The sequence below is a fragment of the Carboxylicivirga caseinilyticus genome (assembly GCF_050589785.1).
In the GTDB taxonomy this organism is placed as follows: domain Bacteria; phylum Bacteroidota; class Bacteroidia; order Bacteroidales; family Marinilabiliaceae; genus Carboxylicivirga; species Carboxylicivirga caseinilyticus.
Genome location: NZ_JBNGOX010000042.1, coordinates 1 through 53,032 on the forward strand (window position 1 = coordinate 1; position 53,032 = coordinate 53,032).

General features: G+C 35.9%; 31 protein-coding genes. 29 read left to right on the forward strand and 2 right to left on the reverse strand.

From position 1 onward, the window contains the following. The 25 genes from ACRD62_RS17895 to ACRD62_RS18015 form a co-directional block, all read left to right on the forward strand. Window positions 1–1,335, forward strand: a 1,335-nt coding sequence (locus ACRD62_RS17895; RefSeq protein WP_430821479.1) for a DUF3987 domain-containing protein, incomplete at its 5' end; no start/stop codon positions are given. A gap of 261 nt (window positions 1,336–1,596) precedes the next feature. Continuing rightward, window positions 1,597–2,574, forward strand: a complete 978-nt coding sequence (locus tag ACRD62_RS17900; RefSeq protein ID WP_430821480.1) for a DUF6371 domain-containing protein — start codon at window positions 1,597–1,599, stop codon at window positions 2,572–2,574. 352 nt (window positions 2,575–2,926) lie between these two features. Then, a complete protein-coding gene (locus ACRD62_RS17905) occupies window positions 2,927–3,091 on the forward strand; it encodes a recombinase family protein (protein WP_430821481.1) in 165 nt (54 codons plus the stop codon). Between the two features lie 207 nt (window positions 3,092–3,298). Next, window positions 3,299–4,639: a sugar porter family MFS transporter gene (locus ACRD62_RS17910; protein ID WP_430821482.1), complete on the forward strand. Its 1,341-nt coding sequence runs from the start codon at window positions 3,299–3,301 to the stop codon at window positions 4,637–4,639. A 79-nt stretch (window positions 4,640–4,718) separates the two neighbouring features. Then, the gene (locus ACRD62_RS17915) at window positions 4,719–5,597 is read left to right on the forward strand and encodes a carbohydrate kinase family protein (RefSeq protein ID WP_430821483.1); all 879 of its coding nucleotides are present in this window, start codon (window positions 4,719–4,721) and stop codon (window positions 5,595–5,597) included. A 19-nt stretch (window positions 5,598–5,616) separates the two neighbouring features. Then, a complete protein-coding gene (locus tag ACRD62_RS17920) occupies window positions 5,617–8,742 on the forward strand; it encodes a SusC/RagA family TonB-linked outer membrane protein (protein ID WP_430821484.1) in 3,126 nt (1,041 codons plus the stop codon). A 26-nt stretch (window positions 8,743–8,768) separates the two neighbouring features. Further along, on the forward strand, window positions 8,769–10,445 hold the full coding sequence (locus ACRD62_RS17925; RefSeq protein WP_430821485.1) for a RagB/SusD family nutrient uptake outer membrane protein: 1,677 nt from the start codon (window positions 8,769–8,771) through the stop codon (window positions 10,443–10,445). Between the two features lie 14 nt (window positions 10,446–10,459). Beyond that, a complete protein-coding gene (locus tag ACRD62_RS17930) occupies window positions 10,460–11,566 on the forward strand; it encodes a DUF5018 domain-containing protein (protein WP_430821486.1) in 1,107 nt (368 codons plus the stop codon). A gap of 95 nt (window positions 11,567–11,661) precedes the next feature. After that, window positions 11,662–13,248 carry a glycoside hydrolase domain-containing protein gene (locus ACRD62_RS17935; RefSeq protein ID WP_430821487.1) on the forward strand — a complete coding sequence of 529 codons (1,587 nt, stop codon included), beginning with the start codon at window positions 11,662–11,664 and terminating at the stop codon, window positions 13,246–13,248. Between the two features lie 59 nt (window positions 13,249–13,307). After that, window positions 13,308–14,003: a T9SS type A sorting domain-containing protein gene (locus ACRD62_RS17940; protein WP_430821488.1), complete on the forward strand. Its 696-nt coding sequence runs from the start codon at window positions 13,308–13,310 to the stop codon at window positions 14,001–14,003. Between the two features lie 264 nt (window positions 14,004–14,267). Beyond that, complete coding sequence (locus ACRD62_RS17945) at window positions 14,268–15,752, forward strand: glycoside hydrolase family 32 protein (protein WP_430821489.1); 1,485 nt, start codon at window positions 14,268–14,270, stop codon at window positions 15,750–15,752. 141 nt (window positions 15,753–15,893) lie between these two features. Next, entirely contained in the window at window positions 15,894–18,647 is a 2,754-nt protein-coding gene (locus ACRD62_RS17950) for a substrate-binding domain-containing protein (protein ID WP_430821490.1), read from the forward strand. 321 nt (window positions 18,648–18,968) lie between these two features. Continuing rightward, window positions 18,969–20,615, forward strand: a complete 1,647-nt coding sequence (gene susR / locus ACRD62_RS17955) for a SusR family glycan utilization regulator (protein WP_430821491.1) — start codon at window positions 18,969–18,971, stop codon at window positions 20,613–20,615. A 226-nt stretch (window positions 20,616–20,841) separates the two neighbouring features. Then, a complete protein-coding gene (locus tag ACRD62_RS17960; protein WP_430821492.1) occupies window positions 20,842–23,868 on the forward strand; it encodes a SusC/RagA family TonB-linked outer membrane protein in 3,027 nt (1,008 codons plus the stop codon). Window positions 23,869–23,886: 18 nt separating this feature from the next. Beyond that, window positions 23,887–25,365, forward strand: a complete 1,479-nt coding sequence (locus tag ACRD62_RS17965; RefSeq protein ID WP_430821493.1) for a RagB/SusD family nutrient uptake outer membrane protein — start codon at window positions 23,887–23,889, stop codon at window positions 25,363–25,365. Between the two features lie 80 nt (window positions 25,366–25,445). Next, window positions 25,446–26,921, forward strand: coding sequence for a SusE domain-containing protein (locus ACRD62_RS17970; protein WP_430821494.1), 1,476 nt, complete (start codon window positions 25,446–25,448; stop codon window positions 26,919–26,921). A gap of 62 nt (window positions 26,922–26,983) precedes the next feature. Next, entirely contained in the window at window positions 26,984–28,759 is a 1,776-nt protein-coding gene (locus tag ACRD62_RS17975; RefSeq protein ID WP_430821495.1) for an endo-dextranase, read from the forward strand. A 164-nt stretch (window positions 28,760–28,923) separates the two neighbouring features. After that, window positions 28,924–29,916 carry a SusF/SusE family carbohydrate-binding protein gene (locus ACRD62_RS17980; protein ID WP_430821496.1) on the forward strand — a complete coding sequence of 331 codons (993 nt, stop codon included), beginning with the start codon at window positions 28,924–28,926 and terminating at the stop codon, window positions 29,914–29,916. Window positions 29,917–30,035: 119 nt separating this feature from the next. Further along, complete coding sequence (locus ACRD62_RS17985) at window positions 30,036–32,519, forward strand: glycoside hydrolase family 31 protein (RefSeq protein WP_430821497.1); 2,484 nt, start codon at window positions 30,036–30,038, stop codon at window positions 32,517–32,519. Between the two features lie 197 nt (window positions 32,520–32,716). Then, window positions 32,717–33,718, forward strand: a complete 1,002-nt coding sequence (locus ACRD62_RS17990) for a T9SS type A sorting domain-containing protein (protein ID WP_430821498.1) — start codon at window positions 32,717–32,719, stop codon at window positions 33,716–33,718. Window positions 33,719–34,048: 330 nt separating this feature from the next. Next, window positions 34,049–36,322 carry a glycoside hydrolase family 31 protein gene (locus ACRD62_RS17995; protein ID WP_430821499.1) on the forward strand — a complete coding sequence of 758 codons (2,274 nt, stop codon included), beginning with the start codon at window positions 34,049–34,051 and terminating at the stop codon, window positions 36,320–36,322. Window positions 36,323–36,438: 116 nt separating this feature from the next. Continuing rightward, entirely contained in the window at window positions 36,439–37,779 is a 1,341-nt protein-coding gene (locus ACRD62_RS18000) for a hypothetical protein (RefSeq protein WP_430821500.1), read from the forward strand. Window positions 37,780–37,925: 146 nt separating this feature from the next. Beyond that, window positions 37,926–39,878 carry a T9SS type A sorting domain-containing protein gene (locus ACRD62_RS18005; RefSeq protein WP_430821501.1) on the forward strand — a complete coding sequence of 651 codons (1,953 nt, stop codon included), beginning with the start codon at window positions 37,926–37,928 and terminating at the stop codon, window positions 39,876–39,878. Window positions 39,879–39,905: 27 nt separating this feature from the next. Continuing rightward, window positions 39,906–42,554 carry an alpha-L-rhamnosidase-related protein gene (locus ACRD62_RS18010; RefSeq protein WP_430821502.1) on the forward strand — a complete coding sequence of 883 codons (2,649 nt, stop codon included), beginning with the start codon at window positions 39,906–39,908 and terminating at the stop codon, window positions 42,552–42,554. Window positions 42,555–43,207: 653 nt separating this feature from the next. Beyond that, on the forward strand, window positions 43,208–43,483 hold the full coding sequence (locus ACRD62_RS18015; RefSeq protein WP_430821503.1) for a helix-turn-helix domain-containing protein: 276 nt from the start codon (window positions 43,208–43,210) through the stop codon (window positions 43,481–43,483). Window positions 43,484–43,726: 243 nt separating this feature from the next. On the opposite strand, the gene ACRD62_RS18020 is transcribed toward ACRD62_RS18015, so the two are convergent. Beyond that, a complete protein-coding gene (locus ACRD62_RS18020) occupies window positions 43,727–44,737 on the reverse strand; it encodes a LacI family DNA-binding transcriptional regulator (RefSeq protein WP_430821504.1) in 1,011 nt (336 codons plus the stop codon). A gap of 278 nt (window positions 44,738–45,015) precedes the next feature. Here ACRD62_RS18020 and ACRD62_RS18025 point away from each other — a divergent pair, with 278 nt between their 5' ends. The 4 genes from ACRD62_RS18025 (at window position 45,016) to ACRD62_RS18040 (ending at window position 51,295) form a co-directional block, all read left to right on the forward strand. Then, window positions 45,016–47,679 (forward strand): TonB-dependent receptor domain-containing protein, encoded by a 2,664-nt coding sequence (locus ACRD62_RS18025; protein ID WP_430821505.1) that lies wholly within the window; start codon window positions 45,016–45,018, stop codon window positions 47,677–47,679. A gap of 202 nt (window positions 47,680–47,881) precedes the next feature. Continuing rightward, window positions 47,882–48,532: a hypothetical protein gene (locus tag ACRD62_RS18030; protein WP_430821506.1), complete on the forward strand. Its 651-nt coding sequence runs from the start codon at window positions 47,882–47,884 to the stop codon at window positions 48,530–48,532. A gap of 13 nt (window positions 48,533–48,545) precedes the next feature. After that, on the forward strand, window positions 48,546–50,015 hold the full coding sequence (gtfA, locus tag ACRD62_RS18035) for a sucrose phosphorylase (RefSeq protein ID WP_430821507.1): 1,470 nt from the start codon (window positions 48,546–48,548) through the stop codon (window positions 50,013–50,015). Between the two features lie 68 nt (window positions 50,016–50,083). Beyond that, window positions 50,084–51,295 (forward strand): MFS transporter, encoded by a 1,212-nt coding sequence (locus ACRD62_RS18040; RefSeq protein WP_430821508.1) that lies wholly within the window; start codon window positions 50,084–50,086, stop codon window positions 51,293–51,295. 203 nt (window positions 51,296–51,498) lie between these two features. On the opposite strand, the gene ACRD62_RS18045 is transcribed toward ACRD62_RS18040, so the two are convergent. Beyond that, window positions 51,499–52,713, reverse strand: coding sequence for a phage integrase SAM-like domain-containing protein (locus ACRD62_RS18045; RefSeq protein ID WP_430821509.1), 1,215 nt, complete (start codon window positions 52,711–52,713; stop codon window positions 51,499–51,501). Window positions 52,714–53,032: the final 319 nt, after the last annotated feature.

Sequence of the window (53,032 nt, forward strand, 5' to 3'; positions counted from 1 at the left end):
AAAACAGAACTGGGGAGGTCGCATCTTACGTTTGGTAAGATGTCTCTTCAAGAAGCCAACTTAAGATTGAAAACAGCTGAGGAATCTGAATTTCCTCTGAGTATATTTCCGAAGTTTATCCAGGATACCATTATTGAATTGTACGACAATGGAAATTATAATATCGATTATACAGCTGTAAGCATTTTTACAGCTTTAGCCAGTATCATTGGTAATTCGTATCATTTGCGCAAACATATTGAGTGGATAGAAAATCCATCTATGTGGGTAGTATTGGTCGGCAAGTCAGGACAAAATAAAAGTGCTCCTTTAAAAACAGCCTTTAAAGCCATTAAGAATTTACAAAAGCAATACGACCAGGAATATGAAGCAGCCATAGCCAACTATGATCCGGATTTGGGTGAAAAGAAACCGACCAAGAAAAAGCTGTATTCTACCGACCCGACATTTGAGGCCTTGATAAATATGCACAAACAAAACCCCAATGGATTAATCTTAATGCCTGATGAGTTTAAGAGCTTTATATTGAATCTGATTGGTTATAGTGGAACCTCAAAACAAAGTCAGTTTTTATCCATTTGGGATGGGGCTCCAATTTCTCTGGATCGTAAAGAAGCAGAAAGCTCTTCGTTAAGTATGCCCTGTGTTTCTATTATCGGAAGTATTCAGGATGATGTGATTGCATCCTTTAAGGCCAAGGATATAAAGGACGGTTTTTTTGAACGTATTCTGTTCGCCATTCCTTTAAAAATGGAAAAGAAATATATAAGGAGAAAGAATCCGGATGATTATCTGGTTGAAAAATTTCATTCAAGGATGAAAGAATTGATGGATAAAGTATATGAGAATGCAAGTACACAAGAGTTACTATTATCAGAAAAGGCAGAGGACTTATTTATTGAAGAAGTAAACAAGCACGTAAAGCCCTCTAATAAAGATGCCACCATATCCGGCATATTGTCAAAATTGGATCGATATATATTACGATTTGCCTTGGTTTTGGAAGTGTCTACCTGCTTTTTTGAAGAGAGACCAATAAAGCAAGTAAGTCATGATTCAATGAAGAAAGCCATAATGCTAAAGGATTATTTCTTTGCTAATGCATTAAAGCTAAATAATATGGTTTTAAATGTTTACGAAGATAATTCAAAGGAAGGCAAGGTGTTTCAGGTTTTAAAGAAGATTGGCAAACGGGAATTTACCAATAAAGAGTTTATGGATATGGCTATTAAACTGAATATAGCCAAAGAGTCATATGCATACCAATTGCTTAGTAATACAAAGTTGGCCCATAAGGTTCAGAAGGGCCTGTATGAGACCGATGTTTTCAACTAGTTATAAGAGCAACGTGGGAAGGAAAAAGTAGGGTATTCTGTGGAGTTTGTGGAGTTGTGGAGTTTGATTGATTAACAGTGAATTACGTGTGGAGTTTGTGTGGAGTTTGTGTGGAGTACGGAATCCGGAGAAATGATTCATTGTCACCTTAAAATTGATAAAACTGTGGAGTGAGTGGAGTACTGTGGAGTAGTAAGTGCTTGAAAAACAACGATCCTCCACAACTCCACAAACTCCACTAAAACAAGAAAAGTCTCTTTTATGTCAGAAATTCGTTATTCTTTAGAAAAATATAAAGGACGATCAACCAGGTATCATTGTCCAGGGTGTCATCAAAGGACTTTTACCAGGTATATCGATAATCGTACCAGAAAGTATTTATCTGATAATACCGGAAGGTGTAACAGGGTAGAAAAATGTGGTTACCATTTTACCCCTAAGATGTACTTTGAGAAAAACGGATACGAACCGGATGATTATTATACATTGACGCCTAAATCAAAAACAATTGTAAAACCACCTTCATGTATTAACCCAAAGTTAATGCTAGCCTCTCTTGCCAATTATCACCAAAACAACTTTGCAATAGGATTGAGTAAATATTTTCCGGAACGTATGGTTTGGGAGGTATTACAGAGGTATTACGTTGGTACTGCCAAAGGAAACAAAACTATTTTCTGGCAAGTCAATCGATTAGGACAAATACGAACAGGTAAAGTAATGCAATATGATGTTCATACATTAAAACGTAATGGATATATAAATTGGGTGCATCATATTACTAATCAAAAGTACTTCAATCTAAAACAAGTATTTTTTGGTGCACATCTACTTACCAATAAAACAACGCCAGTGGCCATTGCAGAAGGTGAAAAGAATGCCATTTTCGGAGCGTTGTATTATCCACAATATAATTGGATTGCTGTAGGCTCCATTGAAATGCTGAATGTACAAAAGCTTAATGCACTCAGTGGTTATCAAGTCACTTTATTTCCTGACAAAGGAAAGGCATTTGAGAAATGGAGTAAGATAGCAGAAAGCACTTGCTTTAATATTCATGTAAATTCTGTTCTGGAGAATACAGATATAAATGAAGGCGATGATATTGCAGATTTAGTTATATCCATCAAAAAGGATCAGTATAAGACAAGCCCGGAAGCTGTCATTGATAGATTCAAAAAGAGGAACAAATATTTAAATCTATTGATAGAGAAATTTGATTTAATTATGTCTTTTTAAATCGAAGTATTTGGATAATTCAAAGGATCAATTAGCTACCCTTTGCTAAGACAAATCCCCCTTCAACATCCCAAGCCGGCTTTGACAGCCTCAAAAACTGGTTTTATTAATGTATCTCATGGTTTAACCTTAAAAGAGACAGATATGAAAATTGGTTATGCAAGGGTATCTACTAAAGATCAGAATTTGAAGCATTGAATAAAATAGGTAATATCAAAATTTTTAAGGAAACTAAAAGTGCAGTAAAAGAACAACCGGAATTGGAAAAATTGATGGAGCATACCCATGAAGAGGACATTGTTGTAGCATGGAATTGGATCGCCTTGGAAGATCTCTAAAGCACCTCATTTAAATGGTTTCAGGTTATAAGGAAATGGGTGTTGAGTTTATCAGTTTAAATGATAGTATTGACACGACTACAGCACAGGGTCGATTAACCTTTAATATTTATGCAAGCTTTGCGGAGTTTGAAAGAGAGCTAATGTTCTACTCCTTAAATTTTATTAGAAATATTTAAATACTGTTCTTCAATTCAATAATGTTACATAGGTATAAATCATGTAACATGTGTTGTAAATACTGTAAACATTGGATAAGATGTACTTATATTTATAGTTATTGTAACATAATTGCAAGGCCTGCTGTGTGCATGGATATACATTTGTTAAGAGATTTTTATAATCCATTACAAATAAAACTCGTGACGAATTAATTTAATATTATAATGAAAGCAAATAAATATTTATACTGGATCACATTTATAGCAGTGCTGAGCGGATTAATATTCGGATTAAATATGGCAGGAATATCAGGTGCGGTTCCTTTTATTCGTGAATACTTTTCTTTAAGTGACTTTAGTTTGGGAGCAGCTGTTAGTTCAATAATGATTGGTTGTTTGTTTGGGGCCTTAATGATTGGTTCCTTAAGTGATAAATATGGAAGACGATCAATGATGATTATTGCAGCTTTCTTATTTATTGTTTCATCTATAGGATGTGCTCTTTCAGAATCTATAATACTCTTTATTGGAAGTCGATTTATCGCTGGCTTAGGAGTTGGTGCTGTATCAGTTTTAGCTCCTACTTATATTTCAGAGATTGCGCCGGCTAATAAACGGGGAACTTTGGTTGCCAATAACCAATTTGCAATTGTAATTGGTATTTTATTAGCCTATGTGATTGATTATGGATTTGTTGATGTTGAAGATGGTTGGAGATATATGATGGCCATACCGTTTGTGTTTGGAATTCTTTTTTTAATCCTTTTACTGGTTTCTTTTCCTGAAAGTCCAAGATGGTTGGCAAAGGAAGGCAAATATGAAGAGGCTCGATCTGTATTAAATAATATTGGGGGAGAATTGTACGGGGAACAAGAATTAGACACAATTAGGCAAAACATCATTAGCTCAGTGAATAGTTCTAGGGTAAGGTTTAAGGAGCTATTCAAAGGAAAAGCTGCTAAAGTCGTTCTGTTGGGCACTCTTCTTGCCGTATTTCAGCAAATTACAGGTATTAATGCGGTGATTAGTTTTGCACCAACTATTTTTAGTCAGGCAGGAGTTGGAGAAGATATGGCCTTGTTACAATCGATATTAGTGGGTGTAGTTAATTTTATATTTACAATTGTTGCTTTATGGTTAGTGGACAAAAAAGGTCGCAAAATCCTATTGTTATGGGGAACAATGGGGATGACTATATCTTTGGCTTATATGGTTTATGCTTTTGTTTCAGGAGCTTCGAATAGCATTGGTATCTTGATCTCCTTGTTGGGATATATCGGTTTTTTTGCTGCCTCCTTAGCTCCGGTTATGTGGGTGGTAACCTCTGAGATTTATCCAAATCGTATTAGAGGACTGGCTATGTCGTTTTCAACTGCAATAAGTTGGGTGTGTACCTTTTTAACCGTACAATTTTTCCCATGGATGCTTAATAATCTGGGGGGATCTATCACATTCGGGTTATTTGGAGTGTTCAGTTTATTAGCCTTCTTATTTATTTTTAAATACATCCCTGAAACAAAAGGTAAGTCATTAGAACAAATTGAAATGGAACTAGCGCGCAATTGATAATCATTTCAAATTATTATAGCAGATGAATTGCTCCTTGGAGTTTGAGTTATTAAAAGAGATCAACTAACAAATCAGTATGAAAAAAATATTATGCATAGGTGAAGTGCTTTGGGATAAGCTGCCATCTGGTCCGAAACCTGGAGGAGCACCAATGAATGTTGCTTTGCACCTAAAAAATATTGGACTTGATGTTAAGATAGCTAGTCGGGTAGGAAATGATGAGCAAGGGCGTAAACTGATGGATTTTCTCCATAAGTCAGGATTATCAACCGATTTAATTCAGGTGGATGAAAAACTACCTACTAGCGAAGTATTAGTCAATATTGACAATAAAGATCAAGCTTCTTATACAATCTGTGAACCAGTGGCCTGGGATGCCATTGAATTCACTTCTGAATTAAAGAAGGCAGCGGATGAGGCAGATGCTATAGTATACGGTACCCTGGCATCGCGTAATCCAATAACACGTGATACTGTTTATCAATGCATTGATCGTGTTCAGTTCAAAATAATTGATGTGAATCTTCGCCCTCCATATGATATTCAGGAAGTTGTTGAACCTTTGATAGCAAAGGCCGGATTTGTTAAGCTAAACGATGATGAAATGAGGTGCTTAGGTCAATGGAATAATTTGGCAGGCCAGGATGAAGAGCTGTTAATGAGTTGGATGGAGAGACAATTTGGTATCAATCTTATTTGTATGACTAAAGGTCAGGAAGGCTCAGTTTTATTAAATAATGGAGCGTTTCTAATACACAAAGGTTACAAGGTGAAAACGGTTGATTCGGTTGGTGCAGGTGATGCTTTTTTGGCAGGTTTTTTATCTTCCTATTTACAAGATGAAGATGCAAAAAAAGCTTTGGATTTTGCTTCTGCAACAGGAGCTTATGTAGCTACCAAAGAAGGTGCAAATCCAGAATATCATCTGGATGAAATTAAAAGTTTATTAGTGTAAAAAAGCAAACTATCAAGCTATGAAAAAATCAATGAATTGGAAATTTATTACAGGATCGGTACTGATACTGTTTTTATCATTGTTTTCAATTGAAACATTTGCACAACAACTAAATGCAAATGGAAAGGTTACTGATAATAAAGGAGAACCGTTGACTGGTGTAAATATCATCCAGAAAGGAACAACAAATGGAACAATAACTGATATTAATGGAGCTTACAATCTAATGGTTCCTAATGATGCTGTTTTGGTATTTAAATTTATTGGGATGAAAACTTATGAAACCCCTGTAAATGGACAATCAATAATTAATGTAACACTTCAAAATGAATCAATAGATCTTGATCAGTTAATTGTAGTTGGGTATCAAAGTCAGCGAAAGGCTGATTTAACAGGTGCTGTTTCTGTTGTTGAGGTTGATGAAATTATGAAGCAGGGAGAGAATAATCCTATAAAAGCATTACAAGGAAGAATACCAGGTGTCAATGTCATTGCTGATGGAAATCCTAGTGGAGCTTCAACCGTTCGTATCAGGGGGATAGGAACATTAAATAATAATGATCCCCTTTATGTGATTGACGGTGTACCGACAAAAGGAGGTATGCATGAGTTAAATCCGTCAGATATTCAGAGTATTCAGGTACTAAGAGATGCCTCGGCAGCTAGTATTTATGGTTCAAGAGCCGGAAACGGAGTGATTATTATAACCACTAAACAAGGAAAGGATGGGAAGCCAAAAGTGAATTTTGATACCTTCCATACCTTCTCGCAATATGGAGAAGTCATTGATATGATGAACTCCAGGGAATTTGGGCAAGCACAGTGGCAGGCTATGATCAATAGCGGAGTAGATCCAAACACCAATCAAATAGGATATTTGTATGATTATGAATATGGTAATGATGGTAATCCGATTCTGAATGGAATGAAACTTCCTAAGTATATTGATGCAAGGGATGGAACAAATACAATGTTATCTTCAGATACAGATTGGTTTAATGCCATTACCCGTCCGGGTTTTGCACAATCCTATAATTTATCAATTAGTAACGGAACAGATAAATCCAATACATTTTTCTCGTTGGGTTATTACGACAATTCGGGTACGGTAAAAGAATCGTGGTTTAAGCGTTACTCAGCACGTGTAAATTCTTCAAGGAAAATTTTAGGTGATATCATTAGTGTTGGTGAAAACTTGACAATTAATAATACATCAGAATTGCAGGCTCCTGGCGGTGTACTTGACTTGGCTATATTGTCCTTGCCGGTAATGCCACTAAAAACCGTTGATGGGGACTGGGGGAGTGTTACTTCAGGAATGCGTGATCGAGATAATCCGGCTCGTATATTGGATGCCAATAAGGATAATCCATACAATTATTGGCGAATATTTGGTAATACATTTATTGACATACAACCCATTAAAAATCTGCATATAAAAAGTAATTTTGGTGTTGATTATTCAAACTATTATCAACGCGTTCTTACCTATAGTTTTGGTGGCAGGTTGGGGTCAGATCTCACTTCCTCGAAAATAATTCAGAGCCATTCGTTAAAGTGGAACTGGACCAACACCATGAATTACGATTTTCAGATTGATAAAAACAAATTTAGTTTGCTTTTGGGAACAGAAATGATCGACCATTCTGATATTAATTTTTCAACCGAAAGACGAACATACGAAGTTGAAGATCCTGATTATATGTGGCCGTCGGCGGGAGTTGGAGAAATGTATTCAACAGGCGGAGCAACAGGGTATAAGCTTAATTCATTTTTTGGCAAGGTTGACTATGTCTATGCAGATAAATATTTGGCATCGGTTACGCTAAGGCGCGACGGTTCTTCTAGGTTTGGTAAAGAGAATAGGTATGCAACTTTTCCTGCCTATTCAGCCGGATGGCGTATTGATCAGGAAAGTTTCATGGAAGGAACAAAGGGAGTGTTGTCAAATCTGAAACTGAGAGTAGGTTGGGGCCAGACTGGTAATCAGGAGATAGATAATTATGCAAACCGAACTTTGATCATTGCCAACTATATTGGTGAAACTGGAGCTGGAATAAATACAGGAACAGCTTATGATATCAATGGAGATAATTCAGGTTTGTTACCTTCGGGTTATCAGCTGGTACAGCGTGCCAATGATGAAATAAAATGGGAAACAACCACTCAAACAAATATTGGTGTTGATTTTGGTTTCTTTAATCAGAATTTGACAGGTAGTATTGAATTTTATTTAAAAGATACTGAAGATATTCTAGTAAAACCACCTTATCTGGGAGCTATTGGAGAAGGAGGCGATCATTGGTTGAATGGTGCTTCGATGGAAAATAAAGGAGTTGAATTTTCACTTGGTTACAGAAGCAAGACGTCTTATGGATTGTCTTATGATATTACTGCCAATATTTCAGGAAACCGAAATAAGATTACTAAATTACCGGAAAGTGTTGTTAATAGTTATGGGGGTAACGGCACAACAGATAATATCCTCGGAAAACCAATCAATTCATATTATGGATATGTGGCAGACGGTTTATTTCAATCCCAAGATGAGGTCGATAATTATGTGAGTCAAACAGGTAAAGGTTTGGGACGAATCAGGTATGCTAATCTAAATGATGATGATGTTATTGATGAAAATGATAGAACATGGATTGGAAATCCCCATCCTGATTTTGAATATGGTTTGAATATTGGGTTGGGTTATAAAGGATTTGATTTTACTGCTTTCATTCAAGGGGTATATGGAAATGACGTCTATAATTCAGTGAAGCGATTTACAGATTTTTGGGCTGTTGATGAATTAGGTTCTAATAAGGGAACACGAGTATTGAATGCCTGGAGTCCCACAAATAAAGGTTCTGATATTCCGGCTTTATCCTATAGTGATTTAAATAACGAAAAACGAACATCCTCATATTATGTAGAGTCAGGATCATACCTGAAATTAAGGATGTTGCAATTAGGTTATTCTCTTCCGGATGTGCTGTTGACAAAGCTAAGGATGGGTAAGGCCCGTTTGTACGTAAGTGGTCAAAATCTTTTAACAATAAAAAGTAAAGATTTTACTGGTTTAGATCCTGAGAATCCTCATTTGGCCTATCCTATTTCAACCTCATTTACAGTTGGGATGAATGTATCCTTTTAAGCACTTAATCTAAAAAAATGGAAATCATGAAAACATATAAATTGTTGTTCCTTATACTAATTTCTGTTCATCTTATTTCCTGTGAGGATTTTTTGGATGTACCTTCATATGGAACATTGACAGAAGATAACCTTACCGGGGTTAAGCAAATAGAAAATCAAGTCATTTCTGCCTACGCTGCAATCGGAAACGATGAAATTAACCGTCCTTTGAGTCTTTGGAACTATGGAAATGTTAGAGCCGATGATGCATATAAAGGCGGTAATGATCAAAATGATGGTGATTTTTTGCATTTTCTTGAAATATCCTCACCTGCGGTTGGTAACGAGACCTGGTATACCGATGTATTTTGGTACCGAAACTATGTGGCAATCTCCAGAGCTAATTTTGCACTTAATTTATTGGCAAAAATAAGTGTAGAAGAAATGCCAAATAAAGAAATAAGAACTGCTGAAATGCGTTTTCTGCGTGCGCACATGCATTTTATCCAGAAAATCATATTCAAAATGGTACCTTTTGTTGATGAAACAATGTCGGCAGAAGATATCTCCAACCTTTCGAATGTAGCCCTTACAAATGATGAGTTGTGGCAGAAGATAGCTGACGATTTCGAATATGCTTATGAACACTTACCTGAAATACAAGAGGAAGTTGGAAGAGCAAATAAATATGCAGCAGCAGCCTACCTGGCTAAAGTATATCTTTATAAAGCCTACAGGCAGGATGAAATGCATAATGTGGTCTCCATTGATCAGGATGATTTACAAAAAGTTATTGATTTAACCGGATTTGTGATAACATCACCCTATAAGCTGGAGAATGATTTTGCTTATAATTTTCTACCTGGAAACTATGAAAATGGGCAGGAATCATTATTTGCCATACAATACTCACAAGATGATGGCACAACTTTCGGTAGATTGAATATGGGGAATGCTCTTACTACCCCAACCCCAGGAGGTGATTTTAATAAACCAAGTCAGAATTTGGTAAACGCCTTTAAAACACAAAATGGTTTACCAATGTTTGACACTTTCAATGATGTAAACTATAGTGAGAGTACAGATAAAGTTGATCCAAGACTTTTTCATACCGTTGCTATTGCCGGAAAGCCATATAAATATACTGATATAAATTACGAAGAAAACCAATCTCGTAATCCTAATATGTATGGTTATTATTCCTCATTAAAAGAGAATGTTGATCCTGCAAGTGAATATTATATTAAAACAGGCCCTTGGTATGCCAATTCCAAAAATAGTATAATCATTCGTTATGCAGATGTGTTATTAATGAGAGCTGAAGCATTGATTGAAATGGGAGATTATGCCGCTGCACTACCTTTAATAAACCAGGTGAGAACAAGAGCAAAAGTGAGTACCTCACAAATCAGTTTTGCTACTAATCTTGACATTCAAACTTATCAGGACGGAGTGAATTGTGTATGGACTGAGGACTTTGCCCGCCAAGCTTTGAGGTGGGAGCGTCGTCTTGAACTGGCCATGGAAGGCAGCAGATTCTTTGACCTGGTTCGTTGGGGTATCGCTGATGAAGTAATGAATGCTTATTATTTGGGCGAAGCTACTGACCATACTTACTATCAGGGAGCAGAATTTGAGAAAAATAAGAATGAGTATGTGCCTGTACCTATTCAGCAAATTAATTATAGTAAAGGAAGTTATAAGCAAAATTATGGATTTTAATTACGGAGATTATTATGAAAATCAACATTTATAAATTTATCATTATCCTGTTATCAGTAGCTTTATTTTCTTGCGAAGAGGATTCCAAAGATAGTCTTGATTTTACAGGAGATACAAGTATTCATTCATTTGTTGTGAATGGAGTAGAGGGTACAATACATGAAGAGAACTCAACTATTTCAGTAATTCTTCCTTCGGGTTCTGATCTTACGAGATTATCACCGGAAGTAACTATTGCCAATGGAGCAGAAGTGACACCTATTAGTGGTGAGACTGTTGATTTTGCGGATGCAAACGGAAATTTAATTGATGTAACTTATACAGTTACCAATTCAGATTTATATCAAAAATATACTGTAAATGTTGATGTTGCCAGGGCTAGGATTTTGAGTTTTAAAATAGGATCGGTTGAAGGTAAAATCGATGAGTCAAATAAAACCATTGTAATCTATTTGCCTGATGGCACTGATGTTACTTCTTTAATTCCAATAGTAGAATATACAGAGGGTGCAACTATTACACCGGAAGCAGGTACATCAGTTGATTTTACTACCCCGGTAACTTATTCATTGGATTATCTTGGTTCTGTGTTTAATTATGAAGTTACTGTCATTGTGGGAGATGAACCTACGCCAATTCTTGTGCTTTACAATGGAGAGGACGTTTCTCCAACATGGGAATCTATTGCTAGTTCTGTTAATAATGGAACAGTAAATCCAGTAACAGATGGTATTAATTCAACATCGACTTGCGTATCGCTTCTTCGCACAAATACAGGTAATGATGATGGAGGAAGACCATGGACAAGTGGTGTGTTATGGAATGCGAATCAGGTAAATGTTGATCCAGCCATTTATGGAAGTATAACAGTTATGGTATTGAAAGATGTAGCTGGAGATGTACAGCTCGAAATCCAGGAAGCAGGTGAACTTAATAAGGATTGGTTGCATGCTGACTATTCTGCTGATCACGTGGGCGAATGGCAAGAGCTAACCTTTGTAATTCCAGAGAGTCGTACTGCTGTGATTAATAATATTCTTGTTATGCCACATACTCCTGAGACAGGTTTTGAAACACAAACCATGTATTGGGATGAGGTAAAAGCACATCCAATAGAGTAATGATCTTAATTCTTAAAAATAATCTAATTAAGGTTAGTAATTGAAATATGCGGATGGGATTTCCCGTCCGCTAATCAAACAAAATTATAGAGTATATGAAGATTCTACCACTATTATTAATGCAGCTCATTCTATTCTTAAACACAAGTTGTTCTAAAAACGAGAATGATGATATAGAGGAGATTCCGGTAGTTGTAGACACGACAACAACATGCAGGTCAGTTGTTGAAAGCGGTGGTTATTCAACCTTTTACAAACCTCAAATCGGGTATGTTGGAGATCCGATGCCTTATTATAATTCGGATGATAGTAAGTATTATTTGTTTTATTTACAAGATTGGAGAAATGGTTCACCTACAGAACATCCAATATATTGTACAACAACAAGTGATTATAGCACTTTTACAGGTTTTACAGAAGCAATACCTACAGAAACAGCCGATTCACAGGAAGCTTATTTGGGAACAGGAAGCTTTATAAAAAATGCTGCTGGTAAGTTATATGGTTTTTATACCGGCCACAATGGGAGCTTATATCCTGCAGAGAAGATAATGCTGGCTACTTCAAATGACATGAAGACATTTACAAAAGTTCCTTCATTTACATTTGAAGCCCCTGATGGATATGATAAAAATAATTTTCGAGATCCATGTGTGTATTACGATCCAACCAGATCGGCCTATGTTATGTTGGTAACTTCCATAAAGGATGGAAAAGGAGTATTGGTTCGATATTCATCATCAGACCTTGAAAATTGGGATTTAATTTCTCCTTTAACGGATTTCAATTCGGATGCTGAAATTCTGGAATGCCCGGATATTTTTAAAATGGGTGATAAATGGTACCTGTTATTTTCCAGAATTAACAGGGATGAACACAGAAAGACATTTTACAGGGTATCGGATAGTCCTGATGGACCATGGTTACGTTGTGAAGATGCAAGCGGTCACCATGAAACTATAGACGGATTGTATTTCTATGCCGGAAAAACAGCTTCTAATGGTACTGATCGATATATCTCGGGATGGTGTTCAACAGGTCAGGAAGTAAATGGTAATAACGAATTGGATTGGGCCGGAAGTTTAATTACCCATAAACTGGTTCAACAACCTAGTGGAAAGTTATATCCAATGATTCCTGAAGCTGTGGATTATAAATTTAACACGCCGACTCAATATTCAATGTTAAAGTCTCAGGGTGATGTAACGGGAGATGAGGGTTCCTATGTTCTCAACTATCAGAATGAGAGATCATATGCATTATTTAATAGGAATACAGTCCCTGTAAAGATTGAATTAACCATTGATGCATCACAATCTACTGGTTTTGGATTTTCTTTTGGTGCATGTGATGATATGTCCGAAGTATATTCTGTTGCTTTTGATCTGACTTCTTCCAACAGGTGGTCAATGCCAAGTCTGTTTATGAATAAAGAGTCAAATTATTCAACAGGTTCATATACAGCAGAATTAAATTTTACTCCCCTTATTGTTCCGGATGATAAGGTTTTCGATATAAAGATTGTTATTGAAAAGTCAATTTGTGTGGTTTATGTTAATGATAATGTTGCCTTTACCAACCGTATTTACAAAATGGATAAGAATCCATGGACCATTTTTGTAGATGATGGAATAATCGACGTTTCAAATCTCTCTGTATACAAAATAGGAGATAAGTTATAAGTATAAAAAAGTAGCTAGCTAATATCAATATCTATGTTTAATTTTTTAAGTAAAGAAAAATGAAAAATCTAATATTTACTCTTGTCTTTATTGTTTTAAGTCTTGTTGTCAATGCACAACCTTATAATGTTACCATTTCAATAGATATGACATCTTATTCTGGTTCTGATTATGATGCCGTAGTAATTGGAGGAGGCATCAATGGATGGAATGGAGCACTAACGTTAACAAATGAACCTGGAACAAATATTTGGTCAACAACAGTTCAAAAAGAAGGCTGGATTGATTACCGGTTTGAAGTTACTGGAGGTGTAGTAGGATGGAATTGCGAATTTCGTAATGAAGCTAATGGAGAAGAAGGAGCAGGAACAGGATCTTGTTTTACAAATCCATGGGAAGGTACCCAAACAAACGTGCATTGGTTCGAAGTTACAGAAGATATAGTATTGCCAACTATTAGCTGGGAATCTTGCGAATGTATTAGTTGTACACCAACAAGTGCTAAATCTATGGAGATAGATAATGCTGAGATTTTTGTTAATCCGTCAAATGTATTAATAATAAGAGGATTGGAGTCAGGAGGTGTGACTGTGAGTATCTATGATATTCAAGGTAACCTGAAAGTCTTTGAGACAATTGAGAGTATTGGAAGTGAACAAAGTATGGATGACCCTCAATCCTTATGTAGTGGATTATATATTATTAAAGTTGAAACTGATAAGGGTAATATCATTAAAAAAATAATGATACACTAGATTTTATAGAAGTGTAATATTTGCTCTGAAAGCTTTTAGTTACGGAAGTTTTAGGTTTTGATACTGATTCCTTTAAATCTATTTAATAACCTGAATTCAAATCATTTTTTTGAATTCAGGTTATACAGATAGTGTTTTAGTTTAAGTGAAAGATAAAAATGCAATAGAATGATAAAGAGAAATAAAATAGCATATATAATAGTCGTCTTCTTAATTGTTTTTTTACAAATTAGTTGTAAGAACTCTGAAACTTCAGATGAGACTATGAGAAAGGAAAAGTTTCGGCCTCAATTTCATTTCACGCCTCAGGCTAATTGGATGAATGATCCTAATGGGATGGTGTATTACGAAGGGGAATATCACTTGTTTTATCAATATCATCCACAAAGTACGGTTTGGGGTCCTATGCACTGGGGCCATGCCGTAAGTACCGACCTAATTCATTGGAATCACTTACCTATTGCCCTGTATCCTGATAGTCTAGGCTATATCTTTTCTGGTAGTGCTGTTGTTGATTGGAAAAATACTAGTGGTCTTGGTACAAGGGAAAATCCACCTTTGGTTGCTATTTACACATATCACAATATTGAAGGGGAAAAAGCTGGAAGAAACGATTATCAAAGTCAGGCCTTAGCCTTCAGTTTGGATAAAGGAAGAACATGGAGTAAATATGAAAAGAATCCTGTTCTGCCAAATCCAGGTATTAGGGATTTTCGAGACCCAAAGGTATTTTGGTATAATGAAACAAATAAATGGGTAATGATTTTAGCTGTGCAAAATCGTGTACAGATATATTCTTCAAGTAACCTTAAAGAATGGTCTTTTGAGAGTGAATTTGGAGTAGATAGAGGGGCTCATGGAGGTGTTTGGGAATGTCCTGACTTATTTCCATTGGAAGTTGAAGGAAGTACTATTAAAAAATGGGTAATGTTAGTGAGTATCAATCCCGGAGGGCCTAATGGAGGATCTGCTACTCAATATTTTATTGGCGATTTTGATGGTAAATCATTTCACTCGGATGTTGACACTACTAAATGGTTAGATTGGGGAATGGATAATTATGCAGGAGTGACCTGGTCTGACATCCCCGAAGAAGATGGAAGAAGATTACTTATAGGGTGGATGAGTAACTGGCAATACGCACAGGAAGTTCCTACAGAAAGTTGGAGAAGTGCAATGACCTTACCAAGAGAGTTAAAACTAGTACAAGAGAAGGATGATATTATTATTGTCTCCAATCCGATTAAGGAATTTGAAGTACTTAAAGAACAACATCAAAAGGATAGCGAAACCTTATTGTCAGGTGAAGTTCCTATTGATATAAAAGAGTTGGATTTGAAAAGCTGTGAATTAAACTTTGTCTTCGAGCCGCAAGAAGCATCTCAAAATGGTCATACTACAGCATATGGAATACTGCTTAGAAATGACAAGGAAGAAGTATTGAAGTTGGGATATAATATGTTGTCAAAGAAATTCTTTATGGATCGTACCAATGTTTACAAAGCCTTTTCAAACTCTCATTACCTGAGTCTTGTAACAGGTGATTATGACATACAGAATCAGGTTAAAATGAAAATTATTATCGATGCTGCTTCAATTGAACTTTTTGTAGATGATGGTAAATTTGTAATGACGAATACTGTTTTCCCTCAAGAACCATTTAACCAGTTGTCATTGTTTTCAAGTCTTGGAAGTGTTAAAATTCTGGAGGCAGAATTTTATAATATTAAAAGTATTAGGGCAAAATAAAAAATGAAATAAATAGTTGCATAAAGTGCAGTAAGGGTTTCTTGCTGCATTTTTTTATATTAGATGAAGTTTATAAAAATGACCTGATGATGCCCTTAGTAAAAATGTATTTCAATCATTTAATGGTTTAAATTGCCTGTTATGAATACATTAAAGTATAAAAGTCTTTTTCTTTTGATTGCTTTATTGTTCTCTTTGTCAATATTTGCAAATCAGGAGTATTTGATTGGTTTTTCTCAATGTTCTTCCGGTGATTGGCGCGCCCAGATGGAAAGTGAAATGTATCGTGAACTGATGTTTCACAATGATATGAAGATGATCATTAAGAATGCAGAAGATGATGCTGATCTGCAAATTAAACAAATACGGGAATTAGTAGCAGAGGGTATTGATTTATTGATTGTTGCTCCAATAGAAATTGATGCAATTGAACCTTTGTTAGAAGAAGTTTATCAAAGTGGACTTCCTGTAATTTTAATTGACAGAAAGATTAATTCAGACAATTACACGACTTATGTTGGTGGTGATAATGTATTAATCGGAAATACTGCAGGTACTTATTTGGTAGATAAGTTGAAAGGGCAAGGTGAGATAATTGAAATACTTGGTTCGTTGAATTCTTCACCAGCAATTGAAAGGATGGTTGGATTTGATAATGTAATTTCAAGATATCCTGGTATAAAGGTTATTGATAAAATATATACTAATTGGAACAATAAGGTGGTATTAGATAGTTTACCATCAATTTTGCAAAGTCATTCGAACATTCGAGCCATTTATGCTCACACTGATTTTTTAGCTGCCGCAGCAAGTGAAGTAGTCAGGAATGTATTACCTGACAAAGATGTTATTATTGTAGGTATTGATGGTTCACCAGAAGTAGGGGGCGGAATAGAATTGGTTGAGAAGAATATCATTGATGCAACACTTATATATCCTACCGGAGGAAAAGAGTCTATTGTATTAGCATCCCGCATAATTACTAATCAGCCGATTAAAAAAGTTAATTTGTTACAGACAACTCTGATCAATGCTCAGAATGTGAAAATTACCCGTCTACAGTACAATACAATTCAAAATCTTCAGAATGACATAGTCCGATCTAAAGATATGTTGGATTTGTTGGGTGGAAGATATAAGACTCAGCGCTTGTTGCTTTTTGTATTGTTGTTCTTTTTGATTCTGGTTATTGTATTGGTTATTTTACTTTTTATAGCATTTAAAAACACAAATATTGCCAAGTTTAGGTTAGAGAAACAAAAAGAGGCTATCTCAAAACAGAATGTTGAACTTAAAAGAATGTCGGAACAGTTAGAGGATGTGACACAGTCCAGAATGCATTTTTACACCAATATCTCACATGAATTCAGAACTCCTCTAACACTGATCATTGGACCTCTTGAGAATTTGATCAATAAAATAGACTCAAAATCAGAATTAAATAAAGAACTATCAATTATATACCGGAATGCTGTTCGACTTTTAAGATTGGTGAATCAGTTAATGGATTTCAGGAAAATAGAAACCAATAAAATGCAATTAATGGCAGGACAGTATGATATATTGGTATTCATGAACGGTATTAAGGAATCCTTTTCAGAAGTTTTGCAGCACAAACAAATTAGTTTAGAAATTACCTGTGATAATCCGGAAATAAAAGTATGGTTCGATTGGGATAAGATGGATAAGGTTATGTTTAATCTTCTTTCAAATGCGATAAAAGCGTCTCAGAAAGAAGAAAGCATTCATATTAATATGAGCACAGAAAAAGATTTTGTCATAATTGAGGTAAAGGATGAAGGAGAAGGAATTCCTCAGAATGAAGTTGAAAGAATTTTTGATCGCTTCTATCAGGTAAATAAGAGCTCTTCATACCATGGTACAGGTATAGGTTTGTCATTAACCAAGGAATTAATCCTACTGCATAGTGGTGAAATTACAGTAGAAAGTGAATTAAATTTTGGGACATCATTCTTCATAAAGCTACCACTTGGAAATTTTCATTTAAAGGAGGATGAAATGATTTCCGCCAATAAGCAAATACAGGATTCTATTGCGCCAATTTACGCCGAGTTCCAGGAACCCGATGCAAATGAGAACCATAAAAAAGAGAAAGCTGTAGAGCTGAATATTGAGGAAAAATCAGTTTTGCTAATAGTGGAAGACGAGCCGGATGTAAGAAATTACATCAAATCTTGTTTTGATTTGAACTATTATTCAATATTTGAAGCGGAGAATGGAGTTGAAGCTTTAAAATTAATTGAAGAAGAAGGTCCGGATATTATTATCAGTGATGTAATGATGCCCAAAATGGATGGACTTGAACTTACCAAAAAAATAAAGGGGGATTTAAGATATTGTCATATTCCTATTATACTTCTTACTGCCAAATCATCACTTGAGCATTTGTTAGAAGGATTGGAAGAAGGTGCTGATAGTTACATTCCCAAGCCATTTAATAAACAACATCTAATATTAAGAGTTAAAAAACTAATTGAAGCTCAACGAAAAATTCAAGAAAAATATCAAGCTACCTTGCTAAATCCCAAGGAAGAGAGAGGAATGAGCCGAATGGATAAGAAATTGCTTCAAAGGATTAGTGATTTGGTACTGGAAAATGAATACAGTGAAAAAATAAATGTTGAAGATCTGAGTAGCCAATTAGGCATATCTAGGGTTCATTTATATCGAAAAATTAAGAAAATTACTGGTTTGTCCATTAGTGAATTTATTACCCAAATAAGACTTAAGCAAGCTTTAGTATTATTAAGAAATAGTGATAATACTATTTCCGAAATTGCCTATCAGGTTGGGTTTTCAACACCGTCTTATTTTACCAAATGTTTTAAGGAACAAATTAAAATGTCACCAACTGAATTTAGAAATAAAATATAGGGTTAATAGTTCTACCTATACATAATATGAAAACAAAAAAGATTAAAAGAAACATGAAGTATCTTTATTAATTTACTATTGATAGTGGCCAAATATTTTCCATGTCTTTCAGTTAACCAATGAAACACTCCAAAATTTAAATTTTTAAGTGTTTTGTTTTGAAGTACTGATATCCGGATGCGTTTAAAAATCATAAAATAATATCGAATACTGGATAGATATGATATTTGTTTGAATAGAATGCTTTAGTTTTATACAATCTTGATTCTTTTATAGTAAGGTACAATACGCCTTGTTTTTGTTAATTAAAGTTGAATATTTATGAAATATATACTTCTGGTTATTTTAATGTCATTTTCGACATTAGATATATTTTCAAACTCATCGAAAGACACTATTCTTTATAAACTTTTAGAACTCATCGAGAGTAAAGATTCTTATCAGATAGAAAAAGATAAGAGGGTGGCAGATTTAAAACAAATGCTTAATGTTCCTAATGTCACACCAAGGCAATATTATGAAATACATTATAAGTTATATAATGAGTATAAAACCTATATTTCGGATTCTGCGATTTATTATACGAAGCAAAATCTAGAAATTGCCAAAGAACTGCAAGACTCTATATGGATTAGTGAATCAAAACTTGATTTGGTTTCTCATTATGTAGTAGCTGGAATGTATATAGATGCTCTGGAAATACTAAATTCTATACAAAATAAGTATCTCCCAGATTGGTTACAAGTCAAATATTATGAATGCTATAAACAATTTTATGACTATTATTCCAGGAATAATCCTTATACACTCATTTATTTAGAAAAAAGTCAGCAGTATAGAGATTCCTTATTAAATATATTAGACGAACAATCTAATCATTACAAAATAGTATATGCCGAAAAATTGTATGATGAATTCAGGTTAGATGAATCCAAACAAATATTGCAACAACTCATAGATCAAACGAAGTCTGATACTCATGAAAAAGCGGTATTATCATATGCTTTGGCAAATATTTACATGAAAGAAGGGAATGTACAATTGCAAAAGCATAACTATGCTATATCTGCAATTTGTGATATCAAGAATGTAATAAAGGAGAATGCTTCTATGCAGGCCCTCGCCTATGTTTTGTATAATGCCGGTGAGGTTGAAAGTGCTTATTATTGTATAAAATCTTCAATGGAAGATGCAATGTTTTGTAATGCACGATTAAGAACATACGAAGTTTCACAAATATTGCCAATAATAGACTCTGCTTTTCAGGAGACTATAATAAAGAAGAAATCTGAGCTTTTGTATTTTTTAATATTTGTGAGTATTCTCTCTTTTTTTCTCATAATAGCAATAGTATATGTTTATAGACAAATGAAACGAGTCACGAGTATACGTAAGGAATTATACCAAACTAATGTAAAATTAAATGGGCTTAATGAAGACTTGCAGTCGAGTAATAATCAACTGAATGATGTAAATAAACAGCTAGTAGAAGCAAATCAAATAAAAGAGGCATATATTGGACATTTTCTCGATTTATGTTCCACCTATATCGACAAGTTGGAAAAGTATCAGAACACTCTGAATAAAAAGGCAGCAGAAAAAAAGCTTGACGAATTGTATAAAATGTTAAAGTCACGCGATATGATTAATAATGAAATAAAGGAACTGTATGAAAACTTTGACAACATATTCTTACACTTATATCCCAACTTTGTTGAAGAATTCAATTCTCTTCTATTAAAGGACCAAAAGTTTATATTAAAACCTAATGAATTACTTAATGTTGAGCTACGGATGTTTGCATTGATACGTTTAGGTATTAGTGATAGTTCCAAGATTGCTAATTTTCTTCATTATTCTGCAAATACTATTTACAGTTATCGTACAAGGGTACGTAATAAAGCAGCTGTTCCTCGTGAAAAATTTGAATCAATGGTTATGAAAATAGGTGCTTTTAAGAAAAGCTAACATTTATTTCATCTATATTTTTAGTCATTTTGAAGTTGAGTAATGTATTGTAAATAAACTATATGTATTCTTTTTGATGCTATATTTCATCAATGTTAATTTTTGTTAATTATTCCCTGATCATATTTTTGTACTGAGGGTTATGCTCTTTTTGGCTTTGTATGTTCTATAAGCCAAACATGTTTAACCAGAAGTAAAAAATTATGAAAATTCTAATCAGTTAACGATGAAAAGAGATCAAAAAAGGAAATGGGTTTATGTAGGTAGATTATATCTACTTTTATTGACTTTGACTTTGAGTTTCACCTTATCTGCTCAAAACCAAAAAACTATTTCAGGAGTAGTTATTGATAATAAGGGGGAGAGTATTATTGGTGCATCCATCTTGGAGAATGGTACTCAAAATGGAACTATTACGGATATAGACGGTAAATTTTCATTAAATGTATCCGAAGATGCTGTTATAACAGTTTCTTTTATTGGTATGGCTTCGCAGGAAGTACCCGTAGGAGCAGAAATTTTTTTTAATATTACTCTAAAAGAAGATGTAATTGGACTTGAAGAGGTGGTTGCTATCGGCTATGGAGCGGTTAAGAAGAAGGATTTAACGGGGTCTGTAGTGTCAATAAATACTGATGATTTTAAATCGTTACCTACTCCAAGTGTAGGAAATGCGATGCAGGGTAAAGCTTCTGGAGTGCAAGTGGTTGGTTCAGGAACTCCAGGCAGTGATCCAACATTCCGGATCAGGGGTACTGGAACCATTAATAACAATAACCCGTTGTATGTAATTGATGGTGTACCTACTGATGGAGGGTTAAACCAATTAAATATGGATGATGTAGAGGGTATTCAAATCTTAAAAGATGCGTCTGCAACTGCAATATATGGGTCAAGAGGTGCTAACGGGGTTGTAATTATTACTACAAAAAAGGGTAAAAAAGGAGAAGGCGTTATTAATTTCAACTGTTATTATGGAGTTCAGCAAGCTACAAATATGGTTGAAGTGTTAAATGCTTCGGAGTTTGCAGAGTTGCATAATGAGATGATGCTGGCTGCTGGGAAGGATTTAAATCCAGCTTTTGCTGATCCTTCAAGTTTAGGAAAAGGAACTGATTGGGTGGGTGAGTTGTTCTCAGTTGCTCCAGTACAAAATTATTCGTTGTCATATTCAGGAGGAAATGATAAGAACACTTACTATGTTTCTGGAAATTATTTTAACCAGGAAGGGATAGTTGAAAATACAGGCTTTAAAAGATATACAGTAAAATTCAATTCAGAAACGCAAGTAAATACAAAAGTAAAGTTTGGCAACATGCTTTCTTTGAATCATGATGATAAGTATAATGGTGATTATAGCATTATTAATACTTTAAGAGCATTACCTACCCAGGCTATTTACAATACAGACGGTACCTATTCGGGACCAGAAGGAAGGCCTGATTGGAATGGGGATATTGGCAACCCTATTGGACGAGCAAGAGTAATTGACAACAGGACGCTTGGTTATAACCTATTAGGTTCAGTTTTTGGAGAAGTTGAAATTATTAAGGGATTAAAATTTAAAACTTCTGCAGGTTTAAAAGCTAACTTTTGGCATGGCCGAACATGGTCTCCAAAATATGATTGGAAGCCCACACCACAAGAGGAATCATACCTTGGTGAAGGATGGAATAAAGCTATCACATGGAACTGGGACAATACCTTAACTTATGACAAAACATTTAATGAGTTGCATAAGTTTACTGCCCTAGTGGGTACCAGTGCTCAGGAGAGTAAATTCAAAAGTATAAATGGTTCTATTCAGGAGTTTGCCAGTGATGCTACACAACAGCTGAGTAATGGATTAAGTCAAGTAGTACTAGGAGGCGGTGCCAATGATTGGGCACTATTATCCTATATGGGGCGAATCAACTATGCTTTTGCTGATAAGTATTTAGTAACAGGAACAATACGTCGTGATGGTTCATCTAGGTTTGGCGAAAATAATAAATGGGGATTATTTCCCTCGGGATCTTTGGCATGGAGAGTATCGGAAGAGTCTTTTATGCAAAATATGGAAGCTATTGATAACTTGAAACTGAGGGCCGGGTTTGGTATCACAGGTAACCAGGAAATTGGAAATTATGCTTATGCTTCAGAGTTGGACATTGTTAAATATAATTTTAATAATAACCTTGTGAATGCTGTTGTTGCCAACCGTATGCCTAATCCTAATGTACAGTGGGAGTCGCAACAACAAGTTAACCTTGGTATTGATGTAACCGCATTTCAGCAAATCGTTGATATTACTGTTGATGCTTACCTTAAAAAAACAAAAGATATGTTGGTGCCTATGGATGTGCCGATTGTCTCAGGTTATTCAGATGTATATGTGCCAATGATTAATGCAGGGGAGATAGAAAATAAAGGTATTGAGCTTAGCGTTACTACTCACAACATGAAAGGGGAATTTAATTGGGATACCGATTTTAATATCTCTTTTAACCGAAACAAAGTGATTGATTTAAATGATACCATTCCAATGGTTAGAGGTGATGTTGGTTTTAACCAGCAAATTGCACGCCTGGAAGTCGGAAAACCGGTGGATGTATTTTATGGTTTCGTCACAGATGGAGTTTTTCAAACGCAACAAGATGTAGATAATCATGCGATACAGGTTCCTGGAGATGATATTTATGCAAGAACTTCTGCAGGAGACATCCGTTTTAAAGATCTTAACAGCGATGGGGTTATTAATGATGATGATCGTACTATTATTGGCGATCCTAACCCTGATTTTATCTTTGCAATTAATAATAGGTTAAGTTATAAAGGATTTGATTTAAATGTTTTTATACAAGGGGTTTATGGTAACGATATTTATAATGCTAACCGTATTACAAATGAAGGCATGGCGGTAGCTTATAATCAAAGTAAAGAAACCCTGAAAAGGTGGAATGGGGAAGGAACTAGCAACTCAATACCACGAGCGGTGTTTAACGATCCAAATAAAAATATCAGACCTTCTGACAGGTTTATTGAAGATGGTTCATATATCAGACTTAAAAGTGTTGTTCTAGGTTATTCTTTTCCTAAAAAGTGGATTGAAAAAGCAGGTATGTCATCAGCCAGGCTTTATGTTTCCGGCACCAATCTTTTAACATTTACCAGCTACAGCGGTTTTGATCCCGAAGTAGGGATTAACGGTATAGATAATAGTACATATCCTTTAACACGTACGGTGAGTGTAGGTGCAAATATTAGTTTCTAATTGAAAAAATATAAGATTATGAAGATTTTAAAATATATAGCTTATTCACTGGTGGCAATAGCATTCAGCTCATGTAATGAAGATTTCCTAGATAGAGCGCCAATGGATACCATAAATACTAGTAATTTTTATCAGACAGAATCAGACGCCATATTAGCTATTAATGGAGCCTACCAGCCATTACAATGGCCAAAGTTGTACAACATGCGAATGTGGACAACCGATATTATGGCTGGCAATAGTATTGTAGGTGCCGGTGGTGGTGATGATGGTAGAGAGACTCAGGATTTAGCTAATTTTGTAACAGCAACTGACAACCCTGGGGTACTAGATCTTTTCAGGGGTCCTTCACCTGGTATTTTAAGAGCTAACCTGGTGTTAGAAAATGTGGCAGGTATGGATATAGATGAAAACTTGAAAAAAAGAATCTTGGGAGAAGCTCATTTCTTACGTGGATTCTACTATTTTCTTCTCGTACGTTTTTTTGGCGATGTACCATTGGTTACTACACCTGTTGAACCGGGAGGAGATTTACGTCCATCAAGGGATTCCAAAGGTGATATTTATGCTTTAGTTATCCAGGATCTTAAGGATGCTATGGATTTGTTACCGACAAAGTCATCATACGGCTCTACCGATCTGGGACGCGCAACAAAAGGAGCTGCCGCCGGTTTGTTGGCAAAAGTTTATCTTACATTAGAGGAGTGGGACAATGCAGTGAAGATGGCTGATGAAGTAGCTATCCTTGGTTATGATTTGAATCCTGAATATGGCGATAATTTCGATGTGAATAACGAGAACTCAATAGAATCACTTTTTGAAGTGCAATATGTTGGCGATGGAGGAGAGGATTTCTGGGCGAATGAGAACCAGGCTTCATGGTTAAGTACCTTTACAGGCCCACGTAACTCCAATATGGTTGCAGGAGGCTGGGGCTGGAACCAGCCAACAGAAGAGTTTGTTGATGCTTATGAAGATGGCGACAAGCGTAAAGATGTGACTGTTTTTTATGATGGTTGCCCACAATTTGATGGCATGGATTATGATGCAGCCTACTCTACTACGGGTTATAACCTTCGTAAATTTTTAGTTACAAAAGAAGTGTCTGCAACTTATGACAATAGCCCTATGAACTTTCCTGTATTGCGCTATGCAGATGTATTATTGATAAAAGCAGAGGCATTGACCAACCTTGGGAAGATTGCTGATGCCGAAACGCCATTAAACAGAGTAAGGGCGAGGGCAGGATTAGGAAATATTTCGGGACTTAGTCAAGTTGAGATGAGAGAGGTAATTCTTCATGAGCGCCGTATGGAGTTGGCTTTTGAAGGGCAACGTTGGTTTGATTTAATTCGTGTGGATGGTGGTCAGTGGGGGCTTAATTTCCTTCACTCTATAGGTAAAACGAACGCTGCTACCAAGCACTTGCTATTGCCTATACCGCTTTCAGAGACAGATAGTAACCCTAATTTATTACCAAATAATCCAGGGTATTAATCCATTTCGACAGTTGATTTATGATGAAGCAAAATTTGGGTATGTGTTCAGTTTTGCTTCCTAAACTAAATTCTACAAAAATGAATACAAAATATTTCAATAAAATAAAAAGACTGCCCGCTCTTGGGCTAATGCTTGGGTTCATTATGGCAGGAATGTTAATTTCATGTGAAGATAACCAGGAAATTACTGTAACAATGGGCGAACCTATTGAGTTATCAGTTTCAAACAATGAAGTTGCATTATCACCTAAAGATTCATATAACGACGTTTTAGAGTTTGCCTGGACAAGTGGTACGAATCAAGGAACAGGTGCTTCTATTGCATATCAGTTCGAGATGGATCTTGAGGGCAATAATTTTTCGCAGAAACAGGTAGTGAATTATAATCCTGGTACATATGCATCCGCTATGACTGCTGAAGGCATAAACGCCTTAATGCTTGATACCTGGGGTGTAACTGCCGGACAACAAATTAACCTGGAAATCAGGATAATTGCAATGGTGAATAATGAAAATGTGTTGCCTGATACTTCTGATGTGGTATCGGTGGGTATTACAACGTATGAGCCTTTAACACCAACATTATATATTATTGGTGATGCCACTACAGCAGGTTGGGATGCCAGTAATGCAACTGCCTTGGAAAGGGATAGTAAAGATCCAACAGTATTTACCTATGTAGGGGCACTCTCTACTGGTAATTATAAGTTTATTGCTTCTCAAGGTGATCTATTACCTTCATATAACATGAATCCTGCTACAGGTGGACTCTATTATAGATTAAGTGAAAGTGATCCAGATGATCAATTTTCAATCAATGAGAGTGCAAAATATAAAATTTCTATTGATTTGTTTGATTTGTCTATTGTTGTAGAGCAGCTTGTTGGACCAGCTTATGATGTGTTGTATTTAATAGGAGATGCCACTACAAATGGTTGGGATATGCCAAGTAATTTGCCTTTTACACAGAATCCTGACAACTTGTTTGAATTTACATATAAAGGTGTGTTAGAGCCGGGTAACATGAAGATAGCTACTTATTCTGGTGGCTGGTGTGGTGGTGATGAGATAAGGGCTACTGTTGCTAATCAGACTGATTTAACGCAATCAGGTTTTATAATAGAGGCTGGTTGTTCAGGCGATGACAATCAATGGGCAATCACAGAGGAAACACAAGGCTTGTACACCATAACCGTTAATATTGATGCTAATACAATCACTTTTGAACCATTTAGGTTATTTATGGTTGGTTCAGCTACACCTAATGGATGGGATATAAGCTCGGCCGTTGAGTTAGTTAAGGATGCTACCAGCTGGAATATATTTACTTATACAGGGCCGTTGGTTGAGGGTGAGTTTAAGCTTCCGGTTAACCGAAATTCAGATTGGGGTCAGGACATGTATATGAAGGATCCTAATGATGCATCAAAAATGTACCTACATAATGGAGGTGATGATGATGATGAAAAATGGAGTATTTCTGCAACTGAAGCTGGTGATTATATTATCACAGTAGATATTCTGAATTTGACTATAGATTTACAAAAACAGTAATTTGATTCCATGCTGTTGGAATGAATCAACATTCCAACAGCACTAATTAATAAAAAAAGAAGATGAGGGGATTAAAAAATATATTGGTAATAACTTTAGTGTTATTGGTGGGGTGTAAAGACAATGAAAGTGTACAAGGTGGTAATGTCCCGGAGGTACCATCAAATCCTGAAATGCCAGCATATAGTAATGTTTTCATTTCAACAGATAAGGCAGCCTATGCCCCTGGAGATAAAGTTCTTTTTACAATAGAAGGTTCAAGTTTGCCGGCAGGAGCTATGGTGCGATACAAACATTTAAATGATGTTATTAGGGAGGAAACTATTTCTGGTGTCAATTGGGAATGGAGTACCCCAACTAATGACTTCAAAGGTTATGTTGCTGAAGTGTTTAGTTTTGAGGGTGATCAAGAAACTATCCTTGCAACTATAGGCATTGATGTATCTTCTGACTGGACAAAGTTTCCTCGTTATGGTTTTCTATCTGATTATGGCATTAAAAGTGATGCAGAAATCCAAAGCGTTATAGATAACTTGCAGAGACATCATATAAACGGTCTACAGTTTTACGATTGGCATAATAAGCATCACAAGCCATTGCCGATAGTTAATGGAAAGCCTGCTTCTCAATGGAAAGATATTATTAATAAGGATGTTTATTTATCAACAGTAGAGAGTTACATTGATGCTGCCCATGCAGCTAATATGAAAGCCATGTTTTACAATCTTATTTTTGGAGCATGGGACGATGCAGAAGCAGATGGGGTTGGTAAAGAATGGTTTGTGTATAAAGACAACACCCATTCAAACAGAGATTTTCACCCTCTAGGAGCACCTTTTCTAAGCAATCTTTATCTTTTGGATCCTTCTAATCCTTTATGGCAAGCATATATTGCTGTTGAAAATGATGTTGTATACCAGAACCTTGCTTTTGATGGGTATCATATGGATCAGCTTGGGGACAGGGGAGATACTTATAAATATGATGGCTCAAGGTTATACTTGAACCAATCATATCAGTCTTTTATCGAGGCCATGAAACAAGCTGCACCAGAAAAAGATGTAGTTATGAATGCCGTGAGCCAGTATGGGCAGCAGAATATTGCCCAGGCGAGCCCTGATTTTTTATATACAGAAGTTTGGACATGGAGTTATAAGTCATACAATGATTTGGCCGGTATAATTAAGCAAAACAATGTTTATTCAAATTATAAAAAGAATACTGTATTGGCAGCTTATATGAATTATGATTTGGCTGACAATAAAGGATATTTTAATACTCCGGCAGTGTTAATGACTAATGCAGTAATTTTTGCTCACGGTGGTGCTCATCTCGAATTGGGAGAACATATGTTAGGAAAGGAGTATTTTCCAAACAGCAACCTGGCTATGAGGCCTGACTTAAAATCAGCAATGGTTGAGTACTATGATTTTCTCGTAGGATATGAAAATGTATTACGGGATGGTGGTGAATTTAATACAGTTGACGTTACTTCTATAGATGGAAAGTTACCGGTTAGCAAGGTTGTTGGAACTACAGGTACCGTTAGTGTAATAGGAAGAGAATTTGAAGGATCACAGATAATTCATTTTATTAATTTTAAAGATGCTAACTCTTCTGAATGGCGAGATGATACAGGTAGTCAGTCAGTTCCTGGGCTTATTTCAGATGCAAAAGTTTCGGTAGCAGTGGAAAATACAGTTTCGAAAATATGGGTGGCTTCACCTGATATAATTGGGGGAGCTTCATGGGAATTAAATTTCAATCAAGGAAACGGAGTTGTGACTTTTACCTTACCCAGACTTAAATACTGGAGTATGGTGGTCATCGAGTATTAATGATTGAAAAAGAATAGAGTACTAAATTAAAATCACTAACAGATATATCCAACATTATAAATAATTAATCATGTTAACCAACATTTATTATAGTGTTGAAAGCTATAATTGTTTCTATACGTTGTGTATTATGTTAACTATAAATCGCTTTAAAATCTTCAATTATGAAAAAGAGTGTACGTATAATTAGTTTCCTAATATTAGGATTAGTTTCAATTTCGAGCGCATTTGCACAATATGATTATGTATCGATAGTAGGAGATGCTTGTTCTGTAGGGTATGATCCTGTGGGAATTCCGCTTGAGAAAAATGAGAATGTTTTCACATTTAATGGAGTATTAAAAGCTGGTAATTTTAAGTTTCATACATTTAATGGCGATTGGTGTGATGGTGATTGGATTAACTCATCGGTAGCAGACCAAGATTTAACCGGAACGACCTATATTATTACGACCGGATGTGATGGACCAGATAATAAATGGAGTGTAACCACACCAGGAAGCTATTCAATTACAATTGATTTAGATGCTTCGACCATTCAAATTGAGGAGCTTACCTATTATGCTAATCTCTATTTAGTTGGGGATGCGACTCCCGGAAGTTGGGATTTGAACATGGCAAGCGAAATGACTGTTGATGGTTCAAATCCTGCACTTTTCACATGGTCAGGGGATTTGGTAGCAGGTAATTTTAAAATAGCCACAGCAAAAACCTTTGATGATGGATGGGATTGGATTATGCCATTAGCAACAGGTCAGGATTTTAGTTTGTCTGACTACCAGGTTGTTTTATCTGGGGGGGGTATAGATAATAGTTGGACTATAGATGCACTTACGGAAGGTAAATATGATATTTCTGTAGACCTTCAGGCCGAAACTATAAATATCAGTGAATCTACGGCTACAGGGATTTCAAATTCTGATTTGTCACAAGTTCAGGCATTTCTCAATGAACTTTCTGGTCAGTTGAACATAGATTTAGGTATCCAAAAGATAGCCACAGTTTCTGTTTATTCGATCACAGGCCATATTATTTATCAAACAGATATGACTGAATCTATTGTTTTGGATGCTTCATTATTAGGAGGTCCTGGACTTAAATTGGTACAAGTGTCTAATAATAATTTTAAAAAAGTTTTTAAAATTTTAGTTCAATAATTTATAAATAGAGATGATCAGAACTGGTTTTGGTCATCTTATAATTTAATGGATAGATTAAGGAAAAGTGTGATTAAAATCTTAATGGCGTAGAAGTAGATTTAGAGGAAATGGTTAAAATGAAAAAGATAATCTCCTGGGTTTTAGGAATCATCATTATTCCGTTTTCAATAACGGGCCAGAATAAAATAAACACAGGTAATTGTTCAGGATATCAATTAAATGGAAATAGAGTTGTTTTTAATTGTGAAAACATAAATGTTCAATTGGAACAAATCAGTTCGGGTATTATCAAAATATGGTATGATACTGATGGATTTAAACGTAATAATGAATCATTTGCTGTCATTTTAAAAGGTAATGCAGAGGAGGATCTTAACCTGACAGAACAATCCGGAAGCTTTGAGATATATACCAGTGAACTGATTGTTCGTATCACTAAAGCTCCATTTAAGATTCGAATTTACGATAAGTGGCAGAAATTATTAATGGAAGATTATCAAGATTTTGGATTTGTATCAGATTCTGTAAAGATGAGTAGTTACAAAACATTAAAGCCCGGTGAACGAATTTATGGTTTGGGTGAACAAAATGGAAATATAAACCGCATTGGTAGTTCGTTTAAAATGTGGAATAGTGATAAGCCTTGTTATCAGGTTAATGAAGGTCCTCTTTATAAAAGTATTCCATTTTTTATGAGTAGTGAGGGCTATGGTATTTACTTTGATAACACATTTAAGACTGAATATGATTTTGGAACAGAATCTGAATCTTATTATTCTTTTTCTGCACCGGGAGGTGAGATGATCTATTACTTTATTTTCGGACCTACATATAAACAAATTATCAGTAGATATACTGAGTTAACAGGTAAACCTATTATGCCTCCTGCATGGGGATTAGGGTTTGCTCAATGTCGTGGAATGCTAACCAATGAATCTTTAACAAGAGAAATTGCAAAAGGGTACAGAGATCGACAAATACCTTGTGATATAATTTATCAGGATATTGGTTGGACCAATAATTTGCAGGATTTTGAATGGCGTGATGGTAATTATGATGATCCTCAAAAGATGCTGTCTGATTTAGAATCTGAAGGTTTTAAAGTGATTGTTTCTCAGGATCCTGTGATTTCACAAACTAATAAGACACAATGGAGTGAAGCAGATTCCTTGGGTTATTTTACCATTGATTCGAGAACCGGAGAAACTTATGACATGCCATGGCCTTGGGGAGGTAATTGTGGCGTTGTAGATTTTACTAATCCGGATGTTGCCGATTGGTGGGGTAATTACCAGCAAAAAGTATTGGATGATGGAGTACGTGGTTTTTGGACAGATATGGGAGAGCCGGCATGGAGTAATGAGGAGAGTATAGATCGTTTATTTATGCAACACCATCGGGGAAGACATGCTGAAATACATAATGTATATGGTTTTACCTGGGATAAAGTAGTAACAGAACAATTTGAAAAGTACAACCCTAATACACGTATTTTCCAGATGACAAGGGCTGCTTTTGCTGGTATGCAACGTTACACCTTTGGCTGGTCTGGAGATTCAGGTAATGGCAATGATGTAACACAAGGTTGGGAGCAATTAGAAGCCCAGATGCCTTTAATGATGTCAGCAGGTATGGGCTTGATACCTTTCTGGAGTTGTGATATTTCAGGTTATTGCGGCGATATCAAGGATTACGATGAGTTAAGTGAGTTATATGTTCGCTGGATACAGTTTGGGGCATTTAATCCGCTTAGCCGAATTCATCACGAGGGCAATAATGCCGTGGAGCCATGGTTATTTGGCACAGAGGCGGAAGCCCTTTGTAAGGAAGCTATTGAGATGAAGTACCAGCTCTTTCCATATATCTATACCTATGCACGTGAAGCCTATGACACTGGGTTGCCTATAACAAGGGCGTTAATATTAGAATATCCTGATGATAAAGAAGCTTATGAGTTGAATAGCCAGTTTATGTTTGGGCAAGAGATGATTGTGGCACCTGTTGTTGAAGAAGGCGCTGCTTTTAAACGTGTTTATCTGCCTAAAGGCAAGTGGTTTGACTATAATAGTAAGCAAGATCCTTTTGAAGGAGGACAATGGATTGAATATCCTGTTAAATTGTCAACCATCCCTGTGTTTGTAAAACAAGGGTCTATCATTCCCCATATGCCGGTGATGCAATATATAAATGAAAGAGCCAACTATCCTTTGTTGGTTGATGTGGTGCCGGCGGGAATTAATAAAAAGGCCTCTTTTGAAGTATATGAAGATGATGGCGAAACCAATAATTATAAAAAAGATGTTTTTGGCAAACGCAAGATAAGTTGTAAAACAACACGTGGTGCCTATGAATTATCCTATAAAGAAGAGGCGAGTGGCGATTATGAGTTGAGGCCAAGGAATATTTGCTACAACTTTTTTCTTGAGGGTCAGCCTGCCATAATAAGCCTTGATGGGCAAAAAATAAAATCGGGCAAAATACCTGAAAACCTTTTTGATACTATTAAAAAGCCTTTTTACAAGTGGGATGAAACGGCTAAAGTATTAAAAGTAGTTATTCCTGCAGGGCAGGAAACCTATAAAATTCAAATTGAAAACTAAATTTTAGACTTAATGAACTAGTCCTATATCACATAAGCTTTTTGCCTCCACTTATTTGCCTCTTTTGAGGGGTACCTGAATTCATTTCTCTAAAAAGGAGCCCCTGCGCAAGGCTACCTATAGGGAAACAAAGGGAGTGGGGAGGGGGAGTTAAGAAGTTGATTAGCTATGCACCAAATTCAAAAAAACTAATTATTATGAAAAAACTATCTACACTAGTGCTATCATGTTTTATGCTTTGCTCTTTAAACCTAATGGGGCAATACACCAACCTTTATTTAGTTGGATCTGCAACACCCGCTGGTTGGGATGCTAGTGGTTATGCTATGGAACAAAGCAATTCGAACGGTAATTTATTTACCTACTCAGGGCCTTTAAAAGCTGGGGAGTTTAAGGTTCATACCGAGGCGTCTGGTGACTTTTGCGCCGGTAATTGGCTGATGCCCATTGATGAAACACAGAATACCGCTTTAACAACTTCAGCGCCGCTTTCTTACAGGGATGGGGCTGGCTGTTCTGCTGCTGACACTAAATGGGTAATTGAGGCTGATGGAATTTATACCATCACTGTTGATCAAACTTCTGGTACTGAATCTATCAGTTTAACAGTACTTTCTTCATATGCTCAACTTTATATGGTTGGCGATGCTACACCTAATGGATGGGATTTGAATAATGCCACTTTGTTGTCAAAAGAATCCGAGGGGGTATACTCATGGTCAGGCGAGTTATTGTCAGGCGAATTTAAAATAACATCAGTAAAAACATTTAATGATGGCTGGGCATGGTATATGCCATTGGCACAAGGACAAAGCCTGGCGCTTACTAGTTGCCAGGAAGTGGTTTCGGGAAGCGGAACTGACTTAAAATGGGTGGTGGATGCTGTTACTGCAGGCAACTATGATATTACAGTTAACTTATCAGCCCCTTCTGTTTCAATAGTGGAGTCAAATGCTACGGGCATAGAAAACTCAGGTATGGATAAAGGAGGCATCTCCGTTGATTTAAAAGCAGGTACTGTTTCAGTAACCAATATCACCAGTGGTGTTTATACTATTTACAATATTTCAGGTAGCCAAGAATTCAGTGGTAGCCTTGGTGGGAATTCAATTGATATTTCAGGGCTTAATAGTGGGCTGTATATTATTCAAGTTACTGGCAACGATGGTTTGCAGTTGGTTTCAAAATTTTTAAAGTAAGTAATGAAGCTCAATGCAAGGGTATTGCTCCCTTGCATTTCTACTAATTGCATGATGAGTGAATGGGGCTGTAATATAGGTTTTATTCGCAGGTGCATATTGCGCGTAAATTTATCAACTACCCATGAATATTATAGCTATTTGCCTGCCGGGCAAATGAGCCCAAAGGGCACATCTCAATATGGTGTTTTACCATGATAGAGGGAAAAAATTAACAAGATTACAATAAGAAACAGTTCGTTGTAGGTTTTATAATGACTGTAAATAGGGATGATAATTTAATTACTTCCTAATCCCCAATATGGGGCTTAGGGCAACAAATATTTAAAAATGAGAAAACTACTTACAGCTGCTTTTTGCCTTGTTTTAGTTATAAATGCGGTAATAGCACAAACGAACAATCCAGTAGCGAATTCAGAGGCTATTGTTACTTCTGGTACGATGCGGTTTACAGTATTAACACCAGAAATGATACGTATTGAGCAAAGCGATTCTCTGGAATTTGAAGACCGGGCATCGTTTGTCGTCGTAAACCGTAATTTACCAGTGCCTAATTATAGTACAAGGACTGAAGACGGGTGCTTGTATATTTTAACAGATAAGCTGGAGCTCAGGTATAATATAGGTTCGGACCCTATGGAGAATGATCCTTGTGCTCCAAATTTGCAAATTACCTTTGATGTAGATGGGGCATCAGAAACATGGTTTCCTACAAAAGTGGACCCATACAACCTGAAAGGGACTTGCCGTACTTTAGATGGCGTTAAAGGTGATGGTCGTAAGAGGCTTGAGGATGGGCTTATTTCGCGCTCTGGCTGGGCCGTAATTGATGAGCAAAAAGCACGGAATGATGGTAGTTTTAGCCTAATGTTTGATGGAAGTGATACTGTCGATTGGGTGGCTCAACGAGTTGACCCTAATTCGATGGATATGTACTTTATGGGCTATGGGCATGATTATAAAAAGGCACTTTACGATTTTACACTTATAGCAGGTAAAATACCATTGCCTCCGCAATATGTTTTTGGTTATTGGTATTCAAAATATCAGCGTTATTCAGAGCAAGATTTTAGGGACATTGTAGGTGATATTCAAAGCAATGATATCCCAATGGATGTACTGGTCGTTGATATGGATTGGCATATGGATGGTTACAACAACCGCACCGATCAAACTCAATGGACCGGCTGGACCTGGAATAATGAATTATTTCCCGATCCTCAGGGCTTCATTGATTGGATACATAGCCAAAACCTGAAAACAACACTTAATCTTCACCCTGCTGATGGGATTGGTATTTATGAGGATAATTTTACACAGCTAGCGAGTGATTTGGGTGTTTCTGCCAGTGAAACAATACCTTGGAATATTGAGAATAAAGACTTTTATAAAGCATTTTTTAAGAATATTTTGCGCCCGCATGAAAACATGGGGGTTGACTTTTGGTGGCTGGACTGGCAACAATGGATGCTTGCCCCCAATGAACCTAAACTTGGGAATACCTTTTGGTTGAACCATGTTTTCTTCAATGATATGAAATTTCAAGGAAATGATAGGCCATTGATATTTCACCGTTGGGGAGGATTAGGCAACCATCGATATCAAATAGGTTTTTCTGGTGATGCCTATAGTACATTCCCAACCTTAGCATTTCAACCTTATTTCACCTCTACTGCCAGTAACGTGTGTTATGGATACTGGAGCCATGATATTGGTGGGCATGTGCAACCTGATGATAATAACCCTGAACTATACTTGCGATGGATTCAATACGGGGTGTTTTCTCCAATTTTACGAACACATTCGACCAATGCCGATAATATTGAACGACGCATATGGATGTATGATAACTTCCTGGCAATGCGCGATGCCATTGAGCTTCGTTATGCTTTAATACCATATATCTACACCTATGCACGATATGCCTATGATACTGGTGTTTCACTTTGCAGGCCTATGTATTATGACTATCCAGAAGCAGAAGAGGCCTATACTTTTGAAGGGGAATACATGTTTGGCAATGACATTCTTGCGGCTCCTATTTGTAAATCAAATAATGGCGAGCCAACAGTTGATCAAACCATCTGGTTGCCTGAAGGGAAGTGGTTTGAAGTAGCTACAGGCGAGCTGTTAGAAGGAAATCAAGTTGTTACACGTGCATTTACAGCGGAACAGATTCCATATTATTATCGTGAAGGTGCGGTTATACCGCTTTATCCTGCAATAAGGCATTTAAATGACAGGCCTGATACAATTATTGTACAATTTGCCCCGGGGGTAACAGGCGAATGTTCATTATACGAAGACGAGAATAACAATAATAACTATGAGACAGGAAGCTTTACCAATACGCTTATAACACAAGCTACAGTAGAGGGCATTAGTACATATACTGTAAATGCACGAACCGGTTCATTTACTGGAATGCCTGATACACGTTCGTTCCAATTTGAAATGCTAGATAAGAATGAACCCGCAAGTGTAAAGGTAAATGGTAATTCTGCAGCGTACACCTACGATCAGGATAATCGAAAAATTATTATAAATGTTGATGATGTGTCATATAGTTCATTGCCATTAAGCATTGTTGTGGCCAATAACTAATTAAGCAGAAGTGAATTTTAAAACAATCCATGAGCAACTTGGCGCAATTAGCAGCCAAGTTGCAAATGGTAATTTTCCCTCCAGAATAAGGGGTAAATGAAATAAAATTTAAACAGATGAAGCGAATTATATTATTTCTATTGGCGATTTATGCATTTTCAACCTTGCAGGCTAAGGATTGGGCTATTATTGGAGATGCATTAGAAAATGATACCACCTATTTAGGCCAGGATCCATCAAATTCCAATGTGTATAAATATGTGGGAGAAATTACAACAGGTGAATTTAAACTTTGGGATGGGACAGATAACTATATTCCTGTTTGCGGCATGAATGACCCAATGGGGCAGGAAATAGGTATGGAAGCCCAGGCAATTGAAGGGCAAACCAGTTTTGGACTTAAGTATGTTAAGGATGCCCAGATGTATGTTATTACTCTAGTTGATGGAGCCAGCCCTACCATAAAAGTTGAATTGGCTGATGTATTTGAGCATGTGTATCTAATTGGAGGGCCTGTAAGTACCACAGGCAGCAATTGGCAACTTAGTGATGCAAGGGAATTAAAGCGTGATGCTGATAACCAGTTTATCTTTTATTACCGTGGTTTTTTAATCTATAATAATTCAGGAGATGAGCCGGGTGCTTTTAAATTTCTTTCATCAAATAGTAACTGGGAAACTTCATTTCATCCGGTTGGCCCTGCTAACGTACTTTTAAGCCAAGCTTCAACAATGCGCGTTAATGGAGATGATACCAAGTGGGAATTGCCGGCTGATGGAAGTGAAAACGGGTATTATACCATTAAGCTTAATACGCTTGAACAAACCATTGAAGTATTAGAGTTCACTCCATCAAATGTTGCATATCCTGAGAAAGTATATCTTACTGGCGATGCAATGCCATGTGGCTGGGTGAATGATAATCCTGAAGTAATGATAACTACTAATATTATAGAAGGAAAATACATGTGGAGTGGAAACGTTGTTCCCGGACAATTCAAATTTTTAAAAGTGAAAAATTATTGGGGAAGTTGTTATGTGTCAACAATTGAAGATCAGTTAATTGAGAATGGGGGATCATATACTGTCATATACGAAGGTTGGGGTGAAACATCTGTGAACGATTTTAAGTTTGTATTCTCCGAATCAAAAGAATGTACTATTTCTTTGGATTTATCTACTATGAGTTTAGAGGTTAGAGAAGGGATTGTGAATAGTATAGTTAATGTTGACAATCAAGAAGAAAAATATTTCATTACAGGATTAAATGGAATTTTAAAAGCGGGTAGTCATGATCCAACACCTATGGAACTTTCAGTATACGATTTACTTGGGCACGAGATATATAAGAATAATTTTGTGTCCAAAACCCAAGTTACAGTCAGTAAAGGCTTCTACATTGTAGTTCTAAGCGACCAGAAAAATCAAGTTTGTAAAACAGTTAAGTATGTTTACTAGGATTTACTGGACTTCATAATCAAAATCCAAAAAAATGTATAGGTATTGGTTCAGAATATGTGAAATGAGAATTGTATTTGGAGCTATTTTTATTATAAAATTCAAAAGCAAGGGAGTAATACCCTTGCTTTAAGAAAAATATTTTTATGAAAAGAAGTAAAGTTTTAGGGTTACTCTTAGGTGTGATTATTGGGATTAATACATATTCACAAAGGCAAAAAGCTCCTATGTATATTAGCGCCTATGCATATTTGTATATTGAAAATAATAACCAGAATACAACTATTCCAATGCCTGAGAATATGTGGCAAAACAATATTGATTATATGTCGGAAAATCTTGCGCCACTTGGTTTTGATATGATTTGTACTGATGGCTGGGGTGAAGATATAAGAAATAGTGATGGTTTTAGGATAAAGCATCATTCAAGTTGGGAAAATGAATTCTCAAATTGGGCTAATTATGCAGAACAAAAAGGCGTTAAATTGGGCTTGTATGAGAATCCTCTTTGGATTAATGAATATATAAGTGCAACATCAGGCCTTTACAATCCCAATGAGAATGCCATGTGGTTTAACTGGCTGCAGGTAGGTAATGTAGGTGCAGAGGATTATTTAAAAAGGTATATTGAGTATTATGCATCCTTTGGCGTTGATTTCCTCAGGGTTGATTTTTTATCATGGTACGAAGATGGAATAGACAAATTAGAATCTTTAACGGCAGAGCATGGAAGGGATGCGGCAGATTATCAAACAGCACTTTCATGGCTAAACAAGTATTGTGATGCCAATGATATTCAATTGAGCTTGGTGATGCCTCATTTATATAATGATGGGGCTAATGAAAGGGCATATGCGCCAGGAAGTATGATAAGGGTGAATGAAGATGCCTGTGATGGTGGTTGGTACAGGTTTAGCGAGATTGAAAGAGGGGAGGTACACCCTATCTGGAGCAAGTATCACAATGCCTTTGATGGCTTGGTGTATTGGTCTCGTTTTTCTGGTTTTGATGATTCGCAAAAACAAATGATTCTGGATGGTGATTTTATATGGTTATCTTCTTTTGATAATGATGAGGAGAAGAAGTCTGTACTATCATTAAACCTTATGGCTGGTGGTGCTATTGCTCTTACTGAGTATGATATAAATGATTTTCAGAAAAGTATTCATCTACTTCAAAATCGTGAAATATTTGAACTAAATAATGATGGTTTTGTGGGAAAACCATTGTCCAATGATCCAACTAATATACAAAGTCAGGTTTGGCATGGGCGGATGTCTGATGGTGATTATGTACTTGCCCTTTTTAACAGAGAAAATACTGCACAGGCCAGAAGTTTTAGTTTTTCATCGCTTGAAGGGAACCCTGCAAGTTTATATACCCGCGACTTATGGGAACGTGAAAACATAGGCTTAAAATCTTCTATAAACATTAGTTTGGCAGCCCATGCCTGCAAAGTTTATAGGTTGAGTACTGAAGAAAGTGAGTTGGGTAACCTTGGCTCAATAGAACCTGTGCAAATGATTCAGAATAGCCAAATGTATATTGGTGGAAGTTTTAATAGTTGGACTCCAGGTACACTTCAGATGGAAGATGTTGATGGAGTTTGGACGGTCTCTGGACTTTCATTGGAAGCAGGTAATTATGAAATGAAATTTGTAAATACTTCAGATTGGAGTGGTGATGATTGGGGTAATTCTACTGGCTTGTCTGGTTCAGTAACGCTTTCAACAGGCGGTTTGCCTAACCTTTCTTTCTCACTTTCAGAATCCGGTTTGTATGATATTTACTTCAATGATATGCAAATGGAATATAATATTATACCACAAAAGGCTACTTCATTATGGAAGAATCAAATTAAACAAATAAAACTAAGCCCGAACCCGGCAACTGAAATTTTAAATATTAGTGGAGTAGAAGGAATTATAAAAGTTTCAATTTATAGTTTACAAGGAAAGAAAGTCTTAGAAAAAAGTGGATTTGCAGAAGCGGGTTCTTTTTGTTTGAATATTTCGGATGTGCTTACTGGAGCCTATGTTGCTATAGTAAATGATGAGCAGCAGAATTTTTATTGTGATAAAGTAGTGATTGTAGAATAGGGTAATTACTAAATAAAAGTATTAAATATGAAGAGGTTAATAGTGTTGATTTGTGTGGGTATCGCAGTTTGGGGTTGTCAAAATAATCAAAATATACTTTACGAGAACAGTAAGTTTTCTGTTTTGAATGATGGAGTGATTCAGGGTAATTACAGAGCAACTGTTATTTCTCCAGTTCATATTAGTTCCAACTATCAAAGTTTGGTTCATGAAGATTATTCTAGGTTAATAACTTTTAAATTCAGTATTAATGAAAAGGATAATGAAAAAGAAAGTGGTACTGATCATTGGATAATAGTTGGCGATGAACATGAATCACCTGTTATAAAATTTGGTGGTACTAATACTCCAGTACCTGCTGATCCAGGGACAAAATTACCACCAAATTACGAATATACTTTCAAACTAGATATGAGGGAAGTATTCAGTCAGTTTGAAGAGAAAGGGTATTATGAAGTATATGATGGCAGCCGTGTGGCTAAAGACGATTTCAAGGCAGTTTATCTTGCTGGGGGCGCTGCTCCTTTATCCTGGGATTTCTCAAATCTTGATGAAAATGGCTTGGCTTTAAAGGATGATGATGGAGATGGTATATATGAATTACAAGTTATTCTAAATCCTTTTGATGAAAATAGTTTACAAGAAAAAACATGGGAAGCTAGTATTGATGTTTCTGATAAAACTGTTTATCATTCAGAACAGCCAATTGTAGATGCTCTTTTTAATATGTCATTGGAAGAGGCTAAGTTAAATATAGAAGCCGATAGTACTTTACGGACAGGTGCTAAATGGGGTGGTGTATGGACTAGGGATGTAAATTACAGTACACTTTTGGCTTTTGCTTACCATGAGCCTGAAGTGGCAAAAAACAGCCTTCGTAAAAAGGTGAAAAGAGGCCGTATTATCCAGGACACGGGCTCGGGTGGAGCATGGCCTGTATCTTCCGACCGAACTACATGGGCATTGGGTGCTTGGGAAATTTTTAAGGTAACAGGAGATCGGGAGTGGCTAAAAGAGGCATATGCTGTTATTAAGAGTTCCCTTGATGATGATTACATGACATTGCGAAATTCAGAAACAGGCATGTATTGTGGAGAGTCTTCGTTTTTAGATTGGCGTGAGCAAACCTATCCCAAATGGATGGAGAATATGGATATCTATGTTTCGGAGAACCTGGGCACCAATGCAGTGCATTATAGGGCGCATAAGATATTGGTTGAGATGGCCAAGTTGTTGGAAGAGCCATATGAGGTTTATGAACAGAGGGCTGAAGCAATTAAAGCAGGCGTGAACAAGTACCTTTGGATGCAGGATAAAGGTTACTATGGGCAATATTTATACGGCCGTTCATCACAAGTGTTGTCGCCTCGATTCGAAGCTTTGGGAGAAGCACTGGCTATCTTATTTGATGTGGCTGACGAGCGACAGGCTAAATCAATTATCTCTAAATCCCCGGTTACAGCATATGGTACAACTTGCATTTATCCTCAAATACCTGGTATTCCACCATACCATAACAATGGCATATGGCCTTTCGTGCAGTCGTATTGGAATTTAGCAGCCGCAAAAGTTGGTAATGAAGAGGCTTTGTTACATGGCTTGGCATCTATTTATAGGGCAGGTGGTTTATTTCTGACCAACTACGAAAACTTTGTGGCTGAAAACGGCGATTATGTAGGCACCGAAATTAATTCACACCGCATGTTGTGGAGTATGGCTGGTAACCTGGCTATGGTTCATCGTGTATTTATTGGGATGGATTTTGCTGTTGATGGCGTTTACTTTAATCCGGTGATTCCTAAAGTATATGGGGGAGTGAGAACCTTATCTAATTTTAAATACAGAGATGCAATCTTAAATATTAAGGTTGAAGGTTATGGAAATAAGATAGAATCTTTCATGCTGGATAATGAAAAGCGAGCTTTGGCATTTATACCATCAACATTAAAAGGAGAACATTCTATTGTTATTAAAATGGCCAATAATCCATTTGAGAAAGCCGGGACTCATCTGGTTGAAAATCGTTTTTCTACCTCAAATCCACATGTAAAGCTAAGTGAAACGTCGATTAATTGGGAACCAGTTGAAGGTGCCGAAAAATACAATGTGTATAAAAATGGCGAGTTGTTAAAAACTGGTGACTTTTTGAGTATGCAAATTGCTGTCGATCATTTTGCTGAATATGCAGTAACTGCCATCAATGGTTATGGTGATGAATCATTTAGTAGTGAGCCCGTTAAAGTGATACCTGTTGAAACCATTCTTGAAATAGAACAGTTTTATCCAAAATCATCCTTGCCTTATACCAATTATACGGGTCAGGGTTTTATTAAAATCAGTACTAATGAAAATGTTGATCTTAATTTAAAGGTTAGTGTTGAGGAGGATGGCGAATATATCATTGATTGTCGTTATGCGAATGGAACAGGCCCCTGGAACACTGATAATAATTGTTGTATCCGAAGCCTTTACGTAAATAATGATTACGAAGGAGTGTTGGTAATGCCTCAAAGAGGAAAAGGTGAGTGGTCAGATTGGGGATATTCAAATGCAGTTAAAGTACATTTATTAAAGGGTAATATCAACTTGAAAATTGTACTTGAAGTATGGAATACTAATATGGATGAAGAAATAAATGAAGCTTTAATAGATTTCATAAGAATAATTAAGGTATGAGATAAACGCAAGTAGTATTACTACATTTTTTTTTAAGCGGTTGAATTCATGAACTTGATTCAACCGTTTTAATAGATTCTTATATGCCAATCCTTTATATTAAAATTGAAAACACTTAAATCATCTCATAAAATCCAGGTTTTATTTTTCTAATAATTCATCAAATCCATATATCTAAATTCATGATTTGGTATGGTTTTAATTTTCTGACTATTTATGATTTTATATCTATTCTCTGAATGTTCATTGAATTCAATATGAGATAAGTGTTAAATATATTAAATGGTCAAGTGAAAATGTTTACCCGCATTTACATTTCATCAATATAAATCTTCAAAAAGCAAGTGAATTTGAAGCATGAGTATATAGAATGTGATCAATAGGATTAGGTTTGTTCTAATGAAAACAATTTTTCAGTTGAGGTGCTCAGCATCCCAACTGAGTTATATTAGATTTCTTTCAACTAGAGTGCTGAGCACTTCGGTTGAAAGAGCTGATGAAATTCAAGTAATTCTAAAAAGCAAATTTTTGGTTTAGAACCACAGGCCTCCAACTGATATAATGTACCTAATAAATGTCATTTTGTAATATAGTGGTTAATATATTAGCTATAGGATAAGGATATGGCTGTATTTGTCTAATATATTATCTATATGTACTCAATTAATCCAACACCTCATGAAATTGGTAAGGAACTGGCCAAACGCCACAAAGCCTTGCGTAAACAATTAAAGTTATCTCAATCAGATATGGCAGAGAGATCTGGAGTCTCTTTAGGTAGCTTAAAGCGTTTTGAAACTACCGGACAAATATCTTTGGAATCATTGCTTAAGTTAGCTCACCTTCTTGATAGACTCGAAGATTTTAAACTAGTTTTCCAACCCAAAGAAGACTTAGGCAATATTGAGGATCTTTTTTTGACTAAATAGTAGGTAAAGAAACTGTTATGGAAAACATCAAAAATATTTTAGTGTCTTTGGAGCTTGAGGGCCAAAGTTATGCTGTAGGGGAAATGGTAAGGGATAATCGAATAATCTACTTTCGCTATAATGCTGATTTTTTGGACTGTGGTCTCAATATTTCACCAATTAAGCTGCCTTATAATAATGAAATTAATTCCGGCTCATGTTGTTATATTCATAAATGAACGTATTTTTAATAACTAAGATGAATTATGTCGAACCATTAATCACCAATTCCCCGGAAAGAAGAATTTGTTTAATAGAATTTTGAGATTCTTCATTGTCGATACGATCAAGTAATAATTGAGCGGCTTTTTTTCCTATTTTTTTACCTAAAGGATTAATATAGGATAATGTTGGTTGATACATTTTGGAGAATATCGACTCACAAAAACCAATAACAGCAATCTTATCAGGTACTTGAATATTATTCTTATATATAGCTTGCATTACACCCGACATGGTTAAATCACTAATTGCAAAAATGGAATCAGTTTTATGAGAGCTGTTAATAAGATCATCTGTTGCTTTGTAGGCTTCAAGTGTCGATTCTCCTGAAATGACAAGATTATCATCGAAAGGTAATGCATAATCGTTAAGTGCTTTTTTATAGGCTTCAAGTCTGTTTTGGCTGATTAATAAATTGGGATTACCAATACATATCGATATTTTTTTACGTCCTGTTTTAATCAAATGTTCAACTGCCCGATATGCACCATCAAAATCATCAATTAATACACAATCGGCCTTAATGTTTTTAGGTATTCGATCGAAAAAAACAATTGGGATATGTTCCTCAATGAGCGATTCGAAATGATCAAAATTCTGGGTCTTACGACTTACAGATGCCAGTATGCCATCAACATTATTGTGTAATAATATTTCCAGATTATCACGCTCTCTTTTTTCCGATTCTCCGGATTGCAAAATCATAAGATTATATCCCCTTTTATGAACTTCTTTTTCAACTGCTTTAATGATTGAAGGAAAAAAGAAAGGAGAAATTTGTGGTACTATTAATCCGATTATCCTGCTTCGTTGTTGTCGGAAAGATATCGCAGTTGCATTAGGTTTGTATTTAAGTTTCTTTGCCAATGCATTAACCCTGTCTTTAGTTGCTTTACTAATATCAGGATGATCTTTTAATGCCCGACTCACTGTTGATTTTGAAACTCCCAGCTGTTTTGCTATATCTATTATTGTAATGTTTTTATCCTTCATCAGGTATTAATGTAAATTAACAAAGTTAATAAATGTTAAATGTACTTTAATGCAACTGGTTGCACAACCGGTTGCGCTTCTATGTAGTTGATAGAAAGGCTTTAGGGATGTTGTTTTTTGGCTGGTCATTACTTATTTTTACATCAGTTTACTTAGCTAAGGTATCAATAAATGTGAAAAAATGCGAAGTGTTGTTTGGTGTTGTTTTTTAATTATCGACAAAGAACATGGTAAGTTGAAAAGTATTTAAAGAAAAAGTGATCTAAAGTTACAGTTTTATGAAAAAGAAAGTATTAATATCAGTTCTGATGAGCCTTATTTTTACCGGCTATCTATATGCACAGGAAGGTGTATTAAAAGGGAACATAACAGATGCGGCTAACGGAGATGTATTAATCGGTGCATCCATATTAATTAAAGGAACTACAATTGGTACTATAACCGATTTAGACGGTAATTATATTATCGAAAATTTACCAACAGGAAGTCAAATGATAGTTGCTTCATTTGTAGGGTATTCCAAAAAAGAATTAAGTGTTGATATAAAATCAGAAGGTGAAACCGTATTGGATTTGCAACTGGCTCCTGACTTAATTGGTTTAGATCAGGTAGTAATAACAGGAGTAGTTAATCAAAAAGCTGCAATTGAATCTAGTGTGGCAATGACTACTTTGAAGCCTAAGTCAGTTGAACAATTTGGAGCAACTACTACTGCCGAATTATTTAAAGCTATTCCGGGTATTCGTTCCGAATCATCAGGTGGTGAAGGTAATGCTAATATTGCAGTACGGGGTATTCCGGTGGCTTCCGGTGGATCAAAATTTTTGCAGCTACACGAGGATGGTTTGCCCGTTATGCAATTCGGTGATATTTCTTTTGGGAATGCTGATATATTTGTCAGATCGGATCGTACCATTGGGCGCATTGAAGCTATTAAAGGAGGTAGTGCATCAACATTTGCAAGTAATTCACCTGCCGGTATTATTAACTTTATCAGTAAAACAGGGGCTACAGAAGGAGGAAGTGTAGGTATGACATTAGGAGCTGATTATAAATCTTTCAGAACAGATTTTGAATACGGATCTCCGATAGCTGATGGATTCCGTTTTCATGTAGGAGGATTCTTTCGTCAGGGACAAGGACCTCGTAATCCCGGATACAATGCGAATAATGGAGGTCAGATAAAAGCCAATATAACTAAGGATTTTGAAAAAGGCTACGCTCGTTTATACTTTAAATATTTAGATGATAAAACCATTTCTTATATGCCAATGCCGGTTAAAGTTACGGGTACAAGTGACAATCCTACTTATGAATCAGTTCCCGGTTTTGATTTGACCAATAGTTCGTTACAAAGTCCGTATTTTAATCATATGCTAAGCGTTGATGGACAGGGTAATTCACGAGTTAGTGATATGTCAGAAGGAATGCATCCTAAAAGTATAGCTGTTGGTGGAGAATTTTCATTTGATTTAGGAAGTGGCTGGAATCTGAAAGAGCGTTTCCGTTATGCGAAAAACCACGGAAAATTTGTATCGCCATTCCCGGCTCAGGTTGCCGGTGCAGATGATATAGCAACAAGTATTGCAGGTTCGGGATATAGCTTAAGTTACGCCAACGGGGCAAATGCCGGTGTTGCCTTATCTGAATCAGAAATTAATAATCTGAATGACAATGGTTTGTTAATGCGCATACATACATTTGATGTTGACATTAACAACTTGGATAATTTTACCAACGACATCTATTTGACTCGTTCATTTGATAAATGGAACGTAACAGCTGGTTATTATAAGGCCATGCAAAACATTGGCATGACATGGTTGTGGCAAAGTTATCTTACTGATGTTAGTTCTGATAATGGTCCTCGATTGATGAATCTGGAAGGAGCAGACGGAACACAATATACCAGTACCGGTTTATTAGCTCACGGAGTACCTTATTGGGGGAATTGTTGTACACGTGGATATGATATGAATTATATTATTGACGCAGTATATGCCAATGTTGGAGTAGAGTTAACTGATGATCTTAATATGGAAGCCAGTATGAGATATGATATGGGTGATGTTTCTGGATATTATCTAAATAATTATCAGGCTCCTGTTGATGTTGATAATAATGGTGATATTTCATATGTAGAACAGGAAGTAACTGTTTTGGATAATGCCAATCCTAATGTTGTAAATTACGATTATAGTTATTTGTCTTATTCAATTGGTGCAAATTATCAGATAAACAACGATCAGGCTGTTTATACTCGTTATAGTAAGGGAGGAAGAGCCAATGCTGATCGTTTATTGTATACTCCGTTTATTGATGATGAAGGAAAGACCATTGATGGATTGGATGCTGATGAGATTGGGCAGTTAGAGCTGGGGTATAAATATAAGTCGCCTTCATTAGCTGTAATTGTTACCGGTTTTTTAACCAATATCAAAGAGCAGAACGAGGAATTTGGCAGAATACTCAATAAGGAATTCAGAACTTATGGAGCTGAATTTGAGGGAATATATTCACTGAAAGAATTTAATCTGGCAGTTGGCGCTACCTATACTAAGGCTGAAATTACCAAGAGTTTGAACGAAGATGAAGAAGGAAATGAACCACGTCGTGTACCAAGTTTACTTTATAACGTTTCTCCTTCGTACGATTTGTTCAACAAAAGATCATCTATCGGTTTTAGTGTTGTGGGTACAACAAAAGTGTATGCACAAGATGATAACGCCATTGTATTACCTGGTTATGCATATGTAAATGCATTTTTATCCTACAATATTATCAAAGGTTTAAATGCAAGAGCTAATGTAAATAACTTGTTCAATACTTTAGGTTTTACTGAAATGGAAGGGGATACATTTGTTGAAAACAGTACCAATTATTTACGAGCTCGACCAATTACAGGCAGAGCTACCACAGTTAGTTTAACGTATACATTTTAATCGGAGTGGATTGGAGCAGGTTGTTTAAGCCATTCAGAGGAAAGATAACAGAAGCAGAGCGATAGAAACGGTTTAAACAACCTGCTTATTTCAACAAAAGCTTGTGCTGATTTTTTTGATCAAAACATTGTTTTAATAAATTATTTATCAGTCAATAATCATCATCTGTTGGATGTGGATTGGGACATAAAGTGTTTGAGTTTTGAAGGGAGATAATATTATAATAGATGACAATAATATACAATTGGCAAAAGAGATAATACCTCATATTATTGATCGAATTAAAGCTAAAGATGGCAGATATATTATATCTGTTGCAGGTGAGTCGGGGAGTGGTAAATCAACTAATGGAAAAGCGTTGGAGCAAATACTTTCTTCCATGGGAATAAAAAGTAAATTGATAGGGCAGGATGATTATTTTGTATTACCACCGAAGTCGAATGATGCCCGACGAAGAGAAGATTCAGAATGGTTAGGCCCGCATGTTGAAGTTAATATGCTTTTAATGGATCGTCATTTAGTACAGGCTATAAGTGGTGTAAACACGTTTGTTAAACCGTTGGTTGATTATTATGCAAACAGTGTTGAAGACGAAACTGTTGATTTGACGGATGTTAAAGTGATATTGGCCGAAGGTACGTATACTTCTTTACTTAAGCATGTTGATACTCGCATTTTTATGGCAGGTACCAGAGTTGATACACTGCAGTTACGTAAAAACAGAAATAGGGGTTCCGAAGCGAATGATCCGTTTGTAGAAGAGATTTTAAAAACGGAACACAAAATAATTGCAGGTCATGCTTTGCTCGCCGATATTGTTGTTACAAAGGATTTTGAGGTTGTTGTAAAATAAGAAAATCAGAATTATGGCAGTTAAAAATAAAGTTCAGTTGATTACTTATCCCGATTCGTTGGGAGGCAATCTGAAAACTCTCAATAAAACTTTGGAGACTCACTTTAAAGGTCTGTTTGAGGGCGGAATACATATATTACCACCTTATCCGTCGTCAGGCGACAGAGGATTTGCACCGCTAACCTATCTTGAAATAGATTCTGCTTTTGGTGATTGGAATGATATCAGAACAATTGGGCAAAAGCACGATGTTTTGCTCGATCTAATGGTGAATCATATATCTCAGCAATCTCCTTTTTTTCAGGAATTCCTGGAGAAAGGAAAAGAATCGGAATTTGCTGATCTTTTTATCACTTTAAATAAAATATGGAAAGATGGAGAACCTGTTCAAAAGGACATTGATAAAATGTTTCTGCGCCGTAAGGTACCCTATTCCGAATTTGAAATTAAGTCTACAGGCCAAAAAGAACGGGTTTGGACAACATTCGGAAAAACAAATCCTTCGGAACAAATAGACCTTGATATTCATTCGCAGGCAACCAAGGATTTATTAGAAAAATTCCTGACAAATTTTAAGGCGCAAGGGATTAAGATTGTACGATTGGATGCTGTAGGTTATGTGATTAAAAAACTAGGAACAAGTTGTTTTTTTGTAGAGCCTGAAATATACCAGTTTCTGGACTGGATATCTTATTTGGCTAAATCACTTGATCTGGAATTATTGCCCGAAGTGCATTCGCATTATTCAATACAATACAAACTGGCTGAACATGGTCATTGGATTTACGATTTTATATTACCATACCGTATTCTTGAATTCTTTATTAATAAATCATCTGCTAATCTCAAAGAGTACTTAAAAAATCGTCCTGAGAAGCAATTCACAATGCTTGACTGTCATGATGGAGTACCGGTAAAACCTGATCTGGATGAATTAATTAATACCGATGAAGCTCGAAAAATAGTAGATGTATGTGTTGACAGGGGAGCTAATTTAAGTTTGATTGTGTCAGATGATCATAAAGCACCTGATGGTTTTGACGTTCATCAAATAAGATGCTCTTATTATTCAGTACTTAATTCCGATGATAATGCTTATCTGGCTGCAAGAGCCATTCAGTTTTTTGTGCCTGGAGTACCACAAGTTTATTATGTTGGCATGCTTGCCGGTGAAAACGATACAGAAGCAGTTAAAAGTACAGGTGAAGGACGTGAAATAAACCGTCATAACTTCTCAATGGACGAGATAGACGTTTGTATGAAAAAAGAGGTAGTGCAGCGTCTGCAAAAACTTATTAGGTTCAGGAACAACCATGAAGCTTTTGATGGAACATTTAGTGTGGTAGAAAGCAATGATGATGAATTATGTCTGTTGTGGACGAGAGGGAAAGTATATTGCCGCTTAAGTGTTGATCTGAACGATAAAAAGAGTGTAATCCACTTTTCTGATAAAGACAATAATGAGTCAGTATATTTAATATAAAAATAGCTCTGTATATAATCTGATTCATCGCGGTTAGAAAAAAATAAATCAGCTTTAAAAATAATGCAATGCATAATCGAAATATAAAATCAATAAAATGGCTTACATACATGATGTTTCTAATGTTTGCCATGACAACCGATGCTGTCGGAGTTATCATCCCCGAAGTAATGAAAGCCTTTGATTTAAGCATGACTGCTGCAGGTCTGCTGCATTACGGACCAATGACAGCTATTGCTTTAGCAGGTATGTTTTTGGGCTTTCTGGCTGATCGACTTGGACGAAAGCGAACCATTATATTAGGTTTGGTGCTGTTTGTTGTAAACTCATATTTATTTATTGTTGGCAATAGCTTTGTCTATTATCTTACTTTGATGATTGTTTCAGGAGCAGCTATAGGAATTTTTAAAACAGCAGCATTGGCACTTATTGGCGATATATCCCAATCATCAAGAGATCATACTTCTACTATGAATACTGTGGAAGGCTTTTTTGGTGTTGGTGCTATTATCGGACCTTTTGTAATCAGTTATTTATTAACACAAGGAGTGGCCTGGAAATGGTTGTTTGTTATTGCAGCTACTCTATGTGTGATGTTAATTGTTTTGGCATTGTTAGTCAAATATCCTTCTACAGTGAATAATACTGAAGAGCCTATTAATATGAGACAGACATTTGCTATGCTCAGGGATCCATACGCATTAGGATTTTCTTTAGCCAGTTTTTTTTATGTTTCGGTTGAAGCTGCTATTTATGTTTGGATGCCTACATTGATAAAAGATTATGATGGTAATTTACTTCTTTTGGCCACCTATGCTTTACCGGTTTTTTTTATTTTAAGAGCAGGTGGACGTTTTATCGGAGCCTGGATGATGGCTCGTTTTGATTGGTCAGTTATTCTATTCTTTTTTACAGGAGCTATCTTTATATGTTTTGCAGGTAGTATGATCCTAGGTCGGGAATTTACAGTTATTCTGTTGCCTTTGTCAGGTTTATTTATGTCAGTAGTTTATCCAACAATAAATTCGAAAGGGATTAGTTGCTTTCCTAAGGCTAACCATGGAGCCGTAGCCGGGGTAATATTGTTTTTTACAGCCGCAGGTGCTGCCTTTGGCCCTTTAGCAATGGGGGCTGTCAGTGATGCTTTTAATAGTGATCCGAAAGTGGGGTTTATGCTGGCTACCGTATTTGCACTGATACTATTTAGTGGCGCTGTTTTAAACCTTATAGTTAAACCAACACAAAAAAGACTTAGTCGTTTGGAAGAAAGTGAGTATTGATGGATTTAAATGATAATAAGATTATTTGATGTTGATATCTTTTAGGAGGGGTGAATGATATTATTAATATATCTAATACATTAATTCTAGTGTCGATTATTAGCAAGCTTAGAATAGGAATTTATTATAATTAATACATATTAGAAACGGTTGTAAATATCGCATATAGCAATATGCGATATTTACATTAAGGATGTTAATTCTTAATACAAATCCTTAATCTTCTCCATATTCTTTTTAATCAAAGTCTCTGTTGTTCTTGCATAACGTTGAGTCATTTTTGTATTGGAATGGCCTAAAGTTTTTGATACAACCTCTAAAGGCATATTATTCTCTAATGCAACCGTTGTTGCAAAAGTGTGACGTGCTGTATGTGTTGATATAGGTTTATCAATGCCGCATATGGTCCCGATTTCTTTCAAATAGGCGTTCATTTTTTGATTGCTTAAAACAGGTAGGAGAGCACCTTTTTCAATTAATTCCGGCTCGTGTTGATATTTGGCGATTAGCTTTTTTGCACCCTCAATTACAAAAATGGTACTAATTTGATCTGTTTTAGTTCTTTTTTTATGAATCCATGTAATGCCATCATTATCTTTTGTGATATGTTCACGTTTTAAAGATTTCAAATCAGAGAAAGCTAACCCCGTAAAACAGCAAAATACAAAAGCATCCCTAACCTGTTGTAGGCGGTCAATTCCTATGCTTTTATTAATAATGGTATCCAGTTCTTCTTTTGTAAGATAAACCGCATCAACTGGTTTTAACCGGAGCTTTATAGTTGCAAAAGGGTCTTTCTTTATCCAACCATTAGCTAAGGCAATTCTAACAATCTTCTTAAAGTTCTTAATGTATTTGATTGTAGTGTTATGACTACAATTGCGAACTGTCTTAAAATAGAACTCGTAGTTATTTATAAATTGTTGGTTGAGTTCTTCTAAAGCCATGTCCTCACGTTTATATTGCCAACGAATAAAATCCCTGGTATGCATATAAGATGTTTCATAGCGTTGAACGGTGTCAGCCGAAAAATCCACACCGATCAGCTTTCTGGCTTTATCATTATGGTCTTTATAGATTTTTAAAATAGTCCTTCTGTCTTCCTTTTTACCAACAAGCTTTTCCTGAATAATACGTGCAGATACTGGTTGGTTATCCAATGTGAGGAAATCTATATAAGAGAATATCTTCTTTTGATATTGGTCGATGAAATTATTTGTTTCGATTCCCTCTGCAGTTAACCCATTTGTTCTTTCCGCTTTATCATCCCATATTTCAGGAGAAACTTTCTTTCGGGTTGTAAATTCAGTTCTTTCCTTGTTAATAGTAATTCTAACAAAGATAGTAGCCATACCATTCTTGGTTACTTTGGTTCTTTTAATGAAAAACAAGATTTTGACATTTGTAAGTCCACTCATAATAATAAATTTTGATGTTAAAATTATTCTTATGAGATCATTTCAAAGGCATCTAAAACCGAGTAATAGAGCGCAATGTAGCGTTATTGGAACGATCAATCGAGGACTTTTTTGAGGGAATTTTAGTCCTCGATAAGTCCTCTGAAAAATTGCGTTTTACTGCTTTTTACTGCAAAATATTGCACATTAAAAAACCCTGTAAGTGTTGACTTACAGGGTTTTGTTTTAAATTGCTTTCGCTTTCAGCGGAGAGAGAGGGATTCGAACCCCCGGTACCTCGCGGTACAACGGTTTTCAAGACCGCCGCATTCGACCACTC

Bases quoted from the DNA above. Each gene is read 5' to 3' on its own strand.
- ACRD62_RS17900 (WP_430821480.1), top strand. From the start codon at position 1,597: ATGTCAGAAATTCGTTATTCTTTAGAAAAATATAAAGGACGATCAACC.
- ACRD62_RS17905 (WP_430821481.1), top strand. From the start codon at position 2,927: ATGGTTTCAGGTTATAAGGAAATGGGTGTTGAGTTTATCAGTTTAAAT.
- ACRD62_RS17910 (WP_430821482.1), top strand. From the start codon at position 3,299: ATGAAAGCAAATAAATATTTATACTGGATCACATTTATAGCAGTGCTG.
- ACRD62_RS17915 (WP_430821483.1), top strand. From the start codon at position 4,719: ATGAAAAAAATATTATGCATAGGTGAAGTGCTTTGGGATAAGCTGCCA.
- ACRD62_RS17920 (WP_430821484.1), top strand. From the start codon at position 5,617: ATGAAAAAATCAATGAATTGGAAATTTATTACAGGATCGGTACTGATA.
- ACRD62_RS17925 (WP_430821485.1), top strand. From the start codon at position 8,769: ATGAAAACATATAAATTGTTGTTCCTTATACTAATTTCTGTTCATCTT.
- ACRD62_RS17930 (WP_430821486.1), top strand. From the start codon at position 10,460: ATGAAAATCAACATTTATAAATTTATCATTATCCTGTTATCAGTAGCT.
- ACRD62_RS17935 (WP_430821487.1), top strand. From the start codon at position 11,662: ATGAAGATTCTACCACTATTATTAATGCAGCTCATTCTATTCTTAAAC.
- ACRD62_RS17940 (WP_430821488.1), top strand. From the start codon at position 13,308: ATGAAAAATCTAATATTTACTCTTGTCTTTATTGTTTTAAGTCTTGTT.
- ACRD62_RS17945 (WP_430821489.1), top strand. From the start codon at position 14,268: ATGAGAAAGGAAAAGTTTCGGCCTCAATTTCATTTCACGCCTCAGGCT.
- ACRD62_RS17950 (WP_430821490.1), top strand. From the start codon at position 15,894: ATGAATACATTAAAGTATAAAAGTCTTTTTCTTTTGATTGCTTTATTG.
- susR (WP_430821491.1), top strand. From the start codon at position 18,969: ATGAAATATATACTTCTGGTTATTTTAATGTCATTTTCGACATTAGAT.
- ACRD62_RS17960 (WP_430821492.1), top strand. From the start codon at position 20,842: ATGAAAAGAGATCAAAAAAGGAAATGGGTTTATGTAGGTAGATTATAT.
- ACRD62_RS17965 (WP_430821493.1), top strand. From the start codon at position 23,887: ATGAAGATTTTAAAATATATAGCTTATTCACTGGTGGCAATAGCATTC.
- ACRD62_RS17970 (WP_430821494.1), top strand. From the start codon at position 25,446: ATGAATACAAAATATTTCAATAAAATAAAAAGACTGCCCGCTCTTGGG.
- ACRD62_RS17975 (WP_430821495.1), top strand. From the start codon at position 26,984: ATGAGGGGATTAAAAAATATATTGGTAATAACTTTAGTGTTATTGGTG.
- ACRD62_RS17980 (WP_430821496.1), top strand. From the start codon at position 28,924: ATGAAAAAGAGTGTACGTATAATTAGTTTCCTAATATTAGGATTAGTT.
- ACRD62_RS17985 (WP_430821497.1), top strand. From the start codon at position 30,036: ATGAAAAAGATAATCTCCTGGGTTTTAGGAATCATCATTATTCCGTTT.
- ACRD62_RS17990 (WP_430821498.1), top strand. From the start codon at position 32,717: ATGAAAAAACTATCTACACTAGTGCTATCATGTTTTATGCTTTGCTCT.
- ACRD62_RS17995 (WP_430821499.1), top strand. From the start codon at position 34,049: ATGAGAAAACTACTTACAGCTGCTTTTTGCCTTGTTTTAGTTATAAAT.
- ACRD62_RS18000 (WP_430821500.1), top strand. From the start codon at position 36,439: ATGAAGCGAATTATATTATTTCTATTGGCGATTTATGCATTTTCAACC.
- ACRD62_RS18005 (WP_430821501.1), top strand. From the start codon at position 37,926: ATGAAAAGAAGTAAAGTTTTAGGGTTACTCTTAGGTGTGATTATTGGG.
- ACRD62_RS18010 (WP_430821502.1), top strand. From the start codon at position 39,906: ATGAAGAGGTTAATAGTGTTGATTTGTGTGGGTATCGCAGTTTGGGGT.
- ACRD62_RS18015 (WP_430821503.1), top strand. From the start codon at position 43,208: ATGTACTCAATTAATCCAACACCTCATGAAATTGGTAAGGAACTGGCC.
- ACRD62_RS18020 (WP_430821504.1), bottom strand. From the start codon at position 44,737: ATGAAGGATAAAAACATTACAATAATAGATATAGCAAAACAGCTGGGA.
- ACRD62_RS18025 (WP_430821505.1), top strand. From the start codon at position 45,016: ATGAAAAAGAAAGTATTAATATCAGTTCTGATGAGCCTTATTTTTACC.
- gtfA (WP_430821507.1), top strand. From the start codon at position 48,546: ATGGCAGTTAAAAATAAAGTTCAGTTGATTACTTATCCCGATTCGTTG.
- ACRD62_RS18040 (WP_430821508.1), top strand. From the start codon at position 50,084: ATGCATAATCGAAATATAAAATCAATAAAATGGCTTACATACATGATG.
- ACRD62_RS18045 (WP_430821509.1), bottom strand. From the start codon at position 52,713: ATGAGTGGACTTACAAATGTCAAAATCTTGTTTTTCATTAAAAGAACC.